The sequence below is a fragment of the Methylobacterium sp. Leaf85 genome, from assembly GCF_001422125.1.
Taxonomy (GTDB): domain Bacteria; phylum Pseudomonadota; class Alphaproteobacteria; order Rhizobiales; family Beijerinckiaceae; genus Methylobacterium; species Methylobacterium bullatum.
Window position 1 is genome coordinate 278031 of the sequence record NZ_LMME01000034.1, and the last position, 56562, is coordinate 334592.

Consider the following 56562-nt stretch of genomic DNA (forward strand, 5'->3'; position numbering starts at 1 on the left):
GAGCGGCATGACGCTGCGGCCGGCCTTCTCGCTCGCCAACCATTGCAGGATGAAGCGGGCACCGAACACCACCTGGGCCAGGATGCCGAAGACGAGCCAGCCGTCGAACTTGGTGACGAAGATGTCATAGGCGTAGCCGCCCAGGTCTTCCGAAAGCTGCATCAGCATGGGTTCAGGCCTCCCTGTCCGTGACGAGCGCGACCTCCACCGCCTCGGGCGAGGGCCGCTTGCGGCGGATCAGCCACCACACCCCCGCGAGATCGAGGAGGCCGACCCAGAGCCGGTCGAACAGGCCGTAATTGGAGCGCCCGGTGAAACGCGGCCGGTCGATCACGTCGGCATGGACCACGCGGTAGCCCTCGCGGGCGACGAGGGCCGGCATGAAGCGGTGCAGCGCATCGAAATAGGGCAGCGCCCGGTAGACCTCGCGCCGGAACACCTTCATGCCGCAGCCGGTATCGCGGGTGTCGTCCTTGAGGATGCGGCCGCGCACGCCGTTGGCGATGCGCGATTGCAGGCTCTTCAGGCGCCCGTCCTTGCGGCCGACGCGCTGGCCCTGGGCCAGGCCGGTGCTCCGGCCGCCTTCCTCCAGGGCCGCCACCAGAGCGGGGATGAAGGCCGGATCGTTCTGGCCGTCGCCGTCCAGGGTCGCGATGAGGGCGCCCCGCGCCACGGCGACGCCGCTGCGGATCGCGGCCGACTGCCCGCCGCTACGGGCATGGCGGATCACGCGCAGCCAGGGCCGGCTGCGGCGCAGATCCGCGAGGATCGCCCCGGTAGCGTCGGTGGAGCCGTCATCCACATAGATCACCTCGAACGGGGACAGGGCCACGCAGGCGCGCTCGATCTCGGTGACGAGGCTCTCGACATTGCCGGCCTCGTTCTTCACCGGGACGACGATGGACAAGCGGGTGGAGGGGGCTGTGTCGGTTTGGGTCACGGGGTCACCGCATAGGCCGAGAGGTCGATCCGCCGGCCGCTGTTGATGTTGAAGCCGGAGACCCGGCCCACCGGGGCAGCCTTAACGCTTGTTTCCGCCCGCCGGAACTCGTCCAGGAACGGCTCGGTGACGAAGACGAGGCGGCAACCGCCCCCTGCCAGGAACTCCGCCGCCTCGGCACCGGTGTTCATCATGGCGAGATCGGTCCCGATGAGGAAAACGAGGCTCGGCTCGCGGTAGCCGAGGCTGGCGACCTTCGGGGCGGCGCAGGGCAGCCCGTCGCGGAGGGCGGCGAGGCGCGGCGAGACCTTCAGCGCCGCGAGCACCGGCTGGGTCAGCCCGAACACCGCCGGCGAGAGCAGGGCCGAGGCCAGGATGGCGCAGGCCAGCGCCCGTTCGGGCAGGCGGCGGGCGAACAGGACGACAGCGAGGATCGCGGCAGCGCAGGAGGCCAGCAGCAGCGGCAGCCCGGCGACGGGGATCACGTGGTCGAAGGTCCAGGCCACCCCGACGAGGCCGAGGGTCAGGCCGACCGGGATCAGCACCACCAGGGCGGCCACGGCCCTGGCTCCCCGCCGGCCCGGATCGAGGGCGCCGCGCGCCACGGCCAGGAGGGTGAGGATCGCCACGGCCGGCATCAGCGGCAGGACGTAATGCGGCAGCTTGGTCGGCACCGCCTCGAACAGGATCCAGGCGGGCACGATCCAGGCGAGGAGGAACGCGATCGCATCGTCGCGCCGGTTGGCGAAGGCGAAGGGCGCGCTCAGCGCCGCGAAGGCAGCTCCCGGCCAGAAGGTGGCGAAGAACACCGCCAGATAGGTGCCGGGCGGCGCGCCGTGCTTCTCGGCGGCACCGCCGACCTTGCCCAGCATGTCGTGCCCCACCGCCTCGCCGAAGAACGCGCCGCCGCTCTTCCAGGCGATGGCGACGAACCAGGGGGCGACGATGGCGAGCGTCAGCCCGAGGCCGAGGGCGGGACGCAGGTCCATGAGCCAGCGGCCGGACCGCTCCTTCAGCGACAGCGCGAGCGCGGCGAGCCCGACGAAGAGCGGCACCATCGGCCCCTTCACCAGGATGCCGATCGCCATGGCCAGCCAGAACACCAGCAGGGTCGTGAGATCGGGCCGGCCCCGCGTCCGTCCGGGCGTGATCCGGCCGAGCCAGACCCGCGCCAGCGCGCCCATCGCGGCGACCGAGCAGGCCGTGAGGAGGGCGTCCGTCTTGGCGAGGCGCGCCTCCGCCGAGATCATGATGCAGGCCGAGAACAGGGCGGCGGCGACGAGCGCGCCCCGGCGCGGCAGGAAGGCGAGGGCCGCCCAGTAGGTGAACAGGCTCGCCAGCAGCGCGCCGATCAGCGAGGGCACGCGATAGAGCGCGATGGTGGTGCGGGCCTGGTCGAGCCCCAGGGCCTCGGCCCCCTTCACCACGGAGGCCTGCACCCAGTAGATCCCCACCGGCTTCTTGTGGCGCGCCTCGCCCTGGAATCGGATGTCGACGATATCGCCGGTCTCGATCATCTGCTTCGAGGCCTGGGCGAAGCGCGGCTCGTCGCGGTCCATCGGCTGGAGCGAGACGAAGCCCGGCAGGAAACAGACGAGGCAGAGAGCCAGGAGCAGGGCGCAGGCGCGGGCATGGCTCGCCGAGGCCGCCTCGATCAGCCTGTCGAGGAAACCCGCTTCGGCGCCGGGCGGGACGGCATGTCCGGCATCGGCGGTTCTCATGAGACGGGACGCAGTGGGGCGGACATGGGGCGGCTCCGGGCCGACGGGCAGCCCTTGACGATCGGTCGATGCCGCGACGGGCGGCGGTGTCGATGATGCGGCCGGGAAAGTCAAATTCGCCCGCATCGGAGGAGGGCTGCCAGGATCACGCAAAAGCAGCGAAACGACGGCGGTACTCGCCGGGCGTCGTCGCGATCCGGCGCAGGAAGACCCGGCGCAGGGTCTCCTCCGCGCCAAAGCCACAGCGTTCGGCGATGCGCTTCAGCGGCAGGTCGGTCTCCTCCAGCAGCCGGCGGGCGGCCTCGAAACGGATGCCCTCCATCGCCTCGGCCGGGCTGCGGCCCGTCGCGGCGCGGTAATGCCGGGCAAAGCTGCGCGGGCTCATCCCGGCCCGGTCGGCCAAAGCGGGGATCGTCAGATCGGCGGCGAGGTTCTCGCCGATCCAGGCATGGAGGCGGCCGAACCGGTCGTCGCCGCCCTGGAGCGAAAGGGCGGCGCTGAACTGGGCCTGCCCGCCGGGGCGCTTGAGGAACACGACGAGGTGCCGCGCCACGGCCAGGGACGTCTCCCGCCCGAGATCGGCCTCCACCAGGGCGAGCGCGAGATCGATGCCGGCAGTGACCCCGGCCGAGGTCCAAAGCGCGCCGTCGCGGATGAAGATCGGGTCGGCCTCGACCCTCGCCGCCGGATAGAGGGCCCGGAGGGCGTCGCAGCGGGTCCAGTGGGTCACCACCCGGCGGCCGTCGAGGAGGCCCGCCGCCCCGAGGAGGAAGGCGCCGGTGCAGACCGAGGCGACGCGGTGCGACCGGGCGGCCCGCGCGCGCAGCCAGCTCCGAAGGTCGGCATTGTCGAGCTGGGCCTGAACCCCTCGCCCGCCGGCGACGATCAGCGTGTCGATGGAGCCGGTATCCGGGACCAGCCCCTCGGCCGTCAGCGCGAGGCCCGACGAGGTGGCGACGGAGCCGGCGCGCTCGGCGACGACGCTGACGCGATAAGGGGATGGCCGGCCGGCATCGACGAAAAGGTCGTTGGCGGTGGCAAAGACCTGGAGCGGACCGGCCACATCGAGGAGTTGCACCCCGGGATAGGCCAGGATCGCCACGGTGATGATCGCCCCGGCGAGGGGCGGCTCCCGAAGCGGATGGTTTGGCAGGATAGGAGGGTTTTTGGTCATGTCGGCCGGCAACCTGCGCCGGTATCGTCGGACCTGTCCAGTCGCGGACTTTCCGTTGCCGCCCCCCCTCCCGGAGACCCTTGCCATGTCCCAGACCGAGATCCGCTTCGAGATCGGCCTCCTGACCTTCGAGGGCGTGCAGCAGCTCGACCTCACCGCGCCCTACGAGGTCTTCGCCTCGCTGCCGGGGGCGCGCGTCCATCTCGTCGGCCTCGACCGCGCCACCATCGTCAGCGCCACCGGATTGCCGCTGACGCCCACGACGGATCTTACCGCCTGCCCGCCCCTCGACCTCCTGTGCATTCCGGGCGGGATCGGCGTGAACGCCCTGATGACGCACGCGCCCGTGCTCGATTTCGTGCGCGCCCAGGCCGAGCGGCCGATCCTCGTCACCTCGGTCTGCACCGGCGCCCTCATCCTCGGGGCGGCGGGCCTGCTGCGGGGGAAGCGCGCGACGACCCATTGGGGCGCCCTCGACCTGCTGGCCGCGTTCGGGGCGATCCCGGTCGACGAGCGGATCGTGCGCGACGGACGGATCATCACCGGAGGCGGCGTCACGGCCGGTCTCGATTTCGCCCTCGCGGCGGTGGCCGAGCTCGCCGGCCGGACGGAAGCCGAGACGATCCAGCTGGCCCTCGAATACGCGCCGGCCCCGCCCTTCTCGGCGGGCCATCCCGGCACGGCCTCGCCCGAGGTGGTCGCGGCGGCCCGCGCGCGATTCGCCGCCTCGCGCGCCGCCCGCGAAAAGATCATCGCCGAGATCACCCGGAATGGGCGGTTCTGAGCCTCATTCGTCGTCGGGCCCGGAGGCGAGGGCATAGACCGCGTCGCCGAGGCGCTGGAACGGACCGTCGGGTCCCGAGCGCTTCCAGAGCCGGGTGTTGAGGGCGGCCACCGGGTCGATGCCGGGGACCGACAGGCCGCGCAGGGTCAGTCCCTCCAGGATCTCGGCGGCATGGAGGGGACGGCCCGCCTCCTCGAGGATCTCGGAGGCCGCCTCTATGAGGAGACGGCCCTCGCGCCGGGCCTGCGACCGGTCGCCGCCGGACTCGCCGGCGGGCTCTTCGCTTGCCGTATCCGGCGACGGGGCGACCGGGGCCGGATCGCGCCACCCGTCCACTGCCCCTCGGGCGGGCACGGATATCCGACGCCCGATATCGAGGAAGAGCGTGAGGTCGGCGATGGCCCGCTCGATGCGGGACCGTTCACGATAGAGGTCGGAGAGGCGCGCCTCGGCCTCGGCTTCCGTCAGGAACATGGTGGCACCTCTGGAATATTCCAATTACGGAATATCTAACAGAAGACGTATCATAATGGAATATTCCCAACGGATATTTGGAAGATGCCTCAGCCCGCGAGGGCGCGCCGTGCCGCACCGGCCTTGGATGCGCCCGCCTTCGCCCCGCCGAGCCTGGGCGGCACCAGCAGGGCGCTGGGATGGGCGGGCTGGAGCATCATGCCGGCCTCGTCGAGGGAGACGGGCAGTTTCGGGAAGACCTCCTGCATATGGGCGAGATCGGCCTTGAACGCCTGCCGGAAGCTGCGGATGCTGGCATTGTCGGCGCCGAACTGGCTGTGCAGGTTGGCCCAGGTCAGCCGCAGCGGGCGCTGCAGGACGCGCAGGCGGTAGCCGAGCCAGAACAGGAGATCGAGCTTGCGGGCCGATCCGGCGAAGGCGCGGGCCGCGCGGATATCCACCGGCAGGGCGTGCTGGATCAGGTTGTCGTAGAAATCCTGGTGGAACTGGACGGTCTTCGACCAGACCTGCCCCTCCCCCGATCCGTGCGAGAGCCAGAGGTCGAGCTGGCGGAAGGGCGGCACGTTGAGGGTGCTGGCCTTGTCGCTGCCGTCCCAGAGGCCGATCTGCAGGGTGCAGGCGGCGAGCCGGTTGAGCTGTTCCTTGAACTGCCGGATCGTGCCGCGCTCGCCGCCGGTGACGGAAAATCCCATCTCCTTCATGAAGCCCGACAGGCTGTCGGCCACCGTGATGGTGGGGCTGCGCTGGCGCACCGCCTCGGTGCAGAGATGCAGCAGGACGAGGCGGGCCTTGGGGCCGTAGGGCAGGCCCTGGAACTCCATCTCGCCATTGACCGGGTTCTTGAGGCGGCCGGCCAGCAGGCTGAGGGAGTTGCGGCCGTATTCCCGGAAGAACTCGCGGGCATCGCCCGGATCGCGATAAGGCAGGCCGCACAGGGCCAGCACGCTGTGGATGTGCTGCAGGTTCTCCGGCAGGGTCGGTTCGTTCTCGATGACCTCGCGCACCATGTCGCGCCGACGCCGGTCGCGGGGCATGGCGCCGCGCATGTCGGCGGCCTCGCGCAGGATCGAGGCCTCGGCGTCGCGGGCACGCTGCCGGTGGAGGATGTGCTCGACGATGCTTCCGAACAGGAAGCTGCCGCGGCCGGCCTCGACCTCCTCCAAGAGGTCGGGATCACGGATCTGGGCGAGTTTCTCCTCGATCCCCATGGCTGTCATCGATACCGGCGGCTCTCGTCACTGAACGTCCGCCATCGCACGATTCCGAGGCTAGGAGTCGCCGGGGCCGGATCTTATCCCGACAATCCACGGAGTCGGGCCAAGGGCTCGGCGAAGGGCCCGGCCACGAAACCCGGCAACCGGAGGATGGGCCGCACCCGTTCGGCGATCCCGCCACCGGAAGAGACCGCCCCCTGGCCGTTCCGGCGCCTACGCAGAGTTCGATACGGGCCGGAATTCCGTTCTATCCCCATACTTCACCGGCAAACCCCGTTCTCCCCGCAGAATTCCATACGGATCGGCGCAGAATCCCATACGGATCGGGGCCGCGACAGCGCAGAATCCGATACGGAGCCACGCAGAGTTCGATACGTCCCCGCGCAGAGTTCGATACGCGAAAGGGGCTCAACACACGGGACGACCACGCGAATTCGCCGTCCCATATAACTTGCTGAACTGACTCTCTAAAAAGAGGTTACTGATATCTTTCCTAAGGGTCCGGTGGATCGTTCGTTTTGCCGGACGGCACGATTTTTTGATCGATATCTTGGAATTTCCAGAATTCCTCCTCTCCCGGTCCACAGGTTCGGCACAGACGAGGATGGACCGCGCACCTTGCGACAGCGGGTTGAGGGAACCCCGCCGCGTGGCCTAACCCTGGTCCGACACTCGCTTCCGCTTCTCCCCGATCCTCCGATTTCCCAAGCGTGGTGAACCCGTGACATCCGACTCGCCGATCGAGACCCTGCTGCGATTGATGGCGACCCTGCGCGATCCCGAACGGGGCTGCGCCTGGGACCAGGTCCAGACCCTCGAAACCCTCGCGCCTTACACGCTGGAGGAAGCCTACGAAGTGGTGGACGCCATCGAACGCGGCGATCTTGCCGATCTCCAGGGGGAACTCGGCGACCTCCTGCTTCAGGTCGTGTTCCAGGCGCGGGTCGCCGAGGAGGCCGGGAGCTTCGCCTTCGACGACGTGGTCCGGACGATCTGCGCCAAGCTGATCCGGCGGCATCCGCATGTGTTCGAGGCGGATGGGTCGCCGCTGGCGGACGGCCCCGAGCGCCTGAGCCTGGCGCAGCTCGACGCCAATTGGACCGCCTCGAAAGCGGCGGAGCGGTCGGAGAAGACGGGGCGGTCCGAACATGCCGGGGGCGACCTCCTCGGCTCCGTCGCCAAGGCCCTGCCCGCCCTCACCCGGGCCGAGAAGATCAGCCGCAACGCGGCGCGGCACGGATTCGATTGGCCGGACGCGGCCTCGGTCATCGCCAAGATCCGCGAGGAGGTGGACGAGGTCGCCGACGCGCTCGGGCGGGACGATCCGGATCACCTCGCCGAGGAGATCGGCGACCTGCTCTTCGCGGTGGTGAATCTCGCCCGGCATTCCGGAATAGACCCGGAATATTCCTTGAAGAAAGGGAATATCAAGTTCGAGCGGCGCTTCCACGCCATGGCGGCTTTGATCGCGGAGGATGGGGCAAGCCTGGACGAGGCCGATCTTCCCGCCATGGAGGCCGCCTGGCAGCGGGTGAAGCGTTCGGAAGCCTGATCGCCGGCTCGCTTCGGTCCGTTCGGCCGCCCGCGCTCTAGCGCCGCCCGAACGGCCAATCGACGATCCGCGTGGCGTGGAGCGCCCACCAGACCAGAACCGGCTGCAGGGCGAGGCGGGGGCCGTGATACCACCAGCTGTCGGGCAGGCCGGGAACGGAGATCCCCTCCACCGCGTGCTTGATGTTGGCCGGGAACACGCAGATCGCGTAGGCGGCCAGGGCGTAGCCGGCGGCGCGGCGGGTGCGCGCGACGAACAGGCCCGCCACGCAGGCGAGTTCGTAGAAGCCCGTCAGGATGACGACCTGCCTCGGCCAGGGCACCCAATCGGGCATGATCGGCAGGAACTTGTCGGCGGCCGCGAGGTGGAGGAGGCCGATGCCGCCATAGAGCGCGGCGAGGCATAGCCGCGAGAGCAGGCGGTTGGGGGCCTCCGGCCTCACGCCACTTCCGGCGCGACGCCGCATTCCTCGGCGATGAGACGGCGGAGCCCGTGGCTCAACGCGGCGACGGCTTCGTGCCCGCCGGGAAACGCCGTCGTCCCGATCGCCGTGACGGGGGACAGGCCGCGCAGGGAATTGGTCATGACCACCGCCTCGGCGGCCAGGACCTCCTCGAGGGCGAGGGAGCGTTCCGTGGTCCCGATGCCGAGGGATCGCGCCAAGCCGAGAACCTGCGCCCGGACGATGCCGGGCAGCACGCCGTCCGACAGGGGCGGGGTGACGAGGCGCCCGTCCAGGATCGCGAAGAGGTTGCCGGTCCCGGCGCAGGCGAGGTGGCCTCTGGTGTTGAGGAACAGGGCCTCGTCGAAGCCCCGCGCCCTCGCCTCGCGGGCGGCGAGGATGGCGTCGAGATAGCCCAGCGTCTTGATCCTCGCGGCCGGCGAGGTCTCGTTGCGGCGGATCGCGCTCGGATGCAGCGAGACCGGCGCGAAACCCGATCCCGCCCGGCGCGGCGTGGCGGCGATCCACCAGACCGGCCGGGCCGGCTCCGGCGGGGCGAGGCCGCGCGGGCCGGAGCCGCGGGTGATCGTGGTGCGGAGCGCCCCGTCGCCGATGGCGGCGGCGACGAGATGCATCGCCTCCCCCACCGCTTCCCGGTCGATGGAAAAGCCCAGATCCGCGGCCGAGGCGGCGAGCCGGGCGAGATGCGCCTCCCGGAAGGCGATGCGGCCTCCGAGGCAGAGGGCCGTGTCGAAGAGACCGTCCCCGAGGGTCAGGCCCCGGTCGGCGAGGTCGAAACCGTGGCGGTTGCCCTCGTGGAGGGCGCCGTCAAACCACAGCATCGCGGGTCTCCCGCCACCGGCGCGCCAGGTCGAGGAAGTTGCCGAACACCGCGTGGCCGTTCTCGGTCAGCACCGATTCCGGGTGGAACTGCACGCCCATCGTCGGGTGGCGCCGGTGGGACAGGGCCATCACCTCGCCCTCCCCCGACACGGCGTCGATAACGAGGGATTCGTCCATGCCGGGCTGGGGCGTGACGATGAGGGAATGGTAGCGGCCCACCTGCATCGGGTCGGGCAGGCCCGCGAACAGGCCGGACCCGTCATGCCGGATCGCCGTCGCCTGGCCGTGGAGCGGCCGCGCCGCCCGCTCGACCCTTCCACCGAAGGCCGCGCCGATGGCCTGGTGGCCGAGGCAGACGCCGAGGATCGGGATCTCGCCGGACAGGGCCTCGATGGCGGGCAGGGTCACGCCGGCCTCGTTGGGGGTGCAGGGGCCGGGAGAGAGGATCAGCGCCTCGGGGGCTAGCGCGCGGATGCCGGCGACGTCGACGGCGTCGTTGCGCAGCACCTTCACCTCCTGGCCGAGCTCCTCCACGTAGCGCACCACGTTGAAGACGAAGGAATCGTAATTGTCGACGACGAGGATCATGGCGCCCCGCGCTCGTTCCGGTCGGGCTCGAAGGCAGCGAAGACCCGAGCCGCCTTGGTCAGGGTCTCCTCGTATTCGGCGGCCGGGTCGGAGAGGAGCGTCACCCCCCCCCCGGCCTGGAGCACGGCGCGGGCCTCGTCCATGAACACGGTGCGGATGGCGATGGAGGTGTCGAGCGACCCGTCGAACCCGATGGCGCCGATGGCGCCGCAATAGAGCTCGCGGGCATCGCCCTCGATCTCCGTGATGATGTCCATGGCGCGCAGTTTCGGCGCCCCGGTGATCGAGCCGCCGGGGAAGGTGGCGGCGATCAGGTCGATGGCGTCGAGGCCCTGGCGCAGGGTCCCGGTCACCACCGAGACGAGGTGATGGACCGAGGCGTAGGATTCGAGCCCGCACAGGACCGGCACCTTGACGCTGTGCGGCTCGCAGATGCGCGAGAGGTCGTTGCGCAGGAGATCGACGATCATGATGTTCTCGGCCCGCTCCTTGACGTTGGCCTGGAGCGCTTCGCCCAGAGCCCGGTCCTCGGCGGGATCCTCCACCCGGCGCACGGTGCCCTTGATCGGCCGGGTCTCCACCGCCCTGCCCTGCAGCTTCATGAAGCGCTCGGGGCTGCTCGACGCGATGGTGAGAGCACCGAAGGACAGATAGGCGCCGAAGGTCGCCGGGTTGGTCTCGCGCAGGCGGTGATAGAGCGAGAAGGGATCGTATCCCGCCGGCAGCGCCGCCTCGAAGCGCTGGGCGATGTTGGCCTGGTAGATGTCCCCGGCCCGGATGTAGTCGCGCACCGTCTCCACCGCCGCCTCGTAGGAGGCCCTGGTGAAGTTGGAGCGCCAGGCGAGCGGCGGCGCCTCCGTCCTCGTTCCGGTGCGGTCGCCGGCCGCGAGCAGCTCCGCGAAACGGTCGAGCCGCGCCCGTGCCCGGTCGGCGCGGGCGGATTCCGTGAGCTCCGGAAAGCCGGTGGCGACGAGCCGGCAGGTCCGGCTGTCATGGTCGATGGACAGGACCGTGTCGTAGAGGTTGAAGGCGATGTCGTCGGTGAGGCCGGCGCGGCGGGCCGGCGGCCTCACCCGCTCCAGGCTCGCGCCGAGATCGTAGGCGAAATAGCCGATGGCCCCGCCGGGAAAGCCGGTTCCCTCGTCGCCCGCCAGCCGGTAGGGCGCGAGGCAGGCGCGCAGGGCCTCCAGGCCAGTTTCGCCGGATTGCCGCCCCTCGAGGGGCCGTCCGTCGAGCGTCGCGCGGCCGTTCGCGTAGCGGAACCGCCCGAACGGGTCGGCGGCCACGATCGAGACGCGCCCCAGGGTCTCGTGGCGCATGGCGCTGTCGAGGAAGGCCAGCCCCGGCAGGGACGAGAACGCCTCCGCCGCCGCGACGGGATCGATGAAGGGGATCTCGCGGGTCCACATGATGCTGTCGGACTTAAGAGCTTCGCGCGGGCGGGGACACGGGCCCCTCCTGCGGCATGGTTTCCTGATAACGCGCCACAGGTGACACGGGTCGCGGTTCGACGGAAGCCGCGCGGGCTGCATGGGCCGTGCAGGCTGTCGGCATGGTGCCCGGAACCGCCGCCCTCGCAACCGCGCGAGGATGGGCGTATAGGAAGGCTGCAACCCGGCACCCTCCGCCCCGAGAATCACGGCCGGTCGAGTTTTCCTCGGCCGCGACCGACGAGCGACCATGACCGTACCCGTCACCATTCCGACCCCGGCGAAAGCCGCGCCCAAGATCTCGTTCGTTTCCCTCGGCTGCCCCAAGGCGCTGGTGGATTCCGAGCGCATCCTCACGCATCTGCGGGCGGAAGGCTATGAACTCGCGCGCCGGCATGACGGGGCGGATGTGGTCATCGTCAACACCTGCGGCTTCCTCGATTCGGCAAAGGCCGAATCGCTCTCGGCCATCGGCGAGGCCATGGCCGAGAACGGACGCGTCATCGTGACCGGCTGTATGGGCGCCCAGCCCGAGGAAATTCGCGAAAAGTATCCGAACCTCCTCGCGGTGACCGGGCCGCAGGCCTACGAATCGGTGGTCGCCGCCGTGCACGAGGCGGTGCCCCCGGCGCATGACCCGTTCCTCGATCTTGTGCCGCCGCAGGGGGTGAAGCTCACCCCACGCCATTACGCCTATCTGAAGATTTCCGAGGGCTGCAACAACCGCTGCACCTTCTGCATCATTCCTTCCCTGCGCGGCGATCTCGTCAGCCGGCCGGCCGGCGACGTGCTGCGCGAGGCCGAGAAGCTGGTCAAAGCCGGCGTCAAGGAACTGCTGGTGGTCTCGCAGGACACTAGCGCCTACGGCGTCGATATCCGCTATGCCACGAGCCCCTGGCGCGACCGAGAGGTGCGGGCGAAGTTCTACGATCTCTCCGCCGAGCTCGGCGAGCTCGGTGCCTGGGTGCGGATGCATTACGTCTATCCCTACCCGCACGTGGACGACGTCATCCCGCTGATGGCCGAGGGCAAGATCCTTCCCTATCTCGACATGCCGCTGCAGCACGCCAGCCCGTCCGTGCTCAAGCGCATGCGCCGGCCGGGCAACCAGGAGAAACAGCTCGAACGGATCCGGCGCTGGCGCGAGATCTGCCCGGACCTCGCCATCCGCTCGACCTTCATCGTCGGCTTCCCCGGCGAGACCGAGGCCGAGTTCGAAGAACTGCTGACTTGGATCCGCGAAGCCAAGCTCGAGCGCGTCGGCTGTTTCGAATACGAGCCCGTAGGCGGCGCGGTGGCCAACGGACTCGGCGATCTCGTCCCGCCGGAACTCAAGGCCGAGCGCAAGCGCCGCTTCATGGAGGCGCAGCAGGGTGTCTCGGCCCGCTTGCAGAAGGCGCGCGTGGGCAAGCGCCTGCCCGTCATCATCGACGAGGCCAATGGCGGCATCGCCAAGGGCCGCTCGAAATACGACGCGCCCGAGATCGACGGCAACGTCCACGTCACCTCGCGCCGGCCGCTGCGGGTCGGCGACATCGTCACCGTGAAGATCGAGCGGGCCGACGCCTACGACCTCTACGGCAGCGCGGTGTAGGACCGCGCACCGGCGTGTTCAGGCTCTACCCGCCCCCGATCGCCCCGCTCGTGATCCGTTCGATCCCGGCCTCACGCATGGTCGCCCAAGCGCGTTCCACCGATCCGTCGATATCGATCCCCCGCACCGCATCTTCGATGACGGTGACGGCAAAGCCTGCCTTGCGGGCATCGAGCGCGCTCCAGAGCACGCAGTAATCGGTGGCGAGGCCGGTGAGATAGAGGTGTTCGAACCCGCGCTCGCGCAGGTAGCCGTCGAGCCCCGTTCGCGTATTCCGATCGGCCTCCAAGAAGGCCGAATAGCTGTCGGTATGGGCATGATAGCCCTTGCGCATGACCAGTTCGGCCCAATCGACGTGAAGCTCGGACGAGAAACGGGCACCGGGCGAGCCCTCGACACAATGGTCGGGCCAGAGGACCTGAGGGCCGTAGGCGAGGTCCACGGTCTCGAAGGGGGACTTCCCCGCATGGCTGGAGGCGAAGGAGACATGGCCCGGCGGATGCCAGTCCTGGGTCAGGACCACGTGCGGGAACAGGGCGGCGAGGCGGTTGATCGGGGCGATCACCGCATGGCCGTCCGGCACCGCGAGGGCTCCGCCGGGCAGGAAGTCGTTCTGGACGTCGACCACGAGGAGAAGGTCACGCTCGCCTGGGGGCATCATCCGCCTCGTCCTGTCGTCAGGTGATCCCGGGATCACGGGATACCCGGATCACGGCGTCATGATCGTGGCGCCCGTGGTCTGGCGTCCGGCCAGATCCTTGTGCACCTGCACCGCGTCGGCGAGCTTCGCCCGCGCATGGACGGGGATCTTCACCGCCCCGCTCGCCACCACGCCGAACAGGTTCTCGGCCATGGAATCGAGGGTGGCCCGCGTCCCCGCATGGGTGAACAGCGTGGGCCTCGTGGCGAAGAGCGAGCCCTTCTGGGCGAGGAGGGCCAGATTGAAGTTCTCGATCGGGCCGGAGGCGGAGCCGAAGCTCACGAACATCCCCAGCGGGGCGATGCAGTCGAGGGAGGCCGGGTAGGTGTCCTTGCCGACGCCGTCATAGACGACGCGCACGCCCTTGCCGCCGGTGATCTCCTTCACCCGCGCGGCGAAATCCTCGTCGCGGTAGAGGATGACGTGGTCGCAGCCATTGGCCCGCGCCAGCTCCGCTTTCTCGGCCGAGCCCACCGTGCCGATGACGGTGGCGCCGATATGCTTGGCCCATTGGCAGGCGATGAGGCCGACGCCGCCGGCGGCGGCGTGGAACAGGATCGTGTCGCCCGGCTTCACCGGGCATGTCCGGTGCAGGAGATACTCGGCGGTGAGGCCCTTCAGCATCATGGCCGCGGCGGTGGCGTCGTCGACCCCGTCGGCGAGATGCACGGCGGCGCCGGCATTGATCACCACCTCCTCCGCATAGGTACCCTCGGCCGAACCGTAGGCCACGCGCTCACCCACCCGGAACCCGGTGACGCCCTCGCCGATGGCGGCGACCACGCCCGCCCCCTCCTTGCCGGGCGTGAAGGGGAGCTGCGCCGCCTTGTAGGCGCCCGAGCGGAAGTAGATGTCGATGAAGTTGACGCCGATGGCCGTCTGGCGGACGCGGATCTGGCCGGGGCCGGGCTCGCCGACCGCCACCTCCTCGTAGCGCATTACCTCGGGCTCGCCATACTCGTAGACCCGGATCGCCTTGGGCATCGTCGTCTCTCCTCGTCTGTTCGATGGACGCGACATAAGCTACCGGCCTTAAGGAGCAAGCCCGGCGCTGCCGATAGAGGTGCCCGGCCGGAGGCGCGGGCGGCATGGCCGTTGCAGACCATCGCCCGGCTTCGCGTGAGACAGGCCGGTCGGTATCGTTCCCCGGCAGCTGCGCAGGAGGGGGCCGCGTTCCATGGAAGAGATCGTCTGGATCAGGCCCGCCGATTACGATCCCGCCGTCGTCGCGGGGCTCGTGTTCCAGCCGGAGCCAGGCCTTCCCGCCTTCGAGGTCATGGACCGCTGCCGGGTGGTGATGATGTTCAAGGCCGGGATCGCCTGGGAGATCAGGCCGTTCACGCAACTCACCTTGAAGATCGTCGAGGAGCCGGAAGGCTGAAGCTTTTCACGGGATCCGCGACAGTTCCAGGTCGCGGCGGATCGCCAGGAGGTCGAGGACGGCGATAACCAGCCAGGGACCTGCGATCCCGATGAAGAATGCCATGGTGAGCTCTCCTCTCCCGGCGATGATCCGGCACCGCCGCATCGGACGATAGGACAGGTCCCGGCAGTCGGCAAACGGGAGTTCGGTCTGTCGCAACGCCCTGACCCCGCGAGATGCCTCAGGGCCATCCGGCGGCGTTCAGGATCAGCCTCGCGATCGTGTCGGGCTGGGAGATCAGGGACAGGTGGCTCGCCGTCACCTCGATCGTCGTGGCGCCCATCCTCTTCGCCATGAAGCGTTCGAGATCGGGGTCGATCGTCCGATCCTCCGTCGAGACCGCGTAGAAGCTCGGCTTCGATCGCCAGGCCGCCTGGGTGGTCCTGCCCGCCAGCAGCGCCTTCGCGAAGGGCTGCTGTACCGCGTAGAGCACCTTCGCCTTCGCCTCGGGAAGGTCGCCGGCGAAATCACGCAGGAAGGCCGCCTCGCCGAGGCGCCCGTATTCTCCGTCGAAGACGATGCCGGCGCTGGCGGGGGGCGTCGGAAAGGTTCGTGCCAGGGCCGCGTAATCCTCGCCGGCATCCGGCGCGCGGGCCGCCACGTAGACAAGGGCGGATACGTTCGGATCGGTGCCGGCCTCGGAGACGATCATGCCGGCGAAGGAATGGCCGACGAGCACGGTCGGCCCGTCCTGCCGCGCCAGCACCCGCCGCACCGAAGCCACCGCCTCGTCGAGGGTGGTCAGCGGGTTCTGCACGGAGGTGACGGTCAGGCCCGCCATCTGCAATCGCCCGATGACCTCGGACCAGCACGACCCGTCGGCAAACAGGCCGTGCACGAGCACCACGTTGCGCGCCGGCGGCGGGGCCGCCTTGGCTGATTCCGCCTTGGCCGGGTCCGCGCCAAGCGGGAATGCGGCACCGGCGGCCGCGAGTGTCAGGAAGGTTCGACGATCCATCGGAAGGCTCCCGTCGCATCGGATGTCGCGGCATTGGCCGCCCGCGCCCTGAGAAAGTCCAGGCCATCGGGAACCGCGATGCCTCTGACCGAGCCTCACACCAGCCCGGTCAGGTAATAGACCCCGATCACGAGAAACACCGCGCTGGTCTTGAGCACGGTGATCGCGAAGATGTCGGCATAGGCCTGCCGGTGTGTCAGCCCCGTCACCGAGAGCAGGGTGATGACGGCGCCGTTATGGGGCAGGGTGTCCATGCCGCCGCTCGCCATGGCGGCCACCCGATGCAGCACCTCCATGGGGATATGGGCCGCCTGCGCTGCCGCGATGAAGGTGGAGGACATGGCGGCGAGGGCGATGCTCAGCCCTCCGGAGGCCGAGCCGGTGATGCCGGCCAGCGCCGTCACCGTCACCGCCTCGTTGACCAGCGGGTCGGGGATGGCCGACAGGGCCTCGCGGATGACGATGAATCCCGGCAGGGCCGCGATGACCGCGCCGAACCCGTATTCGGAGGCCGTGTTCATGGCCGCCAGCAGCGAGCCGGCCACCGCCGCGCGGCTACCCTCGGCGAAGCTCTTCGAGACCGGCTTCCAGGCGAAGACGAAGACCGTGAGGATGCCGGCCAGCAGCGCCAGCTCCACCGCCCAGATCGCGGTGACCGACGAGACCGTGGTGACGATGGGCTTGTCGAGCCCCGCCAGCATGGTCTCGGTCTTCGCCCCGTAGAGGCGCGGGATGAGCGCGGTGAAGGCGAGGTTCGAGAGGCCGACCACGACGAGCGGCAGCAGCGCCACCAGGGGATGCGCCAGGGCTTCGTCGGAGACGGGCGTCGGCTCGTTGGTGTGGCCGCTGCCGTAGCCCTCTCCTCTGGCCTTGGCCGAGGCGATGCGCCGGTCGAGATAGGCCACGCCGGCCACGAGGATGAAGGCGGCGCCGATCAGACCGAGCCAGGGGGCGGCCCAGGTGTTGGTGCCGAAGAAGGTGGTGGGGATGATGTTCTGGATCTGCGGCGTGCCGGGCAGCGCGTCCATCGTGTAGGAGAAGGCGCCGAGCGCGATGGTGCCGGGGATGAGGCGCTTGGGGATCTCGCTCAACCGGAAGGCTTCCGCCGCGAAGGGATAGACCGCGAACACCACGACGAAGAGCGAGACGCCGCCATAGGTGAGCAGGTTGCACACCAGCACGATGGAGAGCACCGCCCGGCGCGCGCCCACGAGATCGATCACCGCCGTGACGATCGACCGCGAAAAACCCGAGAGCTCGATGACCTTGCCGAACACCGCGCCGAGGAGGAAGACCGGCAGGTACAGCTTCACGAAGCCGACCATTTTCTCCATGAACAGGCCGGAGAAGACCGGCAGCACGGCGGACGGGTCGGTGAGGAGCACGGCGAGGAGCGCCGCCACCGGGGCGAACAGGATGACGCTGAAGCCGCGATAGGCGACGAGCATCAGGAATCCGAGCGCCAGCAGCGCGATGGCGAGGCTCATGACGACGCTCTCATGATGGGGCAACCTCCGGGGCACTCTGCCCCTGTCGGGACGCTCAGCTGATGCTAGAAGCCGCAGCGTGGCAATGCCACAGCGAGGTGACCCGAGACGGACGGCACCTATTTGAAACGGCAGCGGTCCGGTCGGTGCCGCTTCGACTGGTCTGGTGAGGGCACCCCTCGCCGAGGAGCGATGCATGGATTCGTCCCCTCCCCGTTTCGACGTGGCCGTCGTCGGCGCGGGTGCCGCCGGGCTCGGTCTCGCCCTGGCTTTGGCCCGAGAGGGCATCGCCACGGCCCTCGTCGGCCGCCACGCCCCCGTCGCCGATGGACGCACGGTCGCCCTCCTTGACGGGTCGGTGCGCTTCCTCGACGCGCTGGGGGCCTGGGCGGAGGTGGCGCCGCATGCAGCGCCGCTCGCCGAACTCCATATCGTCGATGACACGGGCAGCCTGTTCCGCCCGCCGCCGGCCCGGTTCGTGTCCACCGAGATCGGCCTTCCCGCCTTCGGCTGGAACGTGGAGAGCGCCCGCCTCGTGGAGACCCTGCGGGCGCAGGCCCGGTCGGCTCCCGGCCTGACCCTGTTCGAGAGCGACGCGGTGGGGCTGGAACGGGATGCCGACGAGGCCCGGATCGGTCTGGAAGAGGGCGGGCCCGTCGCCGCTCGCCTCGTCGTCGGCGCGGACGGGGCCCGCTCGCGCATGCGGGAGCAGGCCGGCATCGCCACCAGGGAGTGGTCCTATCCGCAGGCCGCCATCACCACGCTGCTCGCCCACGAGCGCCCGCACCGGGACGTCTCCACCGAGTTCCATACCCGGCAGGGGCCGTTCACCCTGGTCCCCCTCCCCGGTGGGCATCGGTCCAGCCTCGTCTGGGTCACCGGCGCGGGACCGGCGCGGCGCCTCTCCGAACTGGAGGATGCCGACCTCGCGCGCGCCATCGAGAACCAGGCCCAGGCCATGCTCGGGGCCATGCGCATCGACGGGCCGCGCGGGCTCGTGCCCATGCGGGGCCTCTCCGTCGCCTCCCCGGTCGGGCCGCGCATCGCCCTTGTCGGCGAGGCGGCCCACGCCTTCCCTCCCATCGGTGCGCAGGGGCTCAATCTCGGCCTGCGCGATGCGGCGGCGTTGCGCGACAGCGTCCTGGCCGCGACCTCGGACGGGCGCGATCCCGGCTCGCGCCAGGCCCTGTCCGGCTTTGCCCGGTCTCGGTCGCTGGATGCCCGCCTGCGCACGGCGGCGGTGGACACCCTCAACCGCAGCCTGCTCAGTTCTTTAATCCCCATCGACGTCCTGCGCGGCCTCGGACTCCTGGCGATGACGACGATCGGACCGTTGCGCCGCATCGTCATGCGCGAGGGGGTTCTGCCGCGCCTCGGCGCACCCTCGCTGATGCGGTGACGGTCAGCGCCGGGCGAGACTCGTGGGCGATTCCGCCGACCCGACACGTTCGCCCGTCGATCCGGTGGGGATCGAGGCGGCGGGGGTTCCACGGCTGAAGGCGGTGCCGTCGCGCCCGAGGCTCTCGCCATGGGCGAACAGGGCCTTCATGTAATCCTGGTCGAAAGGTGCCGAGCTGGTGCGCGTGAACCGGTTGTCGATCTCGGCCACCTCGAGATCGAGGCCGTTGCGCTCGGCGAAACGCTCCGTGAGGGCGAGCGCCGCGCGGGTCTGCGCCTTGATCGCGGCGGACATCGCGCGGCCGAGCACGCTCAGGGTCGTGCGTGTGGCCATCTGGAAGTCCGGCGTCACCGTGTTGTTGACCACGAGGTAGACCGTTCTCGTGGGAAGCCTCACCTTGGCCTTGCCGAGGATCGCGGCTTCTGGCGCCAGGTAGAACGGCGCGGTGGTGCCGCCATCCGCATGCATCTCCTGGAAGCGCTTCCCGTCCGTACCGACCACGTCGATCATCACCGGCGGGAACACGCCCGGCACCGCCGAGGAGGCGAGGATGATCGAGCGGAACAGGTCGAGTGCCTTCGGGCTGCCCTCGGAGGCGATGGCGCCCATGTCCCACAGGACCGGGCGCTCGCTGTCCACGGCGGTGGTCGCCACCAGCAGGCGCCGTCCCTTGGCGTGCTCGGCGGCGATGTCGGCGAGGAGCTTGCCCGTCACCATCCGGTCGATCCGGCGCTTGAGCGGCCAGGTATCGGTGAGGGCCTCGTTGGTGCCGCCGAACTCGAACACGTCGGCGGCGGAGATCTCGGTATAGGCCCGCGCCAGCGTCGCATCGGCGCTGGAGCCGAGGAAGGCGAAGGGCGCGATCATCGCCCCCGTGCTCACCCCGGTGATGATGCCGAAATCGGGCCGGTCGCCGGACTTCGACCAGCCGTTGAGGAGGCCGGCGGCGAAGGCCCCGTTCTCGCCGCCACCCGACAGGACAAGCCACGGATCGGCCGCCGCGCTCGCCCCGTCGATGAGGCTCTGGAATGCCTTGGTGTCGTCGGCCGCGATCCGTAGCTGGCCCTTCAGGCCGTCGGGCCGGGCCTCGGCGGCGTCACCGGCCGTGAACGGCACGCGCTCGGATGCTCTGGCGGGCGATGCCTTGGAGGAGTCCCTGGGAGAAGCGGTTCTCGCCGGAGCGCCCGCATGGGCCGGAGCGGCTTCGCCCGGCGCGGCGACGCTCAGCATCGCGACGAGGCCGGCAGCGTAGAGGAGACCGTGTCGGGTCGATGATCCGGACATGAGAGAGTGTCCTTGATGAGTCTCGAAACGCCCGCCTCTGTTGCGAGAACCCGGCCTGTACCCGCCGGTTCCTACCCGCTGCACGGGCCCCTGCGTCGAACATGCGCCAGCGCACGTCGTTGGGAAAGTGGTCTTCGCCTCGAACCCGCCTTTACGTGGGGGGTAACCTTGACTAACCGCTTCGAGGCTAGAGCCTCACCCCGAAAAGTCCGACCCGAGTTTTCGGCAAAGATAATGCGCCCTGAACATCCTATGGCATCGTCCTGAATACGATATCCAGAGCGATGACCTAGTCCGACGATTGATCGACACACGGAGCCCGAGAACCCATGAAATTGCCGCGCCGCTTCTTCCAGCCCCTCGCCACTGGCGCCCCGGCCCCGTTCCGTGACCTGCCGGTGAAGCTCGAGCGGATGATCCACTTCGTGCCGCCCCACAACGACAAGGTCCGCGCCCGCGTGCCGGACCTCGCCGCCACCGTGGACGTGGTGCTCGGCAACCTCGAGGACGCCGTGCCGGTCGACCAGAAGGAGGCGGCCCGCAAGGGCTTCGTCGCCATGGCGCAGGCGACCGATTTCGCCGCGTCCGGCACAGGCCTGTGGACCCGTATCAACGCCCTCAACAGCCCCTGGATTCTCGACGACCTGTTCGAGATCGTGTCCCAGGTCGGGGACAAGCTCGACGTGGTGATGGTGCCCAAGGTCGAGGGTCCGTGGGACATCCACTACATCGACCAGCTCTTGGCCCAGCTCGAAGCGAAGCACGGCGTCGGCAAGCCGATCCTCGTCCACGCCATCCTGGAGACGGCCGAGGGCGTCGCCAACGTGGACGCCATCGCCTCCGCCTCCCCGCGCATGCACGGTATGAGCCTCGGCCCCGCCGATCTCGCCGCCTCCCGCGGTATGAAGACCACCCGCGTCGGCGGCGGCCACCCAGATTACCGGGTCATCGCCGACCCGACGAGCGACGGCGCCGCCCGGGCCAGCGCCCAGCAGGACCTCTGGCACTACACCATCGCCAAGATGGTCGATGCCTGCATGGCCAACGGCCTCAAGGCCTTCTACGGCCCGTTCGGCGACTTCTCGGACGGGGATGCCTGCGAGGCCCAGTTCCGCAACGCCTTCCTCATGGGCTGCGCCGGCGCCTGGACCCTGCACCCGAACCAGGTCGCCATCGCCAAGCGCGTCTTCGCCCCCGATCCGGCGGAGGTCGCCTTCGCGGTGCGGATCGTTGAGGCGATGCCGGACGGCACCGGTGCGGTGATGCTCGACGGCAAAATGCAGGACGACGCCACCTGGAAGCAGGCCAAGGTCATCGTCGATCTGGCCCGGCTGGTGGCCGAGAAGGACCCGGAACTCGCCAAGACCTACGGCCTGAAGTGACCTCTGGCCCGAACTGAGATGGCCTCCCCTGGCTCCCCTCTCCCCGCACGCGGGGAGAGGGCTTCATGCCCCCTCGTCGGGGCATGAAGCGAGCCGGCAGCCGACGGTGAGGGGGCGGCTCAGGCACAGCCTCGTTCGTTCGCCCCCCCTCACCGCCGCTTCCCGCAGCCACGGATCCCGAAGCGATCGGCCGGATGCCGTCCGGGATGGCTCCTTGCGATGCGGCGTGGCAACGCCGCCGATGACAACCTGTCCGACGCATCCTATTTTGGCGTCATGACCGATCTCCCTCCCACCGGAACCCAGACGCGCACCGCCAAGTTCGGCCTCGGCGCCGTGGTGCGCCACCGGATCTACCCGTTTCGCGGCGTCGTCTTCGACGTGGACCCGATCTTCGACAACACCGAGGAATGGTGGCTGGCGATCCCCGAGGAGGTCCGGCCGCGCAAGGACCAGCCGTTCTACCACCTCCTCGCCGAGAACGCGGAGAGCGAGTACGTGGCCTACGTCTCCGAACAGAACCTCGTTCCCGATACATCCGGTGAGGCCCTGCGCCATGCCGGGATTCCGGAGGTGTTCGAGCGGGATTCGGACGGCGCCTACCGTCTCCGGAGCGCGCACGCGAACTGAGTGCGGGACGGTCCCCCACGGCATGGGGCGCCGTCGTCGAATGTGCGCATGAAAAAGGCCGGGCGACGAGCCCGGCCTTTTTCATGTTTGGATCGAGGCCAGGAGCCGGTCTCAGGGCTTCGGAGCGGCACTTCCGGCAGCGGTACCGGCGGCGTTCTGCTTCTCCAGGTTCTTGCGCATGTCTTCGCTGCGCTTCTCGAGCTCGGCCTGGAGCTTCTTCTGCTGCTCTTCCAGCACCTTCGGGTCCACGGCCGGGCCGTCGAAGGCCTTGCCGAAGCCGGCCAGCGGCACGGCGAAGGTCACCTCGCGCTGGGCCTGGTTCTGGACGCTGATGTTGAGGGTGGTGCCCTTCTTCAGCGCGTTCACGAGGTCGTTACCGACATTGCCGGCTTCGGCGAAGCAGCCGTTGGGGAAGCACACGGCGAACTTGCCCGGGGTCGCCTGCTGGCCATCGACGGTAAAGCGGATGCCGGGGCCGAGGAGCAGGCCGAGCGGCAGCAGGTAGCGCACCACGCGCACGCTCTGCTGGGCATTCTTCATGTCGTAGACCGCCACGGCGAGGACGGGCTGGCCCTGGTCGGAGACGAAGTCGCGGGTGGTGTAGCAGACGTCGGTGCTGGTGTTCTGGTCCTTGCCGCACACCTTGGTCCAGTCGGCCTGGGACGGCTCGGACTTCACGTTGACGATCTGCGGGCCGGCCGGCTGCTGGGCGGCCGGGGTCTGGGTGGCCGGAGCCGCCGGTGCCGGGGCGGCCGGAGCGGGGGCCTTGCCCTTCGGCGCCTGGGCGAAGGCCGGTGCCGCCAAGCCCGCATTGCCCATCATGCCGGCCAGGGCGAGGATCGCGGCGGCGCGCATCGGGCGCGCGGGACGGTTGGCAAGGAACATCAGCTCTGACCTCTTGGATATCGCGAATGACGAAGGAATGCTGCGGCTCTCGAGCCCAGCAAGGCGTTTCCTGAACTCGATGGTGCGGACCGAAACCCGCGGACGGTGTTCGGTCGAGCCCTCGCCGCCCTGGTCCGCGCGGTCAAGCCCTCGGCGCGCGCAAATTGCCCGTTCCCGGAGCTTGGATGGCCAACCTGGCCCGCCAAGGCGCCGGACGGGGCGCTCAACGCCTCGAACCCGCTCGAACGACCGGGCGGCCTGCTTCCCTGCGGAATGCGGCGAAGACATGACACCTGTCTCGTCCGGATGAGCGCGATCGTCCCCGTTCGGCCTCCTCGACACGGATCGGTTTAAGCAAGATTTAACCCTAATCGTCCATGACCGGAGGGCACGAGGAGTCGATGCGCGCGGGGAGTTGAGCGGAGGTGTCGGCGCAGCCAGCGATCATGTCCTTTCGTGACGCCCTCCCCGTCCCCGTACCGGCGGACAGCCCCGTCGCGCCGAGCCAGCGCTCGGAAACGGCCAGGCCCGGCCTGTGCACCTTGCTGGCGGCGACCGCCCATGCCGATCCCGGCCGGGTCGCCTTCGTGGATCCGAAGGACAAGGCAGGCTGGTCCGGGCGCGGCCCCATCACCTGGACCTATGGGGCCGCCGCCGAGATCGTCGCGCGCCTCGCCAACGGAATGCGACAATGGCGCCTGGCTCCGGCGAGTCGGGTCGGCCTCATCGCCGCCGCCGGGTCCGAGACCCTGCTGTCCTACCTCGCCATCGAGGCCGCGGGCCACATTCCCTGCCTCCTGCCCCAGGCATGGGACGAGGATGCCCTGGTCTCCGGCATCCAGGCCGCCGGCATCCAGGCCGTGCTCACCCAGTCCCGGGTCGCGGGAAAGCTTCCGGCCGAGTGCCTGCGCCAGGTGGCGGTACGCTATTTCGGCCTGCGCTACCTCGCGGCTTTCGGACCGGACGTGCCCGACGGCGTCATCAGCCTCGACGGCATGGTCCTCGACGGACGCGGCGGCCCCTTCGCACCGGAGAGCGCCGGGCTCGTCACCTTCGCCGCCGCCGATCCCGCGCAGCCGGTCTATCGTCCCGCCGACGCGCTGATCGCCACCATCGCCGTCCATCTCGCCACGGCCCGGGTCGCCCCCCGCGAGCGCATCCTGACCCTCCTCGCTCCCGTCGACCTGAGGGGGCTCGTCACCGGTCTCGGTGCCGCCCTCGTGGCGGGGGCCGGCCTGGAAATGGTCGGGCCGTTCGATGCCGGCCGCTTCGCCGAAGCGCTGGGCCGGCCAGGCCCGACCCATCTCGTCGCGCCGGCCGCCCTCGAACGCAATCTGGCCGCGAGCCGCAGCCCGGACGGACTCGAATCCATCGTCCTGGCCCATCGGTTACCGACCCGCCTTCACGCCCGGCTGCTGGCGCCGGCCTCCGTCCATGCCCCGCGACGGGTGGTCGATGTCCTCGCCTTCGACGAGACGGCGCTCCTCACCGCCTCGCGGGCCGACGGGGATCTCGCCCACTTCCTTGCGGATGCTCACCCGCTGGCGCCGTTTCCGGCCCTGCTCGATATCGCGCGGGACGAGGACGGGCGATTCGCTTTCCGGGGTCGCGCCTCCGGGGCCAGCCCATTGCAGCGCGGAATTCCGCCGGGAAAAACCGCCGATCTCTGGAATGCCGTGCCCTTCGCGGCAAAAATATTTGCCGGCCGAGCAACCGAGATCGTCCGCTGCTGATCGTCTCGGCTTCGGGTTTTGCCCGAAATCCACCGCTTTCGAGGAATGGTGCGCGGCCATCGCGAATGGCCAAGATTCAGTGTGCTTGGAAAATAAAATCTGCTTGTGAAAGCAGTTTCTTATAGTGATCGGCTGACGTCATGTGTGAAGGCGGGCAAGCGCGTGACGTCGCCGTCCGACCCCGGGACATCGGCCGGGTGGCCGCAGTAATTTCGCCCCACAGCCGGCGAACCATCCGGGTTGACGTGTGTTATCGCACAGGTCCCTTCCCAAGGGGCGATTGATGGGCTAACCCTGACAGTCATGAGTGCGCTGCAACAAGTGTTGGTCGTCGATGATGGTCACCGCGCCATCGATCACTCCCTCGCCGCCGAGCTTGCCGAGCTGGGTTATGCGAGCGTTACCGCATCCCTCGAGGCCGCCGACGACGTTCTCGCCGTCATCGCCCGCCCCGCGGCCATCCTCCTTCAGACCTCGTCCCGCCTCGACCCGGCCTATGCCATGCTCTCGGAGCGCCTGCGTGAGCAGATGCAGCAGGCGGGCATCCCCGTGATCGTCATCGACGGTGTGACGGGGCGTGGCGGCGGTTCCGCGATCGACCTGCAGAGCCGCATCGGGCCTTACGTCCTGAACCAGCCGGATCTCTGACACCGACGATGAACAGGTCGTCGTAGGCGACTGAGCGAGATCGAGAATTTACATGCGAGGCGGGCCGTTGGGCCCGCCTTTTTTCGTGGTCCGGTGCGATGCCGTTCAGGCCGCCTTCTTCTTCGTGGCGCGGGCGATCTTCGACAATTCGCGAAGGATCGAGGTCGTGATCTTGAGGCGCTCGGGAATGGAATCGAGCTCGCGGATGAACACGATGCTCATGTCCGGGCGGACCTTGGCGAAGGAAGCCTGACCGCCGACGAAGGCCACCAGCCCCTGCGGATTGGCGAACGACTTGTCGCGGAAATGCACGACGACGCCCTTCGGCCCGGCCTCGACCTTCTCCACGTTGGTGTCGCGGCACAGGATCTTGATCGTGACGATCTTGAGGAGCTGCTCCACCTCCGGCGGCAGCGGTCCGAACCGGTCGATGAGCTCGGCGCCGAAGCTCTCCATCTCGGCGTCGTTCTCCAGGGTGGAGAGCCGGCGATAGAGGCCGAGGCGGACGGTGAGGTCCTCGACGTAATCCTTCGGGATCGTGACCGGGGCGCCGAGCGCGATGGTGGGCGACCACGCCTCCTCCACCGGCTCCTCGATGCCGGCCTTGAGGGCCGTGACGGCATCCTCCAGCATCTGCTGGTAGAGCTCGTAGCCGACCTCCTTGATATGGCCGGACTGGGCGTCGCCGAGGAGGTTGCCGGCGCCGCGGATGTCGAGATCGTGGGAGGCGAGCTGGAAGCCCGCCCCCAGGGTGTCGAGGGTCTGGAGCACCTGGAGGCGCTTCTCCGCCTGCACGGTGAGCTGCTTGTTGGCCGGGGTCGTGAACAGGGCGTAGGCGCGGGCCTTGGCGCGCCCGACGCGGCCGCGTAGCTGGTAGAGCTGGGCGAGGCCGAACATGTCGGCCCGATGCACGATGAGCGTGTTGGCGGTGGGGATGTCGAGGCCGGATTCGACGATGGTGGTGGAGAGCAGCACGTCGAACTTGCCCTCGTAGAAGGCCGTCATCACGTCCTCGAGCTGGCCCGCCGCCATCTGGCCATGGGCCACCGCCACCTTGGTCTCGGGCATTTCGGTGTCGAGGAAGCGCTTCACCTCCGCCAGGTCCTCGATGCGCGGCACCACGTAGAAGGACTGGCCGCCGCGATAGCGCTCGCGCAGCAGAGCCTCGCGGATCATCAGCGCGTCGAACGGGATCACGAAGGTCCGCACCGCGAGGCGGTCCACCGGCGGCGTCGCGATGATCGAGAGCTCGCGCACCCCGGTCATGGCGAGTTGGAGCGTGCGCGGGATCGGGGTCGCCGACAGGGTCAGCACGTGGACATCGGCCTGGAGCGCTTTGAGGCGCTCCTTGTGGGCCACGCCGAAATGCTGCTCCTCGTCGACGATGATCAGGCCGAGATCCTTGAACGCCACGTTCTTGGCGAGGAGCGCATGGGTCCCGACCACGATGTCGACGGTCCCGGCGGCCAGCCCCGCGCGGTTCTGCTTCATCTCGGCGGCGGAGACGAAGCGCGACAGCTGCGCCACCTGCACCGGCAGCCCCTTGAATCGCTCCGCGAAGGTCCGGTAATGCTGGCGCGCCAGCAGGGTGGTGGGCACCACCACCGCCACCTGCTTGCCGCCCATCGCGCCCGCGAAGGCGGCGCGTAAAGCCACCTCGGTCTTGCCGAAGCCGACATCGCCGCAGACGAGGCGGTCCATCGGGCGGCCGGCATTGAGGTCGGAGAGGACGGCGTCGATGGCCGTGGCCTGGTCCTCGGTCTCCTCGAAGACGAAGCGGGCGGCGAACTCGCCGTAAAGCCCATCCGGGGCCTGGAGGCGGGGTGCCTGGCGCACGAAGCGCTCGGCCGCGATCTTGATGAGCTGGCCGGCCATCTCCAGGATGCGCTTCTTCATCTTGGCCTTGCGGGCCTGCCAGGCACCGCCGCCGAGACGATCGAGGGCGACCTCCGCATCTTCCGAGCCGTAGCGGGTCAGAAGCTCGATATTCTCCACCGGCAGCAGCAACAGGCCGCCGGCATACTGGATCTCCAGGCAATCGTGCGGCGCGCCCGCCGCCGTCACCGTCTTGAGGCCGACGAACCGGCCGATGCCGTGATCGGCATGGACCACGAGATCGCCGGGCTGCAGCGCCTGCACCTCCAGGATGATGTCCTGTGGCCGTTTCGACTTGCGCTTCTGGCGCACCAGCCGGTCGCCGAGGATGTCGCCTTCCGAGATGACTGCGAGCTTGTCGACAATGAACCCGGAATCGAGCCCCCACACCGCCACCGCCATGTCGGTGCCGCGCTTCAGGGCGTTCACCGCCGTGAGGGTGTTGATGGAGACCGGCTTCTTCAGGCCGTGATCGGTGAGCACGCCGCACAGCCGGTCGCGCGAGCCGTCGGACCAGGATGCGAGGATCACATGATGACCCGATCCCTGGAGCTCCTTCACATGCGCGACGGCGGCGTCGAACACGCTGGCCGTCTCGTCCGCCCGCTCGGCGGCGAAGCTGCGGCCCGCCTTGCCCTCGCAATCGATGGTGAGGCGGTCCGGGCTTTCGGGCACCGCGAAGGGCGAGAGCCGGGCGACGGAGGCGGCGGCGACCCGCTCCTTCCAGTCGTTCTGCGTCAGGTAGAGGGAGGACGGCCTGAGCGGCTTGTAGGGCGCGACGCCGGTGGAGGGCGTCTTCATCGCCTCGGCGCGGGCGTCGTAATAATCGCGGATCAGGGTGAGTCGCTCGGCGACCGCCTCCTCCGCCTGCGCGTCGAAGACCAGCGGCACGCCCGGCACGTAGTCGAACAGGGTGTCGAGATGGTCGTAGAACAGCGGCATCCAGTGCTCGAGTCCGGCATAGCGCCGTCCCTCGCTGATCGTTTCGTAGAGCCGGTCGTCGCGGGTCGCCGCGCCGAAGGTGGAGATGTAGCCCTGGCGGAAGCGCCGGATCGTCTCAGTGGTCAGTTGCACCTCGCTCATCGGAACGAGGTCGAGGGAGCGGAGCGAGCCCACCGTGCGCTGGGTCTCCGGGTCGAAGGCGCGGATCGATTCCAGGGTATCGCCGAAGAAGTCGAGGCGGATCGGGTTCGGCAGGCCCGGCGGCGACAGGTCGAGAATGCCGCCGCGCACGGCGTATTCACCCGTCTCGCGCACCGTCCCCGTGCGCAGGAAGCCGTTGGCCTCGACCCAGGCGGTGACGGTGTCCATCGGCACCACGTTGCCGATCGCCGCCGAGAAGGTCTCCACCGCGATCTTCTCTCTGGGAGGCACCCTCTGGATCAGGGCGTTGACGGTAGTGCAGAGGATGCGCGGCTGTTCCTCGGAGGAGCGCGAGCGCGAGAGCCGCGACAGCGCGGTCATCCGCTGGGCGGCGATGGCGGCGTTCGGAGAGACCCGGTCGTAGGGCTGGCAGTCCCAGGCCGGGATGCTCATCACCTCGATCTCGGGGGCGACGAATTTCAGCCCGGTCTGGAACGCGTTCGAGCGCCCGGAATCACGGGCCACATGCACCAGCACCGCCGGCCCCTCGAAGCTCCGGGACAGGGCGCGGGCGAGATCGGCCACCACCACCGCGTCGAACCCTTCGGGCACGTTGGCGAGCGTCGGACTGTCGCCGCGCTTCAGCGCCTCCAGCGCACGGGCGAGCGCACCGGATTTCGGCAGGGCGAACCGCGCCGTCTGCGGCTTCGGAGCGGGAGCGGGCGCTTTGGGCTGGGGCTTGGCCATCGGGTCGGGGTTTCGAACTCATGGGAAAGTGTGACGCGACGCGCCTCCCTCCCCCCTGTGGGGAGGGACCGAGGGTGGGGGTGGTTGGGTGACAATCCAACTGCGGAGGCGAGCGGCGCTACCCCCACCTCCAACTCCTCCCCACAAGGGGGAGGAGAGCCCCGCATCGCCTGGACCGCTAGTGAATCGGCGCGTCGTGCTTATGGAACGCCTGGAGGCGGCGGTATACCGGCGTGTCGTAATTCTGCGGCGTCTCGTCCTCGCCGGTGAGCCAGCGGAACAGGTCGCGGTCGGGCACTTCGATCAGGGCCTCGAAGGTGGTCAGCTCCTCATCGCTCAGCGTGCCGATCTCCGCATCGGCGAAACGGCCCATGATCAGGTCCATCTCGCGCATGCCGCGATGCCAGGCGCGGAAGAGGGTGCGGCGGCGGCGCGGATCGAGATCCGCGCTGGTGCGGGTGGTTCCGGACATGGGGTCAGCCTGTGATGCTGCGATCCTGGGATCCCCGGATCGGTGGAGTGGTCGGATCGCGCGAGGTTCAGCGCAGGCCTTTTCAGCGCAGCCCTCGCGCAAGCGTGACGATTGCGCCCACGATGACGATGGTCTGGAATCCGATAGCCGACAGGACCCATTTGAGAATGTCGTATTTCGACTCCGCGATCTCGGTCTTGAGGTCGGATTTCGTCACCAACGTCGACAGATCGGTTTCCCGCGTCTCGCGAAGGACGCCAGTCACGGCCTCCGCCTGGTCGTCCGAGAACCCGGCGGCTTTCAGCTTCCTGGCGATGGCGAGAGTATCGAGGGCGATCGTGGCCATGGTGCGTGCGCCGGAATTCCATGCCGCAATGTCCACAACGGGACCGGCTTCCCAAATATGGCCGATCCCGACAGAGTTGCAACGCCGCCGGACCATATCGTCACGCGCGGCGGCAGCGGCAAAGAGATCGTTGCCCGGCTCGGTCCCCGCATTCTATGCCGGTCTCATGCTCTCTCCTCCGGACATGACGGATACGCGAGGTCCGGCACTGTCATCCCGCCTTCGGGTGTCTTCCGTCCCGCATCCAGACGAGGGATGGTCGCTTCGCCCATGACAGACGAACCCCGCTCGACGAACCTGCGCCCCAGCATCCTCGATCCGCTCTTCGCCCAGGCCCGGACCCTCCCCGGCGTCGGGCCGAAGATGGCGCCGCTGATCGAGCGGCTCCTCGGCACGCCCGAGCAGCCCGCGCGGATCGTCGATCTCCTGTTCCACCTGCCCCAGGGCGGGGTGGCGCGCACGATGATGGGCTCCATCGCCGAGGCGCCGCCGGGCGAGCCCGTGACGCTGGGCGTCACGGTCACCGGCTATCGCCCGCCCCAGGCCGGGACGGGGCGGCGCCCGTTCCGGGTCCTGGTGGAGGACGGCACCGGCGACATCACCCTCGTCTTCTTCGGCATGCCGCAGGCCCGCGTGGAGAAGATGCTGCCGCTCGGCGCCCATCGCTACATTTCCGGCCGGATCGACCTGTGGGACGGGCACCGGCAGATGGTGCATCCGTCGCGGATCGTGGACGAGGCGGGGCTCGCCGCCCTGCCCGCCGTCGAGCTCGTCTACGGCGCCACCGAGGGCCTGACCTCGCGGGCGATCTCGAAACTGGCGCATTCCGCCCTCGACCGGCTGCCGACCCTCCCTGAATGGCAGGATCCGGCCTGGCTCGCGCGGGAGGGGCTGCCGGGCTTCGCCGACGCGCTCAGGGCCGAGCATCGGCCCGAGGCCGCGCCGCCGGCACCGGCGAGCGACGGCATCACGCCCCGCCCCCCGGCGCGGCGGCGGCTCGCCTATGACGAACTCCTCGCCTCGCAGCTGGCGCTGGCCCTGATGCGCGCCCGCAACCGCCGCGCGCCCGGCCGGGCCAATGCCGGGGACGGGCACCTCAAGGACCGGATCGAAGCCGCCCTGCCCTTCGCGCTCACCGGCGCCCAGGCCCGGGCCGTCGAGGAGATCCGCGCCGACCTCGCCTCCGACCGGCGCATGCTGCGCCTGCTCCAGGGCGATGTCGGCTCGGGGAAGACGGCAGTGGCGCTGCTGGCCATGGCCTCGGCTGTGGAGGTCGGCCGGCAGGCGGCGCTGATGGCGCCCACCGAGATCCTGGCGCGCCAGCATTTCGAGCGCCTGACGGGGCTGGTCGGTTCGCTGCGTCTGCGCCTCCTCACCGGGCGCGACAAGGTTTCGGAGCGCCGAGCGACGCTCGCCGACCTCGCCGATGGCCATATCGATATCGTGGTCGGCACCCATGCCCTGTTCCAGGACAGCGTGATCTTCAAGGATCTCGGCGTCGCCGTGGTGGACGAGCAGCATCGGTTCGGCGTCCATCAGCGCCTCGCGCTCGGCGCCAAGGGGGCGGCGGTGGACATCCTGGTGATGACCGCGACGCCGATCCCCCGCACCCTGGCGCTGACCTGCTTCGGCGACATGGACGTCTCGGTCCTGGACGAGAAGCCGGCCGGCCGCCAAGCCATCGCCACGCGCCTCGTCTCCATCGACCGGCTCGACGAGGTGGTGATGGGGCTCGGCCGGGCGCTTGCCGCCGGGGACAGGGTCTACTGGATCTGCCCGCTGGTGGCGGAATCCGAATATGTCGACCTCGCCGCCGCCGAGGACCGCTTCGCCGACCTGCGGCAGGAATTCGGTGACGCCGTCGGGCTGATCCACGGCAAGATGCCGGGGCCGGACAAGGATGCCGCCATGGAGCGGTTCGCCGCCGGCGAGACGAAGATCCTGGTCTCCACCACGGTGGTGGAGGTGGGCGTCGACGTGCCGGAGGCGACGATCATGGTGATCGAGCATGCCGAGCGCTTCGGTCTCGCGCAATTGCACCAGCTGCGCGGTCGGGTCGGGCGCGGGGCCAAGGCTTCGACCTGCCTGCTGCTCTATCGCGGGCCGCTGGGACAGGTCTCCCGTGCCCGCCTCGAAATGATGCGCGAGACCGATGACGGCTTCCGCATCGCCGAGGAGGATCTGCGCCTGCGCGGCGAGGGGGAGGTGCTGGGCACCCGGCAATCGGGCGCGGCCGCCTTCCGCCTCGCGAATCTGGAGAGCGATGCCAGCCTGCTGGAAGTGGCCCGTGACGATGCTAGGCTCATCGTCGAGCGCGATCCCGGCCTTAGATCCGAGCGTGGCAGGGCACTCCGGGTGCTGCTCTACCTGTTCGAACGGGACGCGGCGATTCGGTTGCTCGGAGCCGGCTGAGCCGATTCGCCGGCTGAACGAGCCCCGCGCCAAACCTGAACGCATCGCCACAAAAGCGACGAATCGGCCCCCGATGACGTCTGCGCAGTTCAGCTTCACGAACCATGGCACCGCAGCCGCAGAACGCCGGAAATCCCTTATCTTTCAAAGGGTAGGCTGACTTCCGGACCTCTTTCCCCGAGCCGTTGTGCGGTGCCGCACGGACTTCCTGAACTTGAAATGAACGTATTCTCCCCTTAACTGAACATGAACGAACAGCCCGCCAGACTGGGCTGCCACACAGAATTCAGGAGGATGGATATGTCTGCCGGACTGTTCCAAAACCTACCGGGTGCCCATGAAATGGGGAGCGTCCACGCCCTTCCGAGCGAGCCTTGGCTGCTTCCGATCTCGGATGGCAAGGAGCCCGCGCTGAAGACGACGGACGATGTCCTCCTCGCGGTCCGTCAATCCGCCCGCCCCTTCCAGATCGCGGCGAATGCCCTGATGGTCCTGCTCTTGGTGGCCGTCACTGCCCAGATCGCCATGGGCTGGGGTGGTTCCACCATTGCCCCGCACGCCAACAGCCATGTCGCCGATGCCTCGCCGCCGACGCTGCCCATCGAGAAGGCCTCGATGACGGTCCACAACTAGGCGCGTTCGAGCAGGGCTCCCGAAAGGCGAATTCGCTGTTCGGGAGATGTGCGTCGGGTCGACGTCCCTGCCCAAAGACTTGCACCGGCAGCCCTGCATGGGCGAGCGTTTCACTCCGTGCTGACGAGCTTCTCCTGGCGACGTGACGAGGCTTCGAGCGCCGCCTCCGGCCCGGTGGCCTGCCCGTTCTGAGCCGCACGGATCGATGCCGCCATGGCCTGCAGCCTGACCTGCGGGTCCTCCGGCTGGATGACCCCCGCCGACATGACCAGCTTGGCCGCGTCGTCGATGCTCATGGGCACTTCGATGATGTCCGCCCGCGGCAGGTAGAAGAAGAACCCCGTCGTGGGGTTGGGCGCACAGGGCAGGAACACGCCCACATGGTCGTTCTCCTCGCCGAGCGCCGTCTGCACGTCGGGGCCGGCCGGGGCCGAGACGAACACCACCGACCACGTTCCCTTCACCGGGAATTCGACCAGGCCGACGGTGCGGAACGACGTGCCGTTGGCCGAGAACAGCGTCTCGAAGATCTGCCGCAGACCCTTGTAGAGGCCCGAGATCACCGGGGTTCGCGCGAGCAGCACCTCTCCGAACTCCACCACGCTGCGGCCGACGAGATTGGCGGTGAGGAAGCCGAGCAGCGTCACGGCGATGAAAGCGATGACGAGGCCGATGCCCGGAATCGAGAAGGGCAGGTAATGGTCCGGCAGGTAGCTCGCCGGCACCAGGGGCTTCACCCAGCCGTCGATGAGGCTGATGAACCACCACGTGATGTAGATCGTGATCGCCAGCGGCCCGGCGACGATGATGCCGGTGAGGAAGTAGGTCCGCAGGCGGCTCTTCTTGCTCACCCGAGGTGGCGGCCGTGCTCCGGCGGGGTCTGGTTCCGGCAACGGGGTGAGCGTTTCGCGCACGGGCGGCCTGTCTCGTGGGAGGCCGATCGTCAGCCTGCATGACAAGGGTTAGCGGGTCGGGCGTGTCACCTCAAGCGCGAGGAAGCGCCCCCTGCCCCGGATGATCCGAGGCCGAGGATCACGGCTTGGTCTCGCCGAGCGCCGCCTCTGCCGCCAGCGCCCTCTCCTTCCACGCATCTCGCTCCGCCAGGGCCTCCTTGAGGGCGAGTTCGGCGCGCTGAGCCCGCACGGCGCTGGCCGAGGCCAGGGCTTGGGCCCGTTCGCGGGCGCGGGTCTCGCCGGCCATCTGGACCTTGAGGTCGCGCGGCGTTGCCATGGTTGTGTCCGTTCTCGTCGGGGAGAGAAGTGGCAGGATGCCCCGCCGACGCTGCTTGTGCCAGATCCATGACGTGACGAAGGCGCGGAAGGCCTGTGCCGGCACCCCGTCGTCCCGGGGCCGCGTCGCGGAGCCCGGGATCCAGAAACGCAGGAGGTTCAGAACCTTACCCCGCCGTCAGCGGCATGTCATAGGCGGTCGCCCTGCCCCGTCCGGGGGCTGGGTGTCCTCAGGGCGACGGATGCGGGTCGTTGGCCAGCCGGATCGGTTCGCCGTGCGGGGTCGCGGCGGCGGCGCGCAGGAAGGCGTCGCTGCGGGCCTGGACGCTCGCGGAATCGGTGACGCCGCGTTCGGCGAGCAGGGCTTCCAGGGTCGCGAGCCAGCGTCCGTAATCGGCCGCCGCTTCCGGCTTCCCCTCCGGCCGGATGGTGCGCCCGAGGGCGCGCGCCCATTCCTCCTGCGTGAACAGGCCCCGCTCCTGCAGGGCGACCACCAGGGCGAAGACCTGCGCCTCCCAGGGTTCCGCGAACGGTCCCGGATCGTCGGGCCGGCACATGGCGGTCATTGTGGCGTCACCGGCAGGAGATATCCCTCGAAGGCGGCCACGGTGACGCGCCCGCCCGGGTCGGCGCTCGCCCCCCACAACTCGGCGGCCTCGAACCCCACCGTGTAGAGCCATTGCGGCGGGGCATCCCGGCCCTCCGCGCTGGCATCGGGCAGGACGAAGGCGCCGTGGACCCGCTCGATGACGCCACGCCGGCCCCGGACGTAACGGGGTAGGCGGGTGTGGCCAATGGGGTGGTCGTTGCGGGTCAAGACGGGGTCGCGTACCGCATATAGAGCCGGCGCATCCGGCGGCCGGTCGCTGGGGAATCCCGCGGAGAAGCGAGGCGGGATCTCCTCGGCACGCAGCACGCGTTTGACCGGGCTCGCCGGCCCGGCGCTGGCGCCCGCAGCGATTTCTTCTTGCGTGGCAAGGCCATGCGCGACGATCTGCGCTTCGAGGGCAGCGAGCCAGATCTCGTAATAGCTCGCCGACAGGTACTCCGCCGGGGGCAGCGATTCCCGCGCGGCGCGGCTGCCGTCCAGGGTCCAGGTGCCGGTATAGCCCACCGCCAGAGCCAGGGCGAAGACACGCCGTTCCCATTCCGAATGAAAAACCGGCTCGTTCGCCTCCGGCATGACGGTGCCGAATCCGTGGGCGCCGCCGAGATCCTGCGCGCCGTTCATCGGCCGGCCTTCGGGGTGAGCGGCAGCCCGGTGCCGATCATGGAATCGCGCGTGACCAGGGCGGCGAGCTCGGCCTCGTCGAGGGATTCGGTGCCGGCGGGCCGCAGGGGCAGGACCATGAAACGGGTCTCGGCGGTGGAATCCCAAACGGTGATGCGGGTCGCCTCGGGAAGGGTGAGGCCGAACTCGGCGAGGACCCCGCGCGGGTCGAGGACGGCGCGGGCGCGGTAGGGCGGCGCCTTGTACCAGACCGGCGGCAGGCCGAGCACCGGCCAGGGATAGCAGGAACACAGGGTGCAGACGACGAGGTTGTGGCTGTCGGCCGTGTTCTCGACCACCACCATGTGCTCGCCGCCGCGCCCCCCGATGCCGAGTTCCGCGATGGCCGGCGTCCCGTCGGCGAGGAGCCGTTCCCGATAGGCCGGATCGGTCCAGGCGCGGGCGACGACACGGGCGCCGTTATGGGGGCCGATGCGGGTCTCGTACATCTCGATGAGGGTATCGAGGGCGTCCGCCTCCACGTAGCCTTTCTCCAGAAGCAGCGATTCCAGCGCCCTCACCCGCGCCTCGATGGGGGTGAGGCTGCTGCCATGCGCGTGGTCCGGGTGGTCATGGTGATGGTCGTGATCGTGCGCCATGGCGTCTCGTCCTGTGCCCGGAACGGTCTTCGCGTCGGTTATCCGGCTCGAAGGCCGGCAAGCACGGGGCGCGCCGGGCGATGTGCGAGGGCCAGTCTGCTACCTGAAACGCACGGTGTCGACACAACTCCGAACAGCCTCAGCGCACGGCCTCGATGGCCTCCTGGGCATCGCGGTGATCCTCCGCGGTGGCCTCGGGCTTCTCCTGCCGGGCGGGGGCCTGCGGCGCGGCGCAGAGGCTGACCGTGATCGGGAAATGGTCCGATCCGACGCCGGGCAGCCGTTCCATGTGGCCGAGCAGGAAGTGCTCGCTGAAGAAGACATGGTCGAGGGGCCAGCGCATCACCGGCCATTGCGCGTGGAAGGTCGCGAACAGGCCGCGGCCCCGGCGCGGATCGAGCAAGCCGCTGATACTCTGGAACAATTGGGTCGTGCGGGACCAGGCCACGTCGTTGAGGTCGCCGGCGACGATGGTGGGACCTGGCGCTTCCGCGACTTCGCGGGCGACGATCACCAGTTCGGCGTCGCGCGGCGCGCTGCTATGGCCGGGATGCGGGGGGCGCGGATGCAGGCCATGGAGTCTCACTGTTTCCCCGTCCGGCAGCACCACCTGCGTGCGCAGCGACGGCACGTCGTCCTGAAGCAGGAAGCGGATTTCGGGGCCGCGCAGGGGCAGGCGGGAATAGAACAGCAGGCCGTAGGTGTTGTCCTGTGGCTGCTCGACCCGGTTCGGGTAGAGCGCGCGCAACGGAGCCATGGCCTCCTGCCAGGCGGAATCGGTCTCCAGCAGCAGGACGAGATCGGGCGAGCGACGCGTGACGAGATCGAGGGCCGCGCCGTAATTCCTGTTCGTCTGCAGGACGTTGAGCACCACGAGGCTGAGCCGGGCTCCCGGCTCGCAGGCTTTGGCCGCCTTCGCCTGGGTGGCGGCGAGCGGGGTGAAGGGCAGGATGAAGCGGACCTGCATGACCAAAGCCGCCGCCATGGCGAGGGCGAGGATGAGGGAGGTCGTGTCCCTGGAGACCAGAAGGAGGCCGGAAAGGCAGGCCGCCAGCGCCACCGCGATCTGCAGCCGGGGGAAGTCCAGGCTGCGGACGAAGCCGAGATTGGTCTCGATCAGGGGCAGCGCCGTCGCTGCCACGAGCAGACCGGCGATGCCCTGCAGGGCGAGCGTGAGATACGTCAAACCTGGTCTCCGCCGCCGTGCGCCCGTCAGGGAGCCGCCCAACCGGGCCATTCAAGGGGCCATGCGCGTCGTCTCGCGCGACCGCCACGCGGCCCCGTATGACCGCCATGCGACCCCCGCTTCGACCGCCACGCGACCCCGTTTCGAGGCGCGCCTGACAATCGACGGATTCCGGTGGCGGTTCCGGCCTATTCGACCGTCACGGACTTGGCGAGGTTGCGCGGCTGGTCCACGTCTTTGCCCATGAAAACGGCCGTGTGGTAGGCGATGAGCTGGATCGGCACGGCGTAGACGATGGGAGACACGACCGGGTCGAGGTCGGGCATGGTCACCGTCGCCATGGTGTCGAGGCCGGCGGCCGCCGCGCCCTTGGCGTCGCCGATGAGGATGATGCGCCCGCCGCGCGCGGCCACCTCCTGCATGTTCGACACCGTTTTCTCGAAGATCGCGTCGTGCGGCGCGATGACGATCACCGGCACGCTCTCGTCGATGAGGGCGATGGGGCCGTGCTTGAGCTCGCCGGCGGCGTAGCCCTCGGCGTGGATGTAGCTGATCTCCTTCAGCTTCAGCGCGCCTTCCAGGGCCATCGGGTAGCTGGTGCCGCGGCCGAGATAGAGCACGTCGCGGGCCTTCGAGACCTCACGGGCGAGGAGCTCGATCTCGCCTTCCAGCTTGGTCGCGTCCGCCATCAGGCCCGGCACGGTGATGAGCGCGTCGACGAGTTCGCGCTCGCGCTCGGCGCTCAGGGTGCCCCGCGCCCGGCCCGCCGCGATGGCGAGGCACAGCAGCACCGTGAGCTGGCAGGAGAAGGCCTTGGTGGAGGCCACGCCGATCTCGGGGCCGGCGAGCGTCGGCACCACGGCCGAAGCCTCGCGGGCGATGGTGGAGGTCGGCACGTTGACGACCGCCAGGGTGTGCTGGCCCTGGCTCTTGGCGTAGCGCAGGGAGGCCAGGGTGTCGGCGGTCTCGCCCGATTGCGAGATGACGAGGGTCAGGCCGGCCGTGTCGAGGGGCGGCTCGCGGTAGCGCGCCTCGGAGGCGACGTCGATCTCCACCGGCAGCCGCGCCAGGGATTCGAACCAGTATTTCGCCACCAGCCCTGCATAATAGGCGGTGCCGCAGGCGGTGATCGAGAGCCGCGAGAGGTCCTTGAAATCGAACGGCAGCGCCTCGGGCAGGGCGACCCGGCCGTTGGCGAGGTCGACGTAATGGGCCAGCGTGCGGCCCACCACCTCGGGCTGCTCGTGGATTTCCTTGGCCATGAAGTGGCGGTGGTTGCCCTTCTCGACCCGGTAGGCCTGGGCGACGATGCGCTGGCGCTGGCGCGAGACCGGGGTGCCGTCGATGTCGCGGATCGCGGCGCCCTCGCGGGTCAGCACCGCCCAGTCGCCCTCCTCCAGATAGGTGATCTCCTCGGTGAAGGGCGCCAGCGCCAGGGCGTCCGAGCCGAGATAGGTCTCGCCATCGCCGAAGCCGATGGCCAGGGGCGCCCCGTGGCGGGCGCCGATGAGGAGATCGTCGTAGCCGGTGAAGATGAAGCCCAGCGCGAACGCGCCGCGCAGGCGCGGCAGGGCAGCGGCCACGGCCTCCACCGGGCCCAGCCCCTTGTCCATCTCGGCGCTGACGAGCTGGGCTACGACCTCCGTGTCGGTCTCGCTCTCGAAGCGCACGCCACTGGCCTGCAGCTCGGCCTTCAGCTCGCGAAAGTTCTCGATGATGCCGTTATGGACGACGGCCAGCCGCGCCGTGGCATGCGGGTGGGCATTGGTCTCGTTGGGGCGGCCATGGGTGGCCCAGCGGGTATGGCCGATGCCGATGGCGCCGGGCAGCGGCTCGTCGCGCAGCCTGAGTTCGAGGTTGGAGAGCTTGCCCTCGGCGCGGCGGCGATCCAGCCGGCCATGGGCCAAGGTGGCGACCCCGGCCGAATCGTAGCCGCGATATTCGAGGCGGCGCAGGGCTTCGACCACCTGTCCCGCCACCGCCTCATGCCCGACGATGCCAACGATTCCGCACATGGTCGCTTCTCTCACACGAGGGGCCGGGCCGGAATGGCGGAAGCGGGACAGGCTTCCGACGTCTCCGACCGGGATATTGGCGGTGGCCCACGCAAGGAGCGGCCCAAGCCTTCTGGAAGGGCCTTGTACCGGATCGGAACACGATCCGGCCAGGGCTCCTGCCGTCATGCCATATCCGAGGCCGAATTTGGCTCAACGCCTACATTCACACTTGTTAGCAAAATACTGAAGAGACTAGTTTTTCTTGGATCGAGACGCCTTCATCGCCTGCAATGCCGCCCGCATCCCGCTGGCCATGCCCTCGATGATGCGCTGGCGGCTGCGGGCGATGGCGAGGGCATCGGCCGGCACCGAGGCGGTGATGACCGAGCCCGCGCCGACGATGGCGCCGGCCCCGACGCTCACGGGCGCCACCAGGGCGGTGTTCGAGCCGATGAAGGCGCCGGCCCCGATCTCGGTGCGGTGCTTGTTCACCCCGTCGTAATTGCAGGTGATGGTGCCGGCCCCGACATTGGCGCCCGGCCCGATCTCGGCATCGCCGAGATAGGTCAGGTGATTGGCCTTGGCGCCCTCGCCGAGGCGGGCGTTCTTCATCTCGACGAAATTGCCGATGCGGGAGCCCGTCTCCAGCACCGCGCCGGGGCGAAGCCTCGCATAGGGGCCGATATGGACGCCCTGTGCCAGGGTCGCGCCTTCGAGATGCGAGAAGGCATGGATCACGCACCGGTCGCCGACCGTCACGTGGGGGCCGAACACCACATGAGGTTCCACGAGAACGTCCCGGCCCAACACCGTGTCGACACTGAAGAAAACCGTTTCCGGCGCCACCAGCGTGGCCCCTCCGATCTGCGCCGCGCGGCGCAGGCGCGCCTGGATCGTCGCTTCGGCGACGCTCAACTGGACCCGGTCGTTGACGCCCTGCGCCTCGGCCTCGTCCACGGGCACCACCGCCACGTCGAGCCCGTCCGCCACCGCGAGGGCGACCGCGTCCGGCAGGTAGTACTCGCCCGCCGCATTGGCGTTGCCGATCCGCGTCAGCAGGGCGAGGGCATGGGGGCCGGAGAGGGCCATGAGGCCGGCATTGCACAGGGTGACGGCGCGCTCCTCCGCGCTCGCATCCTTCTCCTCGCGGATGGCGAGCACGCGCCCGCCCTCCGTCAGCACCCGTCCGTAGCCGGTGGGAGTCTCCGACGTGAAGGCCAGCACCGCCACCGCAGCCCCGTCGGCCAAGGGCGCGCGCAGGCGGGCGAGGGTGGCCCCGGTGACGAGGGGGGTGTCGCCGAACGCGATCACCACGTCGTCGGAGCCCGCTTCCAGGGCTTCGCGGGCGGCGAGCACCGCATGGGCGGTTCCGAGGCGCTCCACCTGCGGATGGACCGAGGCGCCGGGCGCCGCGCGGGCGATCTCGGCGGCGACCGCCTCCTGGCCCGGCTCCACCACCACGGCGATGCGGTTCGCCCCCGCCTCGCTCGCGGCGGCGAGCACGTGGCCGAGCATGGTCCGCCCGGCCACCGCATGCAGGACCTTGGGCAGGTCGGAGCGCATCCGTGTGCCCTTGCCGGCGGCCAGCACGATGGCGGTCAGGCTGCGTCCGCCCGTTCTGGCGGGCTCGGTGGAATGGGGGGTCTGCGCCGTCATCGTCTCTCCGCCGCTGTCGGGCCGGGGGCCGGTTCGCGTCTCGTCCGGCTGCGCTACTGCGCGGCTTGCCGGGTAGCAAGCCTGCCCGGCCGGCGAGCCGGAGGCGCGGACGGAGGTCCGGTCCGCCCCGTCGCGGTCACTGGCTCTTGAGGATCAGGGTGATCAGCACCGCGGCCACACACACGAACATGACGACCCCGAGGACCAGGCTCGCCAGGGTGGTGGTGGAGATGTAGGTGCCGGCGACGGTTCCCAGCATGCGCGTGACACCGCCTGCCGCCGGGGAAGCGGCGTCACCGGGATGGCCGCAGCCCGGGCAGGCGAGGGCCTGCGCGGAGACCTGTCGCGCGCAGGCAGGGCATGGGATCAGGGTCAATGAGGTGCCTCGTGTGAGGTGAACGACCCACGGAATCTGTCACAAGCGCGGCCATTCGGCCAGTCCGAGCCCCCTCGCCTGCCGTGCCCGGCGCTGGCCGGCCGTTCGCCCGTCGGAAAATCCGCGTTCCGTTGAACGGTTTCGGTTCTTTCCGGCTTAAGGTTGGGTTCAGGCCGTGCCGTGGTAAAGCCGGGACATACCGCATCGCACCCCGCGCCTTCCCGCGCCGACATTACAGGTCCAATGACGCCGACGATTCCGGGACTTCGCCGCGCCGTGGCAGAACCCTCCTCCAATGATCCCGTGGTGACGGGACCGCAGGACCGGAGCCGTCGGGAGCTTCTCTTGCAGGCGAGCGCCGCCGCGCTGGCCCTCTCCCTCCCCGGCACCGCTGCCCTGGCCGACGACGCCCCCGCCCTCCCCCCCGAGGGCGCGCCGTTCCTCGGCCACACGGTGCCCGATCTGGCCCGCGCGCTGGCCAAGCGCCCCTACGCCGCCCCCCGCACCGACGACCTGCCCGGCGCCCTGACCGGGCTCAACCGCGAGCAGTACAACGCCATCCGGACCGTGCCCGGCAGCGCGATCTGGGCGAACGAGGCCTTCGGCTTCACCCTCGAGCCCCTGCATCGCGGCTCGGTCTTCACCGGCCGCGTGGCCCTGGCCCTGGTGGAGGACGGCACGGTGCGGCCGCTCGCCTACGACCGCGCCCGCTTCGAGGCGGAGGGCATCGCCCTGCCCGAGTTCAAGGACGATCCCGGCTATTCGGGCCTGCGCATCCGCGCCCGGTTCGATGGCGGCGAGCTCACCGATTTCGCCACCTTCCAGGGCGCGTCCTTCTTCCGCCTCGTGGCCACCGGCCAGGGCTTCGGCGTCACCGCACGCGCCCTCACCCTGCGCCCGGCCGATTCACGCGGCGAGGAGTTTCCGGAACTGCGCGCCATCTGGGTCGAGCGGCCCGGCCCCGGCGGCCCGCTGGTGCTGCACTGCCTCGTCGATTCCCCCTCGGCCACCGCCGCCCTGAGGATGAGCCTGCGGCCGGGCGGCGCCTCGCTCTGCGACGTCGAGGGCACGGTGTTCGCCCGCGCGGCCATCGACCATCTCGGTCTCGGCGGCATGACCACGAGCTACTTCTTCGGCCCCTACGACCGGCGCGGTGCCGACGACGCTCGGGCCGGCGCCTATGCCTCCACCGGCCTGCAGATCCGCACCGGTGCCAACGAGGCGATCTGGCGTCCCGCGCGCAACCCGGAGACGCTGCAGGTCTCGTCCTTCGTCGACGACAACCCGAAAGGCTTCGGCCTGATGCAGCGGGCGCGCAGCTACGCCGATTTCGAGGACGACGTGCAGCATTGGGAGTGGCGCCCTTCGCTCTGGCTCGAGCCTTTCGGCGCCTGGGGGCCGGGGGCCGTGACGCTCCTCGAGATCCCGAGCGATTCCGAGTTCAACGAGAACATCCTGGCCTATTGGCGGCCGAAGGCGTCCCTGGCGGCGGGCACCGAGTACGCGTTCGGCTATCGCCAGCATTGGTGCTGGCAGCCTCCCGAGGCGCCCCCGGTGGCGCTCGTCTCCGGCACCCGCAGCGGCAAGGCGACGGGGAGCAACCGCCGCCTCTTCCTGGTGGATTTCACCGGCGACATCCTGTTCGCCGATCCCGACCTGCAGCCGACGCTGCTGACCTCGCCCGGCACGGTGGCGGCTCCGACCCTCTATCGCTATCCCGACCGCAAGACGGTGCGGGTCTCCTTCGAGCTCGACACGGGCGGCGAGAAGACCTGCGAACTGCGCCTCGTGCTCAAGCGCGGGGAGGCCCCCGTCACCGAAACCTGGCTCTACCGGTGGACACCCTGAACACGCACGCGCTTCCCCCCACCGCCCCGGCTTCCTTTCGACCCGCGATGCCGCCCGAAGCCCCGCTGCCCATGCCGGTGCAGGCGCTCGACCGCTGGGACCCCGCCACGGGGCACCGTCCGGCGAGACCCGCGCGGCGGCCCTGGACAGCCCGCGCCTTCGTCTTCGGCGGGGCGGCGCTGCTCACCGCCTACGGCGCCCTGGAGATGTACGAGGTCGTGGCCGTCTCGGGCGGGACGACGGCGCTGCAATACGTGCTGCTCGTCCTCTTCACTCTGAACTTCTCCTGGATCGCCCTCTCCTTCATGAGCGCGATCCTGGGCTTCGCCACGCTCCTGCGCCGGCCGAAGGCTCCGCTTCCGCCGACCCGGCTCGCCACGAAGACCGCCATCGTCATGCCGGTCTACAACGAGGCCACCGCCCGCACCTTCGCGGCCGTGGAAGCCATGCGGGCGGAGATCGACGCCACCGGCCACGGCGCAGCGTTCGACTATTTCGTCCTGTCGGACTCGACGCAAGGAGACGCCTGGATCGCCGAGGAGCGTGCCTTCCTCGATCTGCGCGCGCGCTGGGGCGAGGATGCGCGGCTCTATTACCGGCACCGGGCGAAGAACCACCACCGCAAGGCCGGCAATATCGGCGACTTCGTCTCGCGCTGGGGCGGGGCCTACGACCACATGCTGGTGCTCGACGCCGACAGCCTGATGACCGGACCTTGCGTGGTGCATCTGGCCGCCGCCATGGAGGCGGACCCCGATTCCGGCATCGTCCAGTCGCTGCCGCTCATCATCAACCGCAACACCCTGTTCGCCCGCGTCCAGCAATTCGCCGCCCGCATCTACGGCCCGGTCATCGCCACCGGCCTCTCCGTCTGGTCGGGCCGCGACGGCAATTACTGGGGCCACAACGCCATCATCCGCACCCGCGCCTTCGCCGAGGCCTGCGGCCTGCCCGACCTCAAGGGCAAACCGCCCTTCGGCGGCCACATCCTCAGCCACGATTTCGTCGAGGCGGCGCTGATCCGGCGGGCGGGCTGGAGCGTGACCATGCTGCCCGCCCTGCCCGGCTCCTACGAGGAGAGCCCGCCCTCCCTCATCGACGTGGCGGTGCGTGACCGGCGCTGGGCGCAAGGGAACCTCCAGCACAGCCGCGTCATCGGGGCGGCGGGCCTGACGCTGGCTTCGCGCCAGCATTTCGCCACCGGCATCGCCGGCTACGTCGCCTCCCCGCTCTGGCTCGGCCAGCTCGTGGTCGGTATCGCCCTGGTGCTCCAGACCGCCTATGTGCGGCCGGAATATTTCACGAGCGAGTTCGGGCTCTACCCGGTCTGGCCGCGCTTCGACCCAGTGCGCGCGCTCCAGCTGTTCGGGCTCACCATGGGCATCCTGCTGGCCCCGAAGCTCCTGGGGCTGATCCTGGCGCTGATCGACGGGCCGGTGCGCCGGGCCTCGGGCGGGGCCATCCGCCTCGTCCTGTCGAGCCTGATCGAGACGATCCTCTCCGCGCTCATCGCGCCCATCGCCATGCTGATCCAGTCGGGCTCGGTCTTCGAGATCCTGGTGGGGCGCGACACAGGCTGGAACCCGCAGCGGCGCGACGACGGCTCGATACCCTTGCGCGACATCGTCCGCCGCCACCGCTGGCACATGGTGCTGGGGCTGGTGACGGGCATCGCCGCCTTCGCCATCGCCACCTCGCTGTTCCTCTGGATGTCGCCCACCATCCTCGGCCTCGTCCTGGCGATCCCGATCTCCTGGGCGAGCGGCCAGCTCTCCTGGGGCCTCGCCCTGAAGCGCCTCGGCCTGCTGATGACCCCGGAGGAGCGCGACCCGCCCGCCATCGCGTCGAGCGCCGGGGCGATCGCCGCCCGCAACGCCGAGGCCGGCCTCGACGAATCGGATGCGATCCGCGCCCTCCACGCTGATGCGGGCTTCGCCGAGGCCCATGCCCTGATGCTGCCGGAGATGCCCCAACGCCCCCGCGGCGTGATCGACACCGACCGCGCCCTCGCCCAGGCCAAGGTGGTGGAGGCCGAGACCGTCGCCGAGGCCGCCGAGTGGCTCAGCCCGAAGGAGCGCATGGCCCTCCTCCACGACCGCGCCCTCCTCGACCGCCTCACCCGCCTCGCGCCTGCGTGAGCTACAACAGTCACGCATGTCGCGGGATGCGCTGACGAGCCCTCCTGCCCACAAGGGGGAGAGGGACGCGGTCTGCCTACGAGAGCAGATGTGTGAATCCGGTAGCCTGCCTGAGACCGGGGGGGCGTCCGGACCCGGAGCCGGGCTCCACGAGAGCCTGCCGCATCGGGACTGCCGATGCCAACCCCCTGCCCGCTCGGCGGCCGATTCGAAGAATCAGTCCGCCCTTCCCGAATCGGGCGCCTGGGCGAGGCGGTTGGCCAGGGAGGCCTCGTACTGGATGAGGTCCTTGCCCCGCTTCATCGCCCGGTAGAAGTCCCGCGCCGCCACATGGGCGTTGATGTCCCGGACATAGGGGGCCGTGCTCGGCACCGCCGCGAGCAATTCGCTCGCCTGGGCCACGAACAGGTTCTCGATCTCCGACACGTCGTCGGAGAGATAGAGTACCGTGAGGGTCAGGTAGAGGCGCTTGCAGGCCGTATCGGCCTCGCTCTCCGTGATGATGTCGGATTCGCGCAGGAACTTCGTCATCGTCTCGATGACGAAACTCGACCGCCGGGACCCGTTGCGGATCGCGGCCCCGCCGATCAGCAACCGCTCGAACGGCTTGAGTTCGATCTTCAGGGGCATGACCGGTCCTTCGGGTTCGGGTGGGATCATCGATCCGGGCGGTTAACAATACATGACCACCATGGCAGGGTTTGCTTGCGGAATACGGCATCTCCCTCGGAGACCACGAAGATAGGGAGAATACGTCGGATCTCACTCAGGGTTCGTTGACCGTTCGTCTTAAGACGTTCGCAACGTCCTCGTGGTTCTGTGACGTCGCACCCAAAAAAGGGCGCTTCCAGATCAGAATGGATCGGACCACATGTCTTCAGGCATCACGCTTACCGCGGCAACGCGCCAGAACCTGCTCTCGCTGCAGGGCACCGCCGACCTCCTGACCCAGACCCAGAACCGTCTGTCGACCGGCAAGAAGGTCAACTCGGCCCTCGACGATCCGACGAGCTTCTTCACCTCGCAGGCCCTGTCCGGCCGCTCGGGCGATCTCGGCTCGCTCCTCAACGGCATCTCGAACGGCGTCCAGACCATCCAGGCCGCCAACCAGGGCATTACCTCGATCCAGAAACTGGTCGACTCGGCCAAGTCCACCGCCAACCAGGCGCTGGCCGACAAGAGCGCGGTGTCGAGCGGTACGCCCGCGGCTAACGCATCCTTGTCCGGTTCGAAGACCTTCCAGGCGCTTTCGGCCAATACCGACGGCACACAGGATTTCTCGTCGCTGGCGAAGGATGGCTCGGTCGACATCTCGCTCGATGGTGGCAAGAGCTATTCGACCATCCGCCTCGACGCCGCGACTCTTAAGGGCAGCGTCAACGACCTGACGAAGGTCAGCGCGCAGCAGGTCGTCTCGGCCATCAACAGTCAAGTCAGCGCGAACTCCTCGCTGAAAGGAAAGGTCTCGGCCTCGGTTGCTGCCGATGGCCGCATCAACTTCTCCACGGCGAGCGCCGGCGCGACGCAGCAGTTGAACGTTCGCGGCTCTGCGGGTTCGTCGATCGACATCGGCTACGGCAAGGACACCACCACCGGTGGTCCGACGACGGCGAAGGTCGTCGGTAGCGCTTTCACGGGCATTACAGCCGCAGGAACGGGTGCAACACTCTCCATCGGCGACGGCTCCTCTGCATTGGACGTCACCATCGACTCAACCAGCCTGAAGGCAGACGGAACCGCCCTCGGCACCGCTGGAACCGCGACCGATGTTGCGGATGCCATCAACGTCCAGCTGAAGGCTGCCGGTTCGAGCGTCACCGCCAGCGTGTCCGGCGGCGTGCTCAACTTCACAAGCCAAGACACCGGCCCGAGCGCGGCCGTCACCGTCCAGGGCAAGCAATATTCGGCGACGGCGGGGAACAATATCGACATCGGTTTCGGGGACAACACGGCCTACACCACCGGCACCTTCACCGCCGGCACGGGTACGGCGGCGACCGGCCTCTCGGCTACCGGATCGGATGCGACCGATGGGTCGGCCAAGGCCAGCATCAATGGGACCGTGGTGATCGCTGACACCACCGGCGGGTCTCCGCCCACCGGCGGCGGTATCGATTTGTCGGGCACCAAAAACGCCTCGTTCTCGATCCAGCTCGGTTCGGGTCCGGCTAAAACCATTAGCCTGACGGCCACCACCATCGGCGCAGCAACGGCCGCTAACACCAGCCGCGACGAGATCGCTGCGGCGATCAACAAGCAGATCGCTGCGGATACCGGACTGGCCGGCAACGTTACAGCGAGCTTCGACTCCAGCAACAAGCTGGTTCTCAGCTCCACCAAGGCAAGCTCGGATCAAAAGATCACCGTGACCGCCGCGCAGGGCACGACCGTGGCGAACAACATCAATATCGGCCTCGGAACCCAGACCTCGACGATCAACGGCACAGCCACCAACACCGCGACGGCGATTTCCGGCTTCGGCAAGGACAGCACCGGCTCCACTAACTCGACCCGTACGTCGCTGTCCAAGCAGTTCAACGAAATTCTGAACCAGATCACCCAGCAGGCCAAGGATTCGAGCTACAACGGCATCAACCTGCTCTATCGGAGCGGCGACGATACCAGCGAGAACTCCCTGAAGGTGACTTTCAACGAGACCGGCTCGTCCAGCCTGACGATCTCGGGCGCCAAGCTCGACTCGGACGGCCTCGGCCTCACCGCCTCCACCGGCGGCTTCCAGACCGATACGGAGATCAACGAGACGCTGACGGCCATCACCAAGGCCACCAGCCAGCTTCGTGGACAGGCTTCGACCTTCGGCTCCAACCTCTCGGTGGTGCAGAACCGTCAGGACTTCTCGAAGAACCTGATCAACATCTTGGACACCGGCTCGGCCAACCTGACGAACGCGGACCTCAACGAGGAAGCCGCCAACTCCCAGGCCCTGTCGACCCGCCAGTCCATCGGCATCTCGGCCCTCTCGCTTGCCAACACGGCGCAGCAGGGCATCCTGCAGCTTCTCCGCTAAGCGGATCAGCCGTCACGACGATGAGCGGCCGGGGGAAACCCCGGCCGTTTCTTTATGCGTAGACCGTCCCTCCCCCGCGCGCACCTTTCGCCGGCGACGAACCACCGCGCCGCCACCGCCTTCGGCAGGCCGCGGAGCGTCTCCAGCTCGGCATGCGCCTGTCGGACGACGCCGTCCTCATGCTGGGGCGACGCGCCGGCTGTACGGCCGGACGCCCGCGTTCACGCGGTTCCCCGCCCCTATCGGCCACCCTGCCCCGCACCCGCGTCCACGGCCTGCGCCACAACTGCCCGGCATCTCTCCCGCGATCCTGCAGACCGGGATCGCGCAAAAGCGGCCGGCACATTCCGGCATCTGTCCTCTCCCGCGATGCCGCGATGCCGCGACGCTCGACGCTGCCCTGCGCGGACACAGGCGCTCGAACACCTCGCGGGAGATGGTGGTGGCCTGGATTCGGGCGTGGATGGAGGGGTCGTGCCTCGCTGGGGGTCGGCATCCGAGAGCGTGCCGAGACAGCGCAGGGATCGACCGACACGATTTCACACTTCGAAGCGGAGGAAGAGCTGAAGGGCCGGGGGTGAGGCTGAGGAAGCGGGCGCCCGACGTGGCTGCTCCTTTCGTTCAAGGGGACGAAAGACCGGAGCGGAACCAGCCTGAGAGCCGCCACCTTTGCTCTTGTGGAGGACGCCTCGCGTGAGGCGACCGCAGGAGGCATGTCCATGCAGAGCAAGCTCACGAAGACGATCATCGGCGCCGTCATCGCCGTCGCCCTCGCCGCTGCCGTGTCCTATGGGCTCATCAACCAGCAGACGGCGGATCAGCTGCAGACCAAGGCGAACCAGACGCTGTCGGACGGTCAGACCGCCCCCGGCCCGGCTCCGCCACAGCCGTCGCCGGCGCCGCAGAGCCCCACCCAGCAAGCGCCGACGCAGCAGAGCCCCGCTCCCGCACCGCGGCCGTGATAGTCGCGGATCGGGCGCCGGCGGCACGCCCGCTTTCCGCCGGCTGAAACCGCCCGGTAACCCTCCGGCTTTAGGCCTCGTTAGGCTTGAAACCGCCGAACCGAGACGGATACCGATGACCAGGGACCAGCTTGCCGCCGAACTGTCGCGCATGGCGAAGATGCAGATCAGCGATATCACCCGGGCCGTGAAGAGCGGCGACAAGGCCATCGCCTTGAACGAGGTGAGCGACCTCGCGCTACGCTTGAACCAACTCGCCGATGCCATCGCGGGCGTACCGGCCCCGGCCCCGACGCCTGCGGTCTCCCGCGCTCGCGTCCTCGACCCGGCGTGACCGCCGCTTCGGAGTGGCGTGCGGAGCGGAACGAGCGCTCCCGCGCCCGGCTGGAACGGGCGCTCCCGGCCGTCTTTCCCGCGCCCGTCCTTCGGCACGCGCTGTCCCGCCCGCTGCTGCCGCCCACACCACGGCTCGCCGTCGAGAGCTACTGGCGCAACCACGTCCACCGGGCCGATCGCCTGGCGCGGGCGCTGGCCACGCGCTCGGGCCAGCCGGAGGGATGGACGTGGCGTCTCGGCTCGGAGAAAGGCTCGGGCCTCGCCGCCACCTTCCGGATGCCGCCCTCTCCCTATCGCGAGCCCGCGCATGCCCGCGGCCCCGGCCATTGCTGCATCTGCGGACAGCCGGTCTTCCGCTTCGGCTGGCACAGGGATCTGTGGGGCACCGGCACGCCGAACAAGAACGCCCGCTGGCATTCGGCCTGCGTCACGGCCTGGAAGTTCTGGGCCGCGCCCAGCGACCAGGTGAAGGTTTTGAAGGCGCATCAGCGCCATCGCTGCGCCGCGTCCGGGAAGCGCCTGCTGAAGACGGCCGAGGTCGACCATCGCACGCCGCTCTATCGCGTCTGGCGCGAGCACCGCGATGCCCCTTGGCCCAAACTCCTGGCCTACTGGGGAGCGCCGAACCTTCAGGTCGTCAACCGCGTTGTTCACGTGGAGAAATGCAGCACGGAGGCAGGCGAGAGGGCGCATCAACGGCGTGCCCTCGTGTCTGGGGTGTCCCTCGATGTGGAGTCGGACGGCCTGATGCTTCTCCCGACGCAGGTTTGAGCCACGTGTCGGAGAACATGTCGATCGCGCCCGCCCATCGGGTGCCGTGGTGTCGAGGATAGCAGCGCGGTGCGGCGCCGTGCCAATCGGAGGAATCCAAGTGACGGACGACAAGGCCGGCCATCAGGATCGCAAGGACACCAAGGCGGCCAAGGCCGCGGAGCGCGCGGACATCGCCGGTCAGGTCTGGGAAGAGGTCAGAGGCCGGGAGACGGCGCGTGACGATCAGATCGTTCGCCTGAAGGCTCAGCGTCTCAAGCGCGATGCCGCGGATGCCGCCGCCGCAAAGCCCCCGGCCAAGCGGTCGAAGTGAGTGAACCTGCTTAGCTCTTCGATGTGTCGCAGGTTTTCATCGCAGAACCGGGGGCCACGTCTGCGAAATCGTCCTGGACTCTGCCCGAACCTTTTGGCCGCGGGATCATAGGACGAGGGGGCGGGTTGATCGATGACAGCCACACCCCGGAGCCAGTCTCATGGCCGACATCCGTCACGCGTATTCCGATCCCATCGAGCAGGGCGCCCAGGCGCGGATCCACGGTCACCCCAAGGATGCCTGCCCCTATCCCCGCGACAGCGAAGATCGGACCTCCTGGATGGAGGGCTACGACGGTACGCCGCGTGAGGATGGGCCCGATATGCCATCCGGCGAGAGCCGCCGCTGAGCTTCCTTCAGACCAGATGGCTGTCCGGCCAGGGACCGAGACTGGGATGACATTCGAGACGGGGGCTGCTCGAACGCTCCTGTGAACGCATTAAAGTCCGGCGCGCCATCACGGCGGCCGGGCTTTCGGTTTGGCAGATATCTCGGAGGAGCGGGTTCGCGGGACTAGCTCAGGCCACGGATGCGCTGCCAATCGGTCAGCTCACGGCTTCGGGCATCGTAGAGAGCCCGAAGTTTGGTTCCCTCTTCCCCACGGCCCGCCGGTTGGTTCGAGACTGCATTGACCATCTCGTCGCCAAACCATGCCGCAAGCTCTGCAGCCCAGGCCGCGTCGGCAGCATGGAGACGGCTTGCTGTAACCGATAAGAAGGGGGCGGGCCTCGGGCGGGCTTTCGCTTTCGTCATGTGCGCCGAAACGGACGAATCGTTGCTCCGGTTTCAGACGAAAATACAAAATTTTCGGTGTCGCTCAGGCATTGCCGACCCGGAGGCGGCCCGGCGAGGGTATCAGTGGCGATCCGCCAACGGGGCGGGCGCTCGAAGAACGCTTTCAGCCTCACGCCCCGCGCCGACGTCACCCTGGCATCGATCCGGCCCTCGAGGCGGGCGATCACGTCGGTTCGGGGGACATCGACCTTGAACGCGTTCCGCCGCTCCAGCCGACCCAGGTTTCCACCCAAGTCATGGACGCGAAAACGAGCCAACACTCATGGTCGTCAGCGAAGGCGCCCCGGCGTGATTTCTTTCTTTCCGTGATTGAGCGGGCAAACACGGATGCCGGCGAAAGAATCACTGGCGGGCCGCCTTCACACCGTGCGTGATCCGTCAGCGGAGCGCCCCATACACAGCGATGATCCAGCGGCGACCACAAACGGGGTCAACTCCAATACCCGAAAAACCTGCGCTCAGCGTGGACCAGTTTGCTGGGTCAGGGTCGAATGACGCTCGCCTTGCTGTAGCGCCACCGCCAACTCCGGCTTCCCCCCAAACCGTCGGCTCCGAAAATCGAAAACACGATAAGTCTCGGAGCAGGAGACGAATCGAGCAGATCGAGCGCCAACGCTATGGATGCGCGGGCCTCGATCTGCTCAACCGGCGCATTGTCCCGGTCACTTCATGGATGCGAGGGGAACGACAGCAAAAGATCCCCGGCGCCCCTGACTTACCTTGCGCTATAGTGCTGGGCGTTCTCAGCGATGACAAGTTCGAACGGAACCCAATCATATCGCTGGACATACTCGCCCTTTGAGAGTTTTCCGGCATCGGCCAGCGCCTGAGAGCCCTGCATCCGGGCGTCCTGATAGACGCTGAGCAGCATGTCGCCGCTGCCGACGGCAGCGACTCCCTCCTTCGTGGCATCGACGCCACCCACGAGGATACGTCCCGACAAGCCCGCAGCCTTGATCGCAGCGATCGCCCCAAGAGCCATCTCGTCGTTGTTGGCGGCGATGGCATCGATCTTTCGGCCTCCCTTCAGCCAAGCAGCGACCTGCTCCTGCGCTTCCTGACGCTTCCAGTTCGCGCTTGCCTCGGAGACGAGCGTGATCCCCGGCGACGATGCCAGGATCTCTTTTCCGCCCGCGGTGCGCTCTACGGAGGCCGTCTCGGTGTCGGTGCCACGCAGGATGGCGACCGTGCCCTGACCACCGAGTTTGTCGACGATCAGGCGCATCTGAACGCGACCGGCCACGAGATCGTTCGAACTCACGAAGACGGCCTTTCCGCCGCTCGGCCCGATCTGCGGACGATTGTTCACGAAGACGAGCGGGACGCCCGCTTTTCCCGCGGCTTCGGCGAGGATCGCTGCGCTTTCGGTGCTCACCGGAATGATCATGAGGGCAGCGGCCTTGGCAGCGATCGCAGCCTGTCCAAGCGCGATCTGGCGGGCGGGGTCCTTGTCCGCATTTTCGACGGAGACCGAAAGCGTGGGATCCGACTGCGCCGCGCCGCTCACGGCGGTCACGATGAGGTCCTGGAAGGGGTCGCCGCGCTGTGCGACCAGGAAGGAGATCTTGGATTCGGCGAAGGCCGGCGTCGCCAGAAGGGTCGTCATCAGGATGGCGGCAAGACGGGTCATGACAATCTCTCGCATGCGGAGGGGATGGGGCGCTTCAGGCGGCTCTGACGTTGGCCAGGAACACCTGGACCTGACGGTTCAGATAGTCGGATTGCTGCGCGAGTTCGCCCGAGGCTCCGAGAACCTGCGCGGCGCCAGCGCCCGTCTCCTCTGCGGTGTGAGCGACCCCGACGATGTTCGAGGTGACTTCCCCGGTTCCGATGGACGCCTGTGAGATCGCCTGCACGATCTCCCGCGTGGCGGCGCCCTGCTCTTCGATGGCGGACGCGATGGCCGTCGTCGTCTCGTTGACCGCCCGGATCGATCCGGAGATCCGGTCGATCGCCGTCGCCGCGCGCTGGGTCGACGATTGGATCGCTCCGATCTTCGCGGTGATGTCCCCGGTCGAGCGGGACGTCTGGTTGGCGAGTTCCTTGACCTCCGCCGCGACGACAGCGAAGCCGCGGCCGGCGGGTCCGGCCCGCGCCGCCTCGATCGTCGCATTCAGAGCCAGCAAGTTCGTCTGAGCGGCGATGGAGGCAATGGTATCCACCACCTCCCCGATGCTGAATGCGACGCTCGTCAGTTCGGCGACCAGCGCGACGGTGTCGTCGGCCTGCCGTACCGCGTCGATCGACATCTGCGACGAGCGCTCGATCTGGACGCCGATTTCGACCACGGACGCCCCGAGCTGCTGGGCTGAGCCCGCGATCGTGTTGATGTTCACGGAAGCCTCCTCGGCGGCCGCGGAAACGGCCATGGACCGTGTTTGCGTTTCTTCGGCTGAGACCGTGAGCTGGCGTGCGGTGGCCTGCATCTCTTCGGCGGCCGACGATACCGCGCTCACAATTCCACCGACGGATTTGTCGAACTCTGTCGCGAGCTGGCGCATCGCGATGCGGCGCTGCTCCTCCACACCTGCCTTCTGCGCCTCGACCTCGGCCTCCAGAGCCTTGTTGCGGATCATGTTGTCTTTGAAGACCTGCACAGTGGCGGCCATGGATCCGATCTCGTCGCGACGAAGCCGATCCGGCACCTCGGCGGTCATGTCGTCATCCGCCAGGCGTCCCATCGTCGCCGTCATGCGGGCGATGGGTTTGGAGATCGTGACCGTCAGGACCCAGCCGACCAGCGTGCAGAAGGCAATGAGGCCGGTGAGAGCGAGGATGATCCAGAAACGCGAGTCGCGCTGGATCTCCCCGGAGGACTGTATCGCCTGCGCGACGGCTTCCTGGCGGTAGGTCTGGATATCCCGCACGGCCTTGTAGAAGCGTTCCGAATCCGTACGGAGATCGGACGATACGACACGGGTACCGACCGCATGGAGGCCTGCCCGGTCGAGGACGGTGATTTCCTCGTCGACGGCGAGGAAGTGCTGCCAAGCCGCGCGCAGGCTTGCCGCGAGTTCGGCTTCGCGCCCGGCGCTGACCAGGCTCGAATAATCGCTCCACGCTTTCGAGAAGGCGATGCGGACCGGCCCGGATTCCTGCTCATAGCTGACGCGCTCGGTGTCCGTACCGGCGAAATGCCTGAGTACGGCAAGGGCTCGCAATTGCTGGCTGATACGTCCGAGATCGCCTAGGACCGAGACCGCCCGGACGTGATGGGCCAACTCGCTGCCGATTGCAGAGACCTGATCGACTTTCACAATGGCGAAGCCGCCGGTGCATGCCGAGAACAGGCCCAGAGCCAGAAAAGCGAAGCCGATCTTCGCCCGGATGGATCGCAGATTGATGCGTGACATTTTCTATCCTAAGGATCGGAGATGCGGATCATTTATTTGAATTCCGCCAATATTCGACAGAATCGATGCCATATTCATGAAAGCAGTAACCGATCTTGCGATCGATTGATTCGCGCTTGGCGATGTTATATTTGATAAGCTCGGCTCTTACGGCGAAGCTCTGCCTGGACCGTCAGAACGTGAGACCGCTCTTGACCCCGAACACGACGATATCCGTGCGCCCGGCATAGCCGCCCGGACGGTTGATGAGCTGGATGTTGGGCCGGATCACCACGTCGGGGTGAAGGGCGAGGCTGTAGAACACCTCGATCGCGCGCTCGTAGCCCGGTACCGGACGGATGCCGCCGTCCATGGCATTGGCGGCATGAATGCTTTGGGCCAACGCGCTGCTGGCGTGCGACTGACCGATGCCGATGCCGATCCAGTCGAACGGCCGCTCGGACCAGAACCCCTTGTAGACGAAGCCGACCGTCTGCTGGTCGTCGATAGCCGAGGTCGACGAGTTCGCTATGGTCGCACGCAGGAAGACCGATAAGTTGCACAGCGGGTTGGCCGGATCGGGGCGGTAGAGTTCCTGCACCGCCACGCCGTAGACGCCGCTGCGGTCCCGGTTCGCCATGGGAGCACCGCCATCGACGCTGAGGGGCAAGCCGCTGCCGTTCAAATAAAGGTCGGAGTTATTGCCGGTCTGATACCAAGCGCCCACAGTATAACTGCCGCGGTGGGCAAACAGCGGCAACGTGGGGAAGACAGCGGCCTCGACGATCGCCAACGCTCCGGTCGCGCCGGACGGGTCGAAGTTGAAGCCGTCAGCGAGGTCGCGCGGATTGACCTGATACACGCCTGCCATAAGGTAGCCGGTCTCGAGATTCCCGAGGCGCAGACGGGCGGCGTACTGGGAGACCGGCCAGTTGTACCAGTAATTCCCGACGAGGTTGCCGGGCTGGTTCCCGCAGAACGTCAGGTTTTGGAACTCGCAGGCGAAGCCGGCGAAGTCGGCGCTGACCGGAAGGCGGCCAAGCTTGAGATCCACGAAGTCGCCGAAGCGCTGATCGTAGGAAAACTGGGTGAGACGGGGCATCCGGCCACGGCCGAAGACCTCCTCGGTCTGCTGCAGGACTTGAAGGCCCTGGTCGGCAGTGAGGCTGCGACCGAAGCGATTCGTGAAAACCACGTTCACGGTACCGCCTGGAATGCCGGCGAGGCGGTCCATATCGATGGCGGAACGAAGAGCAAACTGCCCGGCGCCGCGCAGGGACTGCCCGTAGAGACCGCCCTGAATGTTGGTGGCGGACTGGTAGTCCAAACTGGCGTCGACGCGGATGCCGGCGCGGAACAGGTCATCGCGGATGCCGCCGAGATTACCGAGCAGCCCCCATTTCGGAGCGCTTGAAAGCGTGTCGAGACTGCCGGCCGGTGCCGTGTTGATGGGGACGGCGGTAGAGGGCCGGGCCAAGATCGCGCCTGCCACCGACGGACGGCGCGCTGCACGCCGATCTCGTTGACGGCGAGCCGAGGCTTCTCGGGCAGGCACTAAGAGCGCCTAACAGAACCGTTTGATCTGGTTGAGGGTGATGAGGCTGGCCGCGAGGCTCGTGAAGGCCTCGTAGATGTCGCTGCGTCGCTCGTAGCGGNAGAGCGCCTAACAGAACCGTTTGATCTGGTTGAGGGTGATGAGGCTGGCCGCGAGGCTCGTGAAGGCCTCGTAGATGTCGCTGCGTCGCTCGTAGCGGACGGGCAATCGACGGAATCGGTTGAACCAGGCGTGGGTGCGCTCCACGACCCAACGGTGACGTCCGAGCTTCTCACTGCTCTCGATGCCCTTACGCGCGATGCGCGGCACGATCCCCCG

Annotated in this window: 52 protein-coding genes (2 of these 52 running past the window's edge); 19 read left to right on the top strand and 33 right to left on the bottom strand. The window is 68.6% G+C overall.

Annotated features, from left to right (window positions below; all coding sequences use genetic code 11):
• The 4 genes from ASF08_RS22505 to ASF08_RS22520 all read right to left on the bottom strand — a co-directional run.
• A protein-coding gene (locus ASF08_RS22505; RefSeq protein ID WP_056149667.1) for a lipid-A-disaccharide synthase N-terminal domain-containing protein crosses the window boundary here: on the bottom strand, positions 1-168 show its 5' end (the start). The gene continues 174 nt to the left of window position 1, outside the view; only the first 168 of its 342 coding nucleotides appear in the window; it begins with the start codon at positions 166-168; its stop codon lies off the left edge, out of view.
• A gap of 4 nt (positions 169-172) precedes the next feature.
• Complete coding sequence (locus tag ASF08_RS22510; protein ID WP_056149668.1) at positions 173-940, bottom strand: glycosyltransferase family 2 protein; 768 nt, start codon at positions 938-940, stop codon at positions 173-175.
• Entirely contained in the window at positions 937-2661 is a 1725-nt protein-coding gene (locus tag ASF08_RS22515) for an ArnT family glycosyltransferase (protein WP_056149670.1), read from the bottom strand. Before ASF08_RS22515 ends, ASF08_RS22510 begins: the two co-directional genes overlap by 4 nt.
• 145 nt (positions 2662-2806) lie before the next feature.
• Entirely contained in the window at positions 2807-3835 is a 1029-nt protein-coding gene (locus ASF08_RS22520) for a GlxA family transcriptional regulator (protein WP_238253886.1), read from the bottom strand.
• Between the two features lie 85 nt (positions 3836-3920).
• On the opposite strand from ASF08_RS22520, the gene ASF08_RS22525 reads away from it, so the two are divergent.
• Positions 3921-4619: a DJ-1/PfpI family protein gene (locus tag ASF08_RS22525; protein ID WP_056149672.1), complete on the top strand. Its 699-nt coding sequence runs from the start codon at positions 3921-3923 to the stop codon at positions 4617-4619.
• Between the two features lie 3 nt (positions 4620-4622).
• Here ASF08_RS22525 and ASF08_RS22530 read toward each other — a convergent pair whose 3' ends face one another.
• Positions 4623-5093 carry a winged helix-turn-helix domain-containing protein gene (locus ASF08_RS22530; RefSeq protein ID WP_056149674.1) on the bottom strand — a complete coding sequence of 157 codons (471 nt, stop codon included), beginning with the start codon at positions 5091-5093 and terminating at the stop codon, positions 4623-4625.
• A gap of 89 nt (positions 5094-5182) precedes the next feature.
• Positions 5183-6301: a replication protein RepA gene (locus ASF08_RS22535; protein ID WP_056149677.1), complete on the bottom strand. Its 1119-nt coding sequence runs from the start codon at positions 6299-6301 to the stop codon at positions 5183-5185.
• A gap of 727 nt (positions 6302-7028) precedes the next feature.
• Between ASF08_RS22535 and mazG the strand changes: the two genes are divergently transcribed.
• On the top strand, positions 7029-7859 hold the full coding sequence (gene mazG / locus ASF08_RS22540) for a nucleoside triphosphate pyrophosphohydrolase (protein WP_082473329.1): 831 nt from the start codon (positions 7029-7031) through the stop codon (positions 7857-7859).
• 37 nt (positions 7860-7896) lie between these two features.
• Here the strand turns inward: mazG and ASF08_RS22545 are convergent, their stop codons facing one another.
• Genes ASF08_RS22545 through pabB form a run of 4 tightly spaced genes read right to left on the bottom strand, consistent with a single transcriptional unit; the run spans position 7897 to position 11141 of the window.
• Positions 7897-8325 (bottom strand): DoxX family protein, encoded by a 429-nt coding sequence (locus ASF08_RS22545; RefSeq protein WP_244474609.1) that lies wholly within the window; start codon positions 8323-8325, stop codon positions 7897-7899.
• Positions 8298-9143: an aminotransferase class IV gene (locus tag ASF08_RS22550; RefSeq protein WP_056149679.1), complete on the bottom strand. Its 846-nt coding sequence runs from the start codon at positions 9141-9143 to the stop codon at positions 8298-8300. The genes ASF08_RS22545 and ASF08_RS22550 overlap by 28 nt, the downstream gene beginning before the upstream one ends.
• Positions 9130-9732, bottom strand: coding sequence for an anthranilate synthase component II (locus ASF08_RS22555; protein WP_056149681.1), 603 nt, complete (start codon positions 9730-9732; stop codon positions 9130-9132). The genes ASF08_RS22550 and ASF08_RS22555 overlap by 14 nt, the downstream gene beginning before the upstream one ends.
• Entirely contained in the window at positions 9729-11141 is a 1413-nt protein-coding gene (pabB, locus tag ASF08_RS22560; RefSeq protein WP_056149683.1) for an aminodeoxychorismate synthase component I, read from the bottom strand. Before pabB ends, ASF08_RS22555 begins: the two co-directional genes overlap by 4 nt.
• 271 nt (positions 11142-11412) lie before the next feature.
• On the opposite strand from pabB, the gene rimO reads away from it, so the two are divergent.
• Entirely contained in the window at positions 11413-12756 is a 1344-nt protein-coding gene (rimO, locus tag ASF08_RS22565) for a 30S ribosomal protein S12 methylthiotransferase RimO (RefSeq protein ID WP_056149685.1), read from the top strand.
• A gap of 25 nt (positions 12757-12781) precedes the next feature.
• Here rimO and pncA read toward each other — a convergent pair whose 3' ends face one another.
• On the bottom strand, positions 12782-13417 hold the full coding sequence (pncA, locus tag ASF08_RS22570) for a bifunctional nicotinamidase/pyrazinamidase (protein WP_147832632.1): 636 nt from the start codon (positions 13415-13417) through the stop codon (positions 12782-12784).
• A 48-nt stretch (positions 13418-13465) separates the two neighbouring features.
• Positions 13466-14440 carry a quinone oxidoreductase family protein gene (locus tag ASF08_RS22575; RefSeq protein WP_056149687.1) on the bottom strand — a complete coding sequence of 325 codons (975 nt, stop codon included), beginning with the start codon at positions 14438-14440 and terminating at the stop codon, positions 13466-13468.
• A gap of 193 nt (positions 14441-14633) precedes the next feature.
• Here ASF08_RS22575 and ASF08_RS22580 point away from each other — a divergent pair, with 193 nt between their 5' ends.
• Positions 14634-14837, top strand: coding sequence for a hypothetical protein (locus ASF08_RS22580; RefSeq protein WP_018043697.1), 204 nt, complete (start codon positions 14634-14636; stop codon positions 14835-14837).
• 223 nt (positions 14838-15060) lie between these two features.
• On the opposite strand, the gene ASF08_RS22585 is transcribed toward ASF08_RS22580, so the two are convergent.
• Together ASF08_RS22585 and ASF08_RS22590 are read right to left on the bottom strand one after the other, a co-directional pair.
• Positions 15061-15837 (bottom strand): alpha/beta fold hydrolase, encoded by a 777-nt coding sequence (locus ASF08_RS22585; RefSeq protein ID WP_156629691.1) that lies wholly within the window; start codon positions 15835-15837, stop codon positions 15061-15063.
• A gap of 95 nt (positions 15838-15932) precedes the next feature.
• Positions 15933-17324, bottom strand: a complete 1392-nt coding sequence (locus ASF08_RS22590; RefSeq protein WP_056149689.1) for a GntP family permease — start codon at positions 17322-17324, stop codon at positions 15933-15935.
• Positions 17325-17520: 196 nt separating this feature from the next.
• Here ASF08_RS22590 and ASF08_RS22595 point away from each other — a divergent pair, with 196 nt between their 5' ends.
• On the top strand, positions 17521-18723 hold the full coding sequence (locus tag ASF08_RS22595) for an FAD-dependent monooxygenase (RefSeq protein ID WP_056149691.1): 1203 nt from the start codon (positions 17521-17523) through the stop codon (positions 18721-18723).
• Positions 18724-18726: 3 nt separating this feature from the next.
• Here the strand turns inward: ASF08_RS22595 and ASF08_RS22600 are convergent, their stop codons facing one another.
• Positions 18727-20007 carry a patatin-like phospholipase family protein gene (locus ASF08_RS22600; RefSeq protein WP_056149693.1) on the bottom strand — a complete coding sequence of 427 codons (1281 nt, stop codon included), beginning with the start codon at positions 20005-20007 and terminating at the stop codon, positions 18727-18729.
• A gap of 329 nt (positions 20008-20336) precedes the next feature.
• Between ASF08_RS22600 and ASF08_RS22605 the strand changes: the two genes are divergently transcribed.
• Entirely contained in the window at positions 20337-21389 is a 1053-nt protein-coding gene (locus ASF08_RS22605) for an HpcH/HpaI aldolase/citrate lyase family protein (RefSeq protein WP_018043703.1), read from the top strand.
• 276 nt (positions 21390-21665) lie between these two features.
• The gene (hspQ, locus tag ASF08_RS22610) at positions 21666-22019 is read left to right on the top strand and encodes a heat shock protein HspQ (RefSeq protein ID WP_056149795.1); all 354 of its coding nucleotides are present in this window, start codon (positions 21666-21668) and stop codon (positions 22017-22019) included.
• Positions 22020-22130: 111 nt separating this feature from the next.
• Here the strand turns inward: hspQ and ASF08_RS22615 are convergent, their stop codons facing one another.
• Entirely contained in the window at positions 22131-22904 is a 774-nt protein-coding gene (locus ASF08_RS22615; RefSeq protein WP_056149696.1) for an invasion associated locus B family protein, read from the bottom strand.
• A 446-nt stretch (positions 22905-23350) separates the two neighbouring features.
• Between ASF08_RS22615 and ASF08_RS22620 the strand changes: the two genes are divergently transcribed.
• Positions 23351-24637: an AMP-binding protein gene (locus ASF08_RS22620; protein ID WP_081612738.1), complete on the top strand. Its 1287-nt coding sequence runs from the start codon at positions 23351-23353 to the stop codon at positions 24635-24637.
• A 303-nt stretch (positions 24638-24940) separates the two neighbouring features.
• Entirely contained in the window at positions 24941-25285 is a 345-nt protein-coding gene (locus ASF08_RS22625; protein ID WP_018043707.1) for a hypothetical protein, read from the top strand.
• A 105-nt stretch (positions 25286-25390) separates the two neighbouring features.
• Here ASF08_RS22625 and mfd read toward each other — a convergent pair whose 3' ends face one another.
• From mfd to ASF08_RS22640, 3 genes are all read right to left on the bottom strand, one after another.
• Positions 25391-28990: a transcription-repair coupling factor gene (mfd, locus tag ASF08_RS22630; protein WP_056149698.1), complete on the bottom strand. Its 3600-nt coding sequence runs from the start codon at positions 28988-28990 to the stop codon at positions 25391-25393.
• 178 nt (positions 28991-29168) lie between these two features.
• The gene (locus tag ASF08_RS22635; protein WP_018043709.1) at positions 29169-29462 is read right to left on the bottom strand and encodes an FAD assembly factor SdhE; all 294 of its coding nucleotides are present in this window, start codon (positions 29460-29462) and stop codon (positions 29169-29171) included.
• An 82-nt stretch (positions 29463-29544) separates the two neighbouring features.
• A complete protein-coding gene (locus ASF08_RS22640) occupies positions 29545-29808 on the bottom strand; it encodes a hypothetical protein (protein ID WP_018043710.1) in 264 nt (87 codons plus the stop codon).
• 270 nt (positions 29809-30078) lie between these two features.
• On the opposite strand from ASF08_RS22640, the gene recG reads away from it, so the two are divergent.
• Together recG and ASF08_RS22650 are read left to right on the top strand one after the other, a co-directional pair.
• Complete coding sequence (gene recG / locus ASF08_RS22645; protein ID WP_026175919.1) at positions 30079-32220, top strand: ATP-dependent DNA helicase RecG; 2142 nt, start codon at positions 30079-30081, stop codon at positions 32218-32220.
• 300 nt (positions 32221-32520) lie between these two features.
• A complete protein-coding gene (locus ASF08_RS22650) occupies positions 32521-32853 on the top strand; it encodes a hypothetical protein (protein ID WP_026175920.1) in 333 nt (110 codons plus the stop codon).
• Positions 32854-32963: 110 nt separating this feature from the next.
• On the opposite strand, the gene ASF08_RS22655 is transcribed toward ASF08_RS22650, so the two are convergent.
• The 9 genes from ASF08_RS22655 to ASF08_RS22695 all read right to left on the bottom strand — a co-directional run bounded on the left by ASF08_RS22655 (position 32964) and on the right by ASF08_RS22695 (position 41166).
• Positions 32964-33767 carry a DUF502 domain-containing protein gene (locus ASF08_RS22655; RefSeq protein ID WP_187273494.1) on the bottom strand — a complete coding sequence of 268 codons (804 nt, stop codon included), beginning with the start codon at positions 33765-33767 and terminating at the stop codon, positions 32964-32966.
• 118 nt (positions 33768-33885) lie between these two features.
• Entirely contained in the window at positions 33886-34083 is a 198-nt protein-coding gene (locus ASF08_RS22660; protein ID WP_018043714.1) for a hypothetical protein, read from the bottom strand.
• 229 nt (positions 34084-34312) lie between these two features.
• Complete coding sequence (locus ASF08_RS22665) at positions 34313-34648, bottom strand: nitrile hydratase accessory protein (RefSeq protein ID WP_082473330.1); 336 nt, start codon at positions 34646-34648, stop codon at positions 34313-34315.
• Positions 34645-35313 carry a nitrile hydratase subunit beta gene (nthB, locus tag ASF08_RS22670; RefSeq protein WP_056149700.1) on the bottom strand — a complete coding sequence of 223 codons (669 nt, stop codon included), beginning with the start codon at positions 35311-35313 and terminating at the stop codon, positions 34645-34647. The genes ASF08_RS22665 and nthB overlap by 4 nt, the downstream gene beginning before the upstream one ends.
• A complete protein-coding gene (gene nthA, locus ASF08_RS22675; protein ID WP_056149702.1) occupies positions 35310-35951 on the bottom strand; it encodes a nitrile hydratase subunit alpha in 642 nt (213 codons plus the stop codon). Before nthA ends, nthB begins: the two co-directional genes overlap by 4 nt.
• A 139-nt stretch (positions 35952-36090) precedes the next feature.
• Positions 36091-37137, bottom strand: coding sequence for an endonuclease/exonuclease/phosphatase family protein (locus tag ASF08_RS22680; RefSeq protein ID WP_082473331.1), 1047 nt, complete (start codon positions 37135-37137; stop codon positions 36091-36093).
• Positions 37138-37325: 188 nt separating this feature from the next.
• Positions 37326-39152, bottom strand: a complete 1827-nt coding sequence (glmS, locus tag ASF08_RS22685) for a glutamine--fructose-6-phosphate transaminase (isomerizing) (RefSeq protein WP_056149706.1) — start codon at positions 39150-39152, stop codon at positions 37326-37328.
• Positions 39153-39386: 234 nt separating this feature from the next.
• Positions 39387-40790 carry a bifunctional UDP-N-acetylglucosamine diphosphorylase/glucosamine-1-phosphate N-acetyltransferase GlmU gene (gene glmU, locus ASF08_RS22690; protein WP_056149708.1) on the bottom strand — a complete coding sequence of 468 codons (1404 nt, stop codon included), beginning with the start codon at positions 40788-40790 and terminating at the stop codon, positions 39387-39389.
• 136 nt (positions 40791-40926) lie between these two features.
• A complete protein-coding gene (locus ASF08_RS22695) occupies positions 40927-41166 on the bottom strand; it encodes a hypothetical protein (RefSeq protein WP_056149710.1) in 240 nt (79 codons plus the stop codon).
• 243 nt (positions 41167-41409) lie between these two features.
• Between ASF08_RS22695 and ASF08_RS22700 the strand changes: the two genes are divergently transcribed.
• Positions 41410-43014, top strand: a complete 1605-nt coding sequence (locus ASF08_RS22700; protein ID WP_056149713.1) for a glucan biosynthesis protein — start codon at positions 41410-41412, stop codon at positions 43012-43014.
• Complete coding sequence (gene mdoH, locus ASF08_RS22705; RefSeq protein ID WP_056149715.1) at positions 43002-45152, top strand: glucans biosynthesis glucosyltransferase MdoH; 2151 nt, start codon at positions 43002-43004, stop codon at positions 45150-45152. The genes ASF08_RS22700 and mdoH overlap by 13 nt, the downstream gene beginning before the upstream one ends.
• Positions 45153-45368: 216 nt before the next feature.
• On the opposite strand, the gene ASF08_RS22710 is transcribed toward mdoH, so the two are convergent.
• A complete protein-coding gene (locus ASF08_RS22710; RefSeq protein ID WP_056149717.1) occupies positions 45369-45782 on the bottom strand; it encodes a flagellar biosynthesis repressor FlbT in 414 nt (137 codons plus the stop codon).
• A gap of 241 nt (positions 45783-46023) precedes the next feature.
• Between ASF08_RS22710 and ASF08_RS22715 the strand changes: the two genes are divergently transcribed.
• From ASF08_RS22715 to rmf, 6 genes are all read left to right on the top strand, one after another.
• On the top strand, positions 46024-48180 hold the full coding sequence (locus ASF08_RS22715; RefSeq protein WP_056149720.1) for a flagellin N-terminal helical domain-containing protein: 2157 nt from the start codon (positions 46024-46026) through the stop codon (positions 48178-48180).
• Between the two features lie 719 nt (positions 48181-48899).
• Positions 48900-49142: a hypothetical protein gene (locus ASF08_RS22720; protein ID WP_056149805.1), complete on the top strand. Its 243-nt coding sequence runs from the start codon at positions 48900-48902 to the stop codon at positions 49140-49142.
• Positions 49143-49257: 115 nt separating this feature from the next.
• Entirely contained in the window at positions 49258-49476 is a 219-nt protein-coding gene (locus tag ASF08_RS22725) for a hypothetical protein (protein ID WP_056149723.1), read from the top strand.
• The gene (locus ASF08_RS22730) at positions 49473-50249 is read left to right on the top strand and encodes a hypothetical protein (protein WP_056149725.1); all 777 of its coding nucleotides are present in this window, start codon (positions 49473-49475) and stop codon (positions 50247-50249) included. The genes ASF08_RS22725 and ASF08_RS22730 overlap by 4 nt, the downstream gene beginning before the upstream one ends.
• Before the next feature lie 100 nt (positions 50250-50349).
• Positions 50350-50562: a hypothetical protein gene (locus tag ASF08_RS22735; protein WP_056149727.1), complete on the top strand. Its 213-nt coding sequence runs from the start codon at positions 50350-50352 to the stop codon at positions 50560-50562.
• 160 nt (positions 50563-50722) lie between these two features.
• The gene (gene rmf / locus ASF08_RS22740) at positions 50723-50911 is read left to right on the top strand and encodes a ribosome modulation factor (RefSeq protein ID WP_018043730.1); all 189 of its coding nucleotides are present in this window, start codon (positions 50723-50725) and stop codon (positions 50909-50911) included.
• Between the two features lie 1161 nt (positions 50912-52072).
• On the opposite strand, the gene ASF08_RS22745 is transcribed toward rmf, so the two are convergent.
• The 4 genes from ASF08_RS22745 to ASF08_RS24405 form a co-directional block, all read right to left on the bottom strand.
• Complete coding sequence (locus ASF08_RS22745) at positions 52073-53002, bottom strand: substrate-binding domain-containing protein (RefSeq protein ID WP_082473332.1); 930 nt, start codon at positions 53000-53002, stop codon at positions 52073-52075.
• A gap of 19 nt (positions 53003-53021) precedes the next feature.
• Positions 53022-54710 (bottom strand): methyl-accepting chemotaxis protein, encoded by a 1689-nt coding sequence (locus tag ASF08_RS22750; RefSeq protein ID WP_056149731.1) that lies wholly within the window; start codon positions 54708-54710, stop codon positions 53022-53024.
• Between the two features lie 172 nt (positions 54711-54882).
• Positions 54883-56181: a carbohydrate porin gene (locus ASF08_RS22755; protein WP_056149733.1), complete on the bottom strand. Its 1299-nt coding sequence runs from the start codon at positions 56179-56181 to the stop codon at positions 54883-54885.
• A gap of 171 nt (positions 56182-56352) precedes the next feature.
• Positions 56353-56562, bottom strand: a protein-coding gene (locus ASF08_RS24405) for an IS5 family transposase (protein ID WP_085984211.1); it runs 596 nt beyond the window's last position. Within the gene, positions 56353-56562 belong to an annotated coding region that runs on past the window's edge; the region does not span the whole gene.

Bases quoted from the DNA above. Each gene is read 5' to 3' on its own strand.
- ASF08_RS22535 (WP_056149677.1), bottom strand. From the start codon at position 6,301: ATGGGGATCGAGGAGAAACTCGCCCAGATCCGTGATCCCGACCTCTTG.
- ASF08_RS22640 (WP_018043710.1), bottom strand. From the start codon at position 29,808: ATGGCCACGATCGCCCTCGATACTCTCGCCATCGCCAGGAAGCTGAAA.
- ASF08_RS22585 (WP_156629691.1), bottom strand. From the start codon at position 15,837: ATGGATCGTCGAACCTTCCTGACACTCGCGGCCGCCGGTGCCGCATTC.
- nthA (WP_056149702.1), bottom strand. From the start codon at position 35,951: ATGGCGCACGATCACGACCATCACCATGACCACCCGGACCACGCGCAT.
- ASF08_RS22580 (WP_018043697.1), top strand. From the start codon at position 14,634: ATGGAAGAGATCGTCTGGATCAGGCCCGCCGATTACGATCCCGCCGTC.
- ASF08_RS22750 (WP_056149731.1), bottom strand. From the start codon at position 54,710: ATGTCACGCATCAATCTGCGATCCATCCGGGCGAAGATCGGCTTCGCT.
- ASF08_RS22650 (WP_026175920.1), top strand. From the start codon at position 32,521: ATGTCTGCCGGACTGTTCCAAAACCTACCGGGTGCCCATGAAATGGGG.
- ASF08_RS22605 (WP_018043703.1), top strand. From the start codon at position 20,337: ATGAAATTGCCGCGCCGCTTCTTCCAGCCCCTCGCCACTGGCGCCCCG.
- hspQ (WP_056149795.1), top strand. From the start codon at position 21,666: ATGACCGATCTCCCTCCCACCGGAACCCAGACGCGCACCGCCAAGTTC.
- ASF08_RS22600 (WP_056149693.1), bottom strand. From the start codon at position 20,007: ATGTCCGGATCATCGACCCGACACGGTCTCCTCTACGCTGCCGGCCTC.
- rimO (WP_056149685.1), top strand. From the start codon at position 11,413: ATGACCGTACCCGTCACCATTCCGACCCCGGCGAAAGCCGCGCCCAAG.
- ASF08_RS22520 (WP_238253886.1), bottom strand. From the start codon at position 3,835: ATGACCAAAAACCCTCCTATCCTGCCAAACCATCCGCTTCGGGAGCCG.
- ASF08_RS22660 (WP_018043714.1), bottom strand. From the start codon at position 34,083: ATGGCAACGCCGCGCGACCTCAAGGTCCAGATGGCCGGCGAGACCCGC.
- ASF08_RS22575 (WP_056149687.1), bottom strand. From the start codon at position 14,440: ATGCCCAAGGCGATCCGGGTCTACGAGTATGGCGAGCCCGAGGTAATG.
- ASF08_RS22515 (WP_056149670.1), bottom strand. From the start codon at position 2,661: ATGAGAACCGCCGATGCCGGACATGCCGTCCCGCCCGGCGCCGAAGCG.
- glmS (WP_056149706.1), bottom strand. From the start codon at position 39,152: ATGTGCGGAATCGTTGGCATCGTCGGGCATGAGGCGGTGGCGGGACAG.
- ASF08_RS22625 (WP_018043707.1), top strand. From the start codon at position 24,941: ATGAGTGCGCTGCAACAAGTGTTGGTCGTCGATGATGGTCACCGCGCC.
- ASF08_RS22665 (WP_082473330.1), bottom strand. From the start codon at position 34,648: ATGACCGCCATGTGCCGGCCCGACGATCCGGGACCGTTCGCGGAACCC.
- recG (WP_026175919.1), top strand. From the start codon at position 30,079: ATGACAGACGAACCCCGCTCGACGAACCTGCGCCCCAGCATCCTCGAT.
- ASF08_RS22715 (WP_056149720.1), top strand. From the start codon at position 46,024: ATGTCTTCAGGCATCACGCTTACCGCGGCAACGCGCCAGAACCTGCTC.
- mfd (WP_056149698.1), bottom strand. From the start codon at position 28,990: ATGGCCAAGCCCCAGCCCAAAGCGCCCGCTCCCGCTCCGAAGCCGCAG.
- ASF08_RS22525 (WP_056149672.1), top strand. From the start codon at position 3,921: ATGTCCCAGACCGAGATCCGCTTCGAGATCGGCCTCCTGACCTTCGAG.
- ASF08_RS22710 (WP_056149717.1), bottom strand. From the start codon at position 45,782: ATGCCCCTGAAGATCGAACTCAAGCCGTTCGAGCGGTTGCTGATCGGC.
- ASF08_RS22550 (WP_056149679.1), bottom strand. From the start codon at position 9,143: ATGCTGTGGTTTGACGGCGCCCTCCACGAGGGCAACCGCCACGGTTTC.
- ASF08_RS22700 (WP_056149713.1), top strand. From the start codon at position 41,410: ATGACGCCGACGATTCCGGGACTTCGCCGCGCCGTGGCAGAACCCTCC.
- glmU (WP_056149708.1), bottom strand. From the start codon at position 40,790: ATGACGGCGCAGACCCCCCATTCCACCGAGCCCGCCAGAACGGGCGGA.
- ASF08_RS22615 (WP_056149696.1), bottom strand. From the start codon at position 22,904: ATGTTCCTTGCCAACCGTCCCGCGCGCCCGATGCGCGCCGCCGCGATC.
- pncA (WP_147832632.1), bottom strand. From the start codon at position 13,417: ATGATGCCCCCAGGCGAGCGTGACCTTCTCCTCGTGGTCGACGTCCAG.
- ASF08_RS22745 (WP_082473332.1), bottom strand. From the start codon at position 53,002: ATGCGAGAGATTGTCATGACCCGTCTTGCCGCCATCCTGATGACGACC.
- ASF08_RS22620 (WP_081612738.1), top strand. From the start codon at position 23,351: ATGTCCTTTCGTGACGCCCTCCCCGTCCCCGTACCGGCGGACAGCCCC.
- pabB (WP_056149683.1), bottom strand. From the start codon at position 11,141: ATGTGGACCCGCGAGATCCCCTTCATCGATCCCGTCGCGGCGGCGGAG.
- ASF08_RS22635 (WP_018043709.1), bottom strand. From the start codon at position 29,462: ATGTCCGGAACCACCCGCACCAGCGCGGATCTCGATCCGCGCCGCCGC.
- rmf (WP_018043730.1), top strand. From the start codon at position 50,723: ATGGCCGACATCCGTCACGCGTATTCCGATCCCATCGAGCAGGGCGCC.
- ASF08_RS22720 (WP_056149805.1), top strand. From the start codon at position 48,900: ATGCAGAGCAAGCTCACGAAGACGATCATCGGCGCCGTCATCGCCGTC.
- ASF08_RS22555 (WP_056149681.1), bottom strand. From the start codon at position 9,732: ATGATCCTCGTCGTCGACAATTACGATTCCTTCGTCTTCAACGTGGTG.
- ASF08_RS22530 (WP_056149674.1), bottom strand. From the start codon at position 5,093: ATGTTCCTGACGGAAGCCGAGGCCGAGGCGCGCCTCTCCGACCTCTAT.
- ASF08_RS22595 (WP_056149691.1), top strand. From the start codon at position 17,521: ATGGATTCGTCCCCTCCCCGTTTCGACGTGGCCGTCGTCGGCGCGGGT.
- ASF08_RS22590 (WP_056149689.1), bottom strand. From the start codon at position 17,324: ATGAGCCTCGCCATCGCGCTGCTGGCGCTCGGATTCCTGATGCTCGTC.
- nthB (WP_056149700.1), bottom strand. From the start codon at position 35,313: ATGAACGGCGCGCAGGATCTCGGCGGCGCCCACGGATTCGGCACCGTC.
- ASF08_RS22725 (WP_056149723.1), top strand. From the start codon at position 49,258: ATGACCAGGGACCAGCTTGCCGCCGAACTGTCGCGCATGGCGAAGATG.
- ASF08_RS22545 (WP_244474609.1), bottom strand. From the start codon at position 8,325: ATGCGGCGTCGCGCCGGAAGTGGCGTGAGGCCGGAGGCCCCCAACCGC.